Origin of the sequence: Collinsella aerofaciens (assembly GCF_018785245.1) — a bacterium.
GTDB classification, from domain to species: Bacteria; Actinomycetota; Coriobacteriia; order Coriobacteriales; family Coriobacteriaceae; genus Collinsella; species Collinsella aerofaciens_AD.
This window is the reverse complement of the sequence record NZ_WQPL01000019.1, coordinates 1-56,230: the sequence shown is the minus strand read 5'-3', so window position 1 is coordinate 56,230 and position 56,230 is coordinate 1. Positions and strand designations below refer to the sequence as shown.

At 60.2% G+C, this 56,230-nt stretch carries 53 protein-coding genes, 7 tRNA genes and 1 pseudogene; 20 read left to right on the top strand and 41 right to left on the bottom strand.

The genetic code is table 11. From position 1 onward, the window contains the following. Positions 1–61: 61 nt before the first annotated feature. Positions 62–1,978 (top strand): BMP family ABC transporter substrate-binding protein, encoded by a 1,917-nt coding sequence (locus GPK39_RS04310; protein ID WP_215674019.1) that lies wholly within the window; start codon positions 62–64, stop codon positions 1,976–1,978. Continuing rightward, on the top strand, positions 1,975–2,685 hold the full coding sequence (locus GPK39_RS04305; protein WP_117799696.1) for a metallophosphoesterase family protein: 711 nt from the start codon (positions 1,975–1,977) through the stop codon (positions 2,683–2,685). Before GPK39_RS04310 ends, GPK39_RS04305 begins: the two co-directional genes overlap by 4 nt. Before the next feature lie 125 nt (positions 2,686–2,810). Here the strand turns inward: GPK39_RS04305 and rplA are convergent, their stop codons facing one another. The 10 genes from rplA to GPK39_RS04255 all read right to left on the bottom strand — a co-directional run bounded on the left by rplA (position 2,811) and on the right by GPK39_RS04255 (position 7,192). Further along, on the bottom strand, positions 2,811–3,518 hold the full coding sequence (rplA, locus tag GPK39_RS04300; protein ID WP_022093892.1) for a 50S ribosomal protein L1: 708 nt from the start codon (positions 3,516–3,518) through the stop codon (positions 2,811–2,813). Between the two features lie 117 nt (positions 3,519–3,635). Continuing rightward, entirely contained in the window at positions 3,636–4,064 is a 429-nt protein-coding gene (gene rplK, locus GPK39_RS04295) for a 50S ribosomal protein L11 (RefSeq protein ID WP_022093893.1), read from the bottom strand. Between the two features lie 120 nt (positions 4,065–4,184). Continuing rightward, a complete protein-coding gene (gene nusG, locus GPK39_RS04290) occupies positions 4,185–4,721 on the bottom strand; it encodes a transcription termination/antitermination protein NusG (protein WP_099432095.1) in 537 nt (178 codons plus the stop codon). Positions 4,722–4,724: 3 nt separating this feature from the next. Beyond that, positions 4,725–5,063: a preprotein translocase subunit SecE gene (gene secE, locus GPK39_RS04285; RefSeq protein WP_006234983.1), complete on the bottom strand. Its 339-nt coding sequence runs from the start codon at positions 5,061–5,063 to the stop codon at positions 4,725–4,727. A 76-nt stretch (positions 5,064–5,139) separates the two neighbouring features. Further along, positions 5,140–5,215, bottom strand: a tRNA-Trp gene (locus GPK39_RS04280). Between the two features lie 13 nt (positions 5,216–5,228). Beyond that, on the bottom strand, positions 5,229–5,378 hold the full coding sequence (gene rpmG, locus GPK39_RS04275; protein WP_022093895.1) for a 50S ribosomal protein L33: 150 nt from the start codon (positions 5,376–5,378) through the stop codon (positions 5,229–5,231). Between the two features lie 279 nt (positions 5,379–5,657). Beyond that, positions 5,658–6,848 carry an elongation factor Tu gene (tuf, locus tag GPK39_RS04270; protein ID WP_035137538.1) on the bottom strand — a complete coding sequence of 397 codons (1,191 nt, stop codon included), beginning with the start codon at positions 6,846–6,848 and terminating at the stop codon, positions 5,658–5,660. Between the two features lie 96 nt (positions 6,849–6,944). Next, a tRNA-Met gene (locus GPK39_RS04265) sits at positions 6,945–7,021 on the bottom strand. Positions 7,022–7,024: 3 nt separating this feature from the next. Beyond that, positions 7,025–7,100: transfer RNA gene (locus tag GPK39_RS04260), tRNA-Thr, on the bottom strand. A 10-nt stretch (positions 7,101–7,110) separates the two neighbouring features. Then, positions 7,111–7,192 (bottom strand) — tRNA-Tyr (locus GPK39_RS04255). Between the two features lie 762 nt (positions 7,193–7,954). Between GPK39_RS04255 and GPK39_RS04250 the strand changes: the two genes are divergently transcribed. From GPK39_RS04250 to GPK39_RS04225, 6 genes are all read left to right on the top strand, one after another. Continuing rightward, positions 7,955–9,181 (top strand): tyrosine-type recombinase/integrase, encoded by a 1,227-nt coding sequence (locus tag GPK39_RS04250; RefSeq protein WP_215674017.1) that lies wholly within the window; start codon positions 7,955–7,957, stop codon positions 9,179–9,181. A gap of 174 nt (positions 9,182–9,355) precedes the next feature. Beyond that, complete coding sequence (locus GPK39_RS04245; protein ID WP_055250287.1) at positions 9,356–9,562, top strand: helix-turn-helix domain-containing protein; 207 nt, start codon at positions 9,356–9,358, stop codon at positions 9,560–9,562. A 43-nt stretch (positions 9,563–9,605) separates the two neighbouring features. Further along, on the top strand, positions 9,606–9,764 hold the full coding sequence (locus GPK39_RS04240; protein ID WP_156333775.1) for a hypothetical protein: 159 nt from the start codon (positions 9,606–9,608) through the stop codon (positions 9,762–9,764). 46 nt (positions 9,765–9,810) lie between these two features. Further along, positions 9,811–10,272, top strand: a complete 462-nt coding sequence (locus GPK39_RS04235) for a hypothetical protein (protein WP_215674015.1) — start codon at positions 9,811–9,813, stop codon at positions 10,270–10,272. Beyond that, positions 10,265–11,620: a relaxase MobL gene (gene mobL / locus GPK39_RS04230; RefSeq protein WP_215674013.1), complete on the top strand. Its 1,356-nt coding sequence runs from the start codon at positions 10,265–10,267 to the stop codon at positions 11,618–11,620. The genes GPK39_RS04235 and mobL overlap by 8 nt, the downstream gene beginning before the upstream one ends. After that, on the top strand, positions 11,617–13,575 hold the full coding sequence (locus GPK39_RS04225; RefSeq protein ID WP_215674011.1) for a type IV secretory system conjugative DNA transfer family protein: 1,959 nt from the start codon (positions 11,617–11,619) through the stop codon (positions 13,573–13,575). The genes mobL and GPK39_RS04225 overlap by 4 nt, the downstream gene beginning before the upstream one ends. Before the next feature lie 265 nt (positions 13,576–13,840). Here the strand turns inward: GPK39_RS04225 and GPK39_RS04220 are convergent, their stop codons facing one another. Together GPK39_RS04220 and GPK39_RS04215 are read right to left on the bottom strand one after the other, a co-directional pair. Further along, the gene (locus GPK39_RS04220) at positions 13,841–14,443 is read right to left on the bottom strand and encodes a hypothetical protein (protein ID WP_215674009.1); all 603 of its coding nucleotides are present in this window, start codon (positions 14,441–14,443) and stop codon (positions 13,841–13,843) included. A gap of 4 nt (positions 14,444–14,447) precedes the next feature. After that, entirely contained in the window at positions 14,448–14,747 is a 300-nt protein-coding gene (locus GPK39_RS04215) for a DUF2958 domain-containing protein (protein ID WP_215674006.1), read from the bottom strand. Positions 14,748–15,065: 318 nt separating this feature from the next. Between GPK39_RS04215 and GPK39_RS04210 the strand changes: the two genes are divergently transcribed. After that, a complete protein-coding gene (locus GPK39_RS04210; protein WP_156333776.1) occupies positions 15,066–15,215 on the top strand; it encodes a hypothetical protein in 150 nt (49 codons plus the stop codon). 62 nt (positions 15,216–15,277) lie between these two features. Here the strand turns inward: GPK39_RS04210 and GPK39_RS04205 are convergent, their stop codons facing one another. Next, complete coding sequence (locus GPK39_RS04205; protein ID WP_055250302.1) at positions 15,278–15,508, bottom strand: helix-turn-helix domain-containing protein; 231 nt, start codon at positions 15,506–15,508, stop codon at positions 15,278–15,280. Between the two features lie 283 nt (positions 15,509–15,791). Between GPK39_RS04205 and GPK39_RS04200 the strand changes: the two genes are divergently transcribed. From GPK39_RS04200 to GPK39_RS09485, 5 genes and pseudogenes are all read left to right on the top strand, one after another. Continuing rightward, complete coding sequence (locus tag GPK39_RS04200) at positions 15,792–16,238, top strand: hypothetical protein (RefSeq protein ID WP_055250304.1); 447 nt, start codon at positions 15,792–15,794, stop codon at positions 16,236–16,238. 36 nt (positions 16,239–16,274) lie between these two features. After that, complete coding sequence (locus tag GPK39_RS04195; RefSeq protein WP_215674004.1) at positions 16,275–17,471, top strand: hypothetical protein; 1,197 nt, start codon at positions 16,275–16,277, stop codon at positions 17,469–17,471. Between the two features lie 585 nt (positions 17,472–18,056). Continuing rightward, entirely contained in the window at positions 18,057–18,299 is a 243-nt protein-coding gene (locus tag GPK39_RS09500) for a hypothetical protein (RefSeq protein ID WP_252204663.1), read from the top strand. 276 nt (positions 18,300–18,575) lie between these two features. After that, a complete protein-coding gene (locus GPK39_RS09490; RefSeq protein WP_338404395.1) occupies positions 18,576–18,734 on the top strand; it encodes a tyrosine-type recombinase/integrase in 159 nt (52 codons plus the stop codon). A 104-nt stretch (positions 18,735–18,838) separates the two neighbouring features. Next, positions 18,839–18,913, top strand: a pseudogene (locus GPK39_RS09485) (hypothetical protein); the annotation flags it as partial. A 117-nt stretch (positions 18,914–19,030) separates the two neighbouring features. Here the strand turns inward: GPK39_RS09485 and GPK39_RS04185 are convergent. Beyond that, positions 19,031–19,297, bottom strand: a complete 267-nt coding sequence (locus tag GPK39_RS04185) for a hypothetical protein (RefSeq protein WP_215674002.1) — start codon at positions 19,295–19,297, stop codon at positions 19,031–19,033. Then, entirely contained in the window at positions 19,287–19,535 is a 249-nt protein-coding gene (locus tag GPK39_RS04180; protein WP_215674000.1) for a hypothetical protein, read from the bottom strand. The genes GPK39_RS04185 and GPK39_RS04180 overlap by 11 nt, the downstream gene beginning before the upstream one ends. A 118-nt stretch (positions 19,536–19,653) precedes the next feature. On the opposite strand from GPK39_RS04180, the gene GPK39_RS04175 reads away from it, so the two are divergent. Beyond that, complete coding sequence (locus GPK39_RS04175) at positions 19,654–20,844, top strand: hypothetical protein (protein WP_215673999.1); 1,191 nt, start codon at positions 19,654–19,656, stop codon at positions 20,842–20,844. Between the two features lie 148 nt (positions 20,845–20,992). Here the strand turns inward: GPK39_RS04175 and GPK39_RS04170 are convergent. Continuing rightward, a tRNA-Thr gene (locus tag GPK39_RS04170) sits at positions 20,993–21,067 on the bottom strand. A gap of 224 nt (positions 21,068–21,291) precedes the next feature. Here GPK39_RS04170 and GPK39_RS04165 point away from each other — a divergent pair. Beyond that, complete coding sequence (locus GPK39_RS04165; RefSeq protein ID WP_138113135.1) at positions 21,292–22,632, top strand: DNA-binding protein; 1,341 nt, start codon at positions 21,292–21,294, stop codon at positions 22,630–22,632. 27 nt (positions 22,633–22,659) lie between these two features. On the opposite strand, the gene GPK39_RS04160 is transcribed toward GPK39_RS04165, so the two are convergent. The 6 genes from GPK39_RS04160 to disA all read right to left on the bottom strand — a co-directional run bounded on the left by GPK39_RS04160 (position 22,660) and on the right by disA (position 28,164). After that, positions 22,660–23,337 carry an NYN domain-containing protein gene (locus tag GPK39_RS04160; RefSeq protein ID WP_006234978.1) on the bottom strand — a complete coding sequence of 226 codons (678 nt, stop codon included), beginning with the start codon at positions 23,335–23,337 and terminating at the stop codon, positions 22,660–22,662. Between the two features lie 3 nt (positions 23,338–23,340). Then, positions 23,341–24,255: a 23S rRNA (guanosine(2251)-2'-O)-methyltransferase RlmB gene (gene rlmB / locus GPK39_RS04155; protein WP_055250322.1), complete on the bottom strand. Its 915-nt coding sequence runs from the start codon at positions 24,253–24,255 to the stop codon at positions 23,341–23,343. Between the two features lie 186 nt (positions 24,256–24,441). Beyond that, complete coding sequence (gene cysS / locus GPK39_RS04150) at positions 24,442–25,908, bottom strand: cysteine--tRNA ligase (protein WP_215673996.1); 1,467 nt, start codon at positions 25,906–25,908, stop codon at positions 24,442–24,444. A 3-nt stretch (positions 25,909–25,911) separates the two neighbouring features. Continuing rightward, positions 25,912–26,406, bottom strand: a complete 495-nt coding sequence (gene ispF / locus GPK39_RS04145) for a 2-C-methyl-D-erythritol 2,4-cyclodiphosphate synthase (protein WP_006234975.1) — start codon at positions 26,404–26,406, stop codon at positions 25,912–25,914. Next, a complete protein-coding gene (gene ispD / locus GPK39_RS04140) occupies positions 26,396–27,124 on the bottom strand; it encodes a 2-C-methyl-D-erythritol 4-phosphate cytidylyltransferase (protein ID WP_138374748.1) in 729 nt (242 codons plus the stop codon). Before ispD ends, ispF begins: the two co-directional genes overlap by 11 nt. Continuing rightward, positions 27,124–28,164: a DNA integrity scanning diadenylate cyclase DisA gene (gene disA / locus GPK39_RS04135; protein WP_369796797.1), complete on the bottom strand. Its 1,041-nt coding sequence runs from the start codon at positions 28,162–28,164 to the stop codon at positions 27,124–27,126. The genes ispD and disA overlap by 1 nt, the downstream gene beginning before the upstream one ends. 373 nt (positions 28,165–28,537) lie before the next feature. Here disA and GPK39_RS04130 point away from each other — a divergent pair, with 373 nt between their 5' ends. The 3 genes from GPK39_RS04130 (at position 28,538) to GPK39_RS04120 (ending at position 31,012) form a co-directional block, all read left to right on the top strand. Beyond that, on the top strand, positions 28,538–29,116 hold the full coding sequence (locus GPK39_RS04130) for a manganese efflux pump MntP (protein WP_138113143.1): 579 nt from the start codon (positions 28,538–28,540) through the stop codon (positions 29,114–29,116). Positions 29,117–29,236: 120 nt separating this feature from the next. Continuing rightward, entirely contained in the window at positions 29,237–29,704 is a 468-nt protein-coding gene (locus tag GPK39_RS04125) for a helix-turn-helix domain-containing protein (RefSeq protein ID WP_215673995.1), read from the top strand. A gap of 39 nt (positions 29,705–29,743) precedes the next feature. Then, complete coding sequence (locus GPK39_RS04120; protein ID WP_338404391.1) at positions 29,744–31,012, top strand: type II toxin-antitoxin system HipA family toxin; 1,269 nt, start codon at positions 29,744–29,746, stop codon at positions 31,010–31,012. Between the two features lie 127 nt (positions 31,013–31,139). Here GPK39_RS04120 and GPK39_RS04115 read toward each other — a convergent pair whose 3' ends face one another. The 19 genes from GPK39_RS04115 to asnB form a co-directional block, all read right to left on the bottom strand. After that, entirely contained in the window at positions 31,140–32,597 is a 1,458-nt protein-coding gene (locus tag GPK39_RS04115) for an aminoacyl-histidine dipeptidase (protein ID WP_215673991.1), read from the bottom strand. Positions 32,598–32,811: 214 nt separating this feature from the next. After that, positions 32,812–35,454 carry an ATP-dependent Clp protease ATP-binding subunit gene (locus GPK39_RS04110; RefSeq protein ID WP_215673989.1) on the bottom strand — a complete coding sequence of 881 codons (2,643 nt, stop codon included), beginning with the start codon at positions 35,452–35,454 and terminating at the stop codon, positions 32,812–32,814. A 192-nt stretch (positions 35,455–35,646) separates the two neighbouring features. Further along, entirely contained in the window at positions 35,647–36,336 is a 690-nt protein-coding gene (locus tag GPK39_RS04105) for a TetR/AcrR family transcriptional regulator (protein ID WP_215673987.1), read from the bottom strand. Then, positions 36,320–40,759 carry an acyl-CoA dehydratase activase gene (locus GPK39_RS04100; protein ID WP_215673985.1) on the bottom strand — a complete coding sequence of 1,480 codons (4,440 nt, stop codon included), beginning with the start codon at positions 40,757–40,759 and terminating at the stop codon, positions 36,320–36,322. Before GPK39_RS04100 ends, GPK39_RS04105 begins: the two co-directional genes overlap by 17 nt. Before the next feature lie 281 nt (positions 40,760–41,040). Then, positions 41,041–41,589, bottom strand: a complete 549-nt coding sequence (locus GPK39_RS04095; protein WP_055285230.1) for a DUF2798 domain-containing protein — start codon at positions 41,587–41,589, stop codon at positions 41,041–41,043. 314 nt (positions 41,590–41,903) lie between these two features. Beyond that, positions 41,904–43,472: a threonine/serine exporter family protein gene (locus GPK39_RS04090; RefSeq protein ID WP_215673983.1), complete on the bottom strand. Its 1,569-nt coding sequence runs from the start codon at positions 43,470–43,472 to the stop codon at positions 41,904–41,906. Between the two features lie 340 nt (positions 43,473–43,812). Then, positions 43,813–45,777 carry a lysine--tRNA ligase gene (lysS, locus tag GPK39_RS04085; RefSeq protein WP_215673981.1) on the bottom strand — a complete coding sequence of 655 codons (1,965 nt, stop codon included), beginning with the start codon at positions 45,775–45,777 and terminating at the stop codon, positions 43,813–43,815. Between the two features lie 79 nt (positions 45,778–45,856). After that, the gene (gene greA, locus GPK39_RS04080) at positions 45,857–46,327 is read right to left on the bottom strand and encodes a transcription elongation factor GreA (RefSeq protein ID WP_006234960.1); all 471 of its coding nucleotides are present in this window, start codon (positions 46,325–46,327) and stop codon (positions 45,857–45,859) included. A gap of 106 nt (positions 46,328–46,433) precedes the next feature. After that, a complete protein-coding gene (gene tatA, locus GPK39_RS04075; protein ID WP_022094895.1) occupies positions 46,434–46,709 on the bottom strand; it encodes a twin-arginine translocase TatA/TatE family subunit in 276 nt (91 codons plus the stop codon). A gap of 112 nt (positions 46,710–46,821) precedes the next feature. Continuing rightward, a tRNA-Pro gene (locus GPK39_RS04070) sits at positions 46,822–46,898 on the bottom strand. A gap of 49 nt (positions 46,899–46,947) precedes the next feature. Continuing rightward, complete coding sequence (gene ispE, locus GPK39_RS04065; protein WP_338404390.1) at positions 46,948–47,844, bottom strand: 4-(cytidine 5'-diphospho)-2-C-methyl-D-erythritol kinase; 897 nt, start codon at positions 47,842–47,844, stop codon at positions 46,948–46,950. A 2-nt stretch (positions 47,845–47,846) separates the two neighbouring features. Further along, the gene (locus GPK39_RS04060) at positions 47,847–48,143 is read right to left on the bottom strand and encodes a Veg family protein (RefSeq protein ID WP_215673979.1); all 297 of its coding nucleotides are present in this window, start codon (positions 48,141–48,143) and stop codon (positions 47,847–47,849) included. Positions 48,144–48,326: 183 nt separating this feature from the next. After that, complete coding sequence (dtd, locus tag GPK39_RS04055; RefSeq protein ID WP_148331907.1) at positions 48,327–48,773, bottom strand: D-aminoacyl-tRNA deacylase; 447 nt, start codon at positions 48,771–48,773, stop codon at positions 48,327–48,329. Positions 48,774–48,776: 3 nt separating this feature from the next. Next, positions 48,777–49,418: an RdgB/HAM1 family non-canonical purine NTP pyrophosphatase gene (rdgB, locus tag GPK39_RS04050; protein ID WP_215673977.1), complete on the bottom strand. Its 642-nt coding sequence runs from the start codon at positions 49,416–49,418 to the stop codon at positions 48,777–48,779. A 141-nt stretch (positions 49,419–49,559) separates the two neighbouring features. After that, positions 49,560–50,285 carry a ribonuclease PH gene (rph, locus tag GPK39_RS04045; RefSeq protein ID WP_215673975.1) on the bottom strand — a complete coding sequence of 242 codons (726 nt, stop codon included), beginning with the start codon at positions 50,283–50,285 and terminating at the stop codon, positions 49,560–49,562. Positions 50,286–50,339: 54 nt separating this feature from the next. Beyond that, positions 50,340–51,224 carry a glutamate racemase gene (gene murI / locus GPK39_RS04040; RefSeq protein ID WP_035137557.1) on the bottom strand — a complete coding sequence of 295 codons (885 nt, stop codon included), beginning with the start codon at positions 51,222–51,224 and terminating at the stop codon, positions 50,340–50,342. Positions 51,225–51,275: 51 nt separating this feature from the next. Then, complete coding sequence (locus GPK39_RS04035) at positions 51,276–52,187, bottom strand: HAD family hydrolase (RefSeq protein WP_215673972.1); 912 nt, start codon at positions 52,185–52,187, stop codon at positions 51,276–51,278. 107 nt (positions 52,188–52,294) lie between these two features. Beyond that, on the bottom strand, positions 52,295–53,857 hold the full coding sequence (locus tag GPK39_RS04030) for a Mur ligase family protein (protein ID WP_215673970.1): 1,563 nt from the start codon (positions 53,855–53,857) through the stop codon (positions 52,295–52,297). Between the two features lie 112 nt (positions 53,858–53,969). Next, positions 53,970–55,850 (bottom strand): asparagine synthase (glutamine-hydrolyzing), encoded by a 1,881-nt coding sequence (asnB, locus tag GPK39_RS04025; protein WP_161115110.1) that lies wholly within the window; start codon positions 55,848–55,850, stop codon positions 53,970–53,972. A gap of 187 nt (positions 55,851–56,037) precedes the next feature. Between asnB and GPK39_RS04020 the strand changes: the two genes are divergently transcribed. Beyond that, positions 56,038–56,113 (top strand) — tRNA-Val (locus GPK39_RS04020). Positions 56,114–56,230: the final 117 nt, after the last annotated feature.

Genomic DNA, 56,230 nt, shown 5'->3' with positions numbered 1-56,230 from the left:
GGTTTTCATTCGTGGTACCATGGTTCATATCGTTGTTTAAACGACTAAGGGAGTAGACACCATGGAAGAGGCCTATCGTCAAGCACGCAAGCGCGGCGAGCAGGGACGCCGTCGCGCCATTAGCCAAAGCGAGCATCCATACCTTACGGACCTCGATAGCTTGGTTGCTCAGCTCCCCTTAGGTCAGCGAGTGAGCGTCGGCCTGCGGGATATTCCGCTCGAAATGGTCGTCGGCACGGTCACCAAGGGCCGTCAGCCCGCCTTTTCATGCAACTTTATGCCCCTGCTGCCGTTTAACACCGAGTTCGCCCGCAAGTGGTCCAACCTCTACGACATCCAGGTAACCGAGGGCTATCGCGACCCCATCATCGTCACCGAGTTCATGCATCGGTTCTATGTCCAGGAAGGCAACAAACGCGTCAGTGTCCTCAAATTCCTGGACGCTCCAACGGTTTCGGCCAGGGTCACCCGTCTCTACCCCGGCACATGGGATTCCGTCGAAAGCCGCCTGTACGGTGAATTCTGCGCGTTTTGGCGCGTCTGCCCCCTATACGAGATCGAGTTCTCGCGTGAGGGAAGCTACGAGACGCTCGCCAAGATGCTCGGTCAGAACCTTATCGAAAAATGGCCGCAGAAAAAGGTCGACTACCTACGCCACACCTTCCTGCTCTTTAAGCGCGCCTACCTTCGCGCAGGCGGCGACCACCTGGACATTACGCCTGCCGACGCCATGCTCGTCTACCTCAATGTGTACAACCAGGACCGCCTGCTGGATACGCCGACGGATATCGTCGTAAACCGCCTGTGCAAGATTTGGCGCGAGCTGGTCATTGCCGGCAAAAATGACGAGGACAAGGTCGATCTTGTCGAAGCGCCGAGCGTCGATGAGGAGGAGTCGCCCACCAAGTCCACCTCCGGCGTGCTCAACTTCTTTATGGGCAAGACTGTCTATTCGACGGCCAACCCCCTGTGTATCGCCTTTATCCATGAGTTCCCCTGTGCGGCGTCGAGCTGGGACAGTCTGCACGACCAAGGACGCCAGTATCTCGATGAGCACTTTGACGGTATCGTGCGCACCGAGGCGTTCGAGGACTGTCACGATCCGGACGTGTTCTACGCCGCCGTGGAAACGGCTGTCAAACATGGAGACAACGTCATCTTCTCGACCTCGCACCGCCTGATGGAATACACGCTCAGAGCTGCCGTTGAGTATCCCCAGGTTCGGTTCCTCAACTGCTCTATCGGCCTTCCCCACCAAAGCGTCCGTTCGTACTTTGGCAAGATGTACGAGGCCAAGTTCCTCCTGGGCGCCCTTGCCGCCAGCATGGCAGACAACCATCGCATCGGCTACCACGCGTCGGTCTTCGCATCCGGCGCGCTCAGCGAGATCAATGCCTTTGCCATCGGTGCCTCGCTGCTCGACCCCCGCGCGCAAATTATCCTCACCTGGGGCGATGTACCCGCCGGCGGTCTTGCCGAGGCCATGTGCCGCGAAGGCGTGAGCGTCATGACCGGCGCTGACATGTCAAAGTCGCTCGAAGACCCTACGGCCTACGGACTCCACCGCCTGGTCGATGGCAAGGTTTCCGGCATCGCCATGCCGGTATGGAACTGGGGCCGTTACTACGAGCTCATCGTTCGCAGCCTTCTGCACGGCACGTGGGACGAGACCAGCGATGACAACCAAGTGCGCGCCGTCAACTACTGGTACGGCATGAGCTCTGGCGTTATCGACATCCGTTACGCTCCGGGCCTACCCTACCAGACGCGCAAACTCGTGCAGTTGCTCCGTAACGGCATTGTTGAGGGATCCATCAACCCCTTTGGCGGCGAGCTCCACAGCCAGAACGGCGTGGTACAGATCGAAGGCTTCCCTCCGCTGCCGAGCACGCAGATTGTCGAGATGAATTGGCTGGCGGACAACGTGGTAGGCACCATTCCGCAGCTCGACGATGAGCCGGAAGTCCCTGCCCTATGAAAATCCTTGCCATAGCCGATACCGAAGAACGATGCCTTTGGGAGTGCTTTCGCAAGGAACGCTTTGAGGGAGTCGACCTGATTTTGTCCGCCGGCGATCTGGACCCGGACTATCTTGAGTTTTTGGTTACGGTCATCAACAAACCGCTCATCTACGTGCGCGGCAATCACGATGACCGCTACGCACGTCATGCACCGGGTGGATGTATCTGCGTAGAGGACAGCGTGTACACGTACCGAGGGATTCGCATTGCGGGCCTTGGCGGGTCCATGCGTTATCGCGACGGCGCCAACATGTACACCGAACGCGAGATGTCCAAGCGCATGCGTAAGCTGTCGCGTAAGGTTAGGATGGTCGGCGGGTGCGACATTCTGCTTACCCATGCACCCGCCGCCGGTATGGGTGATCTGGACGATCTGCCGCATCGAGGATTCGAGTGTTTTAACACAGCACTCGAATCCTGGAATCCCGACTACATGGTGCACGGGCATGTGCACCAAAGCTACGGTTGCGATTTTCAGCGCGAGCGTCAGCATGTGTGTGGAACGACGATCATCAACGCCTGCGGCTATACGCAGTTTGAGCTCGACCAGACGCACTACCCCATCCGCGGCTGGCAAGCAGCTTGGCTCAACTCACAAACCATGCGCCGCGAGCTCAAACGCCACGAAGCCATCGAGTCTTCAACAGCCAGAACACCCTGGTAACCACCATAAAGGGGACACTGTCCCCTTTATGGTGGTTTTGACGCGATAGCAAGAAACCCGGTCCTGCACAAGGCAGAACCGGGTTTCTTTAGCAATGCTTGCTGTACTCAGGCAGTAACTAGCAGTTACTCAGCCAGGAAGTCACGCTGGACAGCGGGATCGACCTTGACGCCAGGGCCCATGGTGGAAGACACGGAGATGGACTTGACGTACTTGCCCTTAGCAGAAGAGGGCTTGACGCGCAGAATCTCGGTGTACAGGGCAGCGTAGTTCTCGACGAGCTGCTGCTCAGAGAAGGACTTCTTGCCCAGGGGCACGTGGCAGATGCCGTAGCGGTCGGCGCGGTACTCAACGCGGCCAGCCTTGAGCTCGGAGACCATCTTGGCGACGTCCATGGTCACGGTGCCGAGCTTGGGGTTCGGCATGAGGCCACGGGGACCAAGGATCTTACCGATGCGGCCAACCTTGGCCATCATGTTCGGCGTAGCGATAGCGGCGTCGAAGTTGATCTCGCCCTTCTGAATCTGGGCGACGAGCTCGTCGGAACCGATGATGTCGGCGCCGGCAGCCTCAGCCTCACGGGCCTTCTCGCCCTCGGCGAAGACGGCAACACGAACGGTCTTGCCGGTGCCGTGGGGCAGGGAGATGGAACCACGGATGTTCTGGTCAGCCTTACGAGTATCGATGCCCAGACGGAAGTGAGCCTCGACGGTCTCGTCGAACTTGGCGGTGTCGAGCTCCTTGATGAGCTTGGCAGCCTGAAGGGGGGTGTAGAGCGTGGCGCGGTCGATCTTCTCGGCAGCGGCGTTATAGCTCTTACCATGCTTAGCCATGTGCATTACCTCCTGTGGTTAAACGGGCGTGAGCCCTCCCACATCGTATCGTGTGCCCTATTGCACACATTTAACGGGCGCCCCGGTCGGAGCACCCGCCGTTACCATAAGAAATCGCTACTCAGCGATGGTGACGCCCATGGAACGGGCGGTACCGGCGATGATCTTCTTGGCGGCGTCAATGTCGTTGGCATTGAGGTCCGGCATCTTGATCTCGGCGATCTTGGTGAGCTGCTCCTGGGAGAGCTGACCAACCTTGTCAGCCTGGGGCTTAGCGGAACCAGACTTGAGGTTCAGCTCCTTCTTGATAAGGTGAGCCGCCGGCGGGGTCTTGGTGATGAAGGAGAAGGACTTGTCCTCGTAGACAGAGATCTCAACGGGGATGATGTCACCCTTCTTGTCCTGCGTCTCGGCGTTAAAGGCCTGGCAGAACTGCATGATGTTCACGCCAGCAGCGCCCAGGGCGGGGCCGACGGGAGGAGCGGGGTTTGCTGCACCAGCAGGAATCTGGAGCTTAATGACGTTGGCAACCTTCTTCTCAGCCATGGTCATTCCTTTCGAATCACGAGTGTGAAGTACTTGCTATATCGTAAGCACGCACGTGTTAGAAGCACTCCTGAGATGAGCAGTCACAGAAGAAGCACGCTCGCGCGAACGGACGAAAACTTAAGCGATGACAGCGACCTGGTTAAAGTCGAGCTCGACCGGCGTCTCGCGGCCAAAGATCATCAGCGTGACCTTGAGCTTGCCAGCCTCGGTGTTAACCTCGGAGACCTTGCCATCAAAGTCGGTAAGCGGGCCATCGGTGACGCGGACGGACGTACCGACCTCAATATCAACCGAGGTGCGCTTGGGCGAATCGCCCTTACCGGGACGACGAGTCATCTTGTTGTACTCGTCACGGGAAAGCGGTGCGGGCTTGCCGTTGCCGCCTAGGAAACCGGTGACGCCAGGCGTGTTACGAACACACGTCCAAGCATCGTCATCCATCTCCATGCGGACCAGGACATAACCCGGGAAGATCTTGGAATCCTTGGTCTCACGCTTGCCACCCTCTTTAATCTCGGTGACGCGCTCCATAGGAATCTCGATATCAAAGATACGGTCCTGCATGCCCATAGTCTCGATGCGATGCTCGAGATCGGACTTAACGCGGTTCTCGTATCCAGAGTAAGTGTGAACGACGTACCAACGCTTAGACATGGTTTAGCCCCTCAATCCAGAGAACAGAGCAAGAGCCTCGCCAAAGCCAGCATCGAGCAGAGCGATGACGACGCCGACGACGATCAGAGAAGCGCAAACGACGACCGAGTAGTTCACGAGCTCCTTCTTATCGGGCCACGTGACACGCTTCATCTCGGACTTGACCGAAGCGAAATACTTCTTGGTGCGGGCGAAGAAACCAGGCTTCTCGTTCTTCTTGGACTTCGCAGCCTTCTCGTTCTTCTTGGCAACGGCCTTCTTGGCCTCAACCTTGGAGTTGGCGGCAGCGTTGTTGGCAGGCGCCTGCTGCTGAGCCTTCTTCTTGTTCTTCTTGTTGGCCATTTGGGTTACCTCCGCGCAATGCGCTTATACATGAGTAAACCGTAAGCCCCCAATTGGGAGCTTACGGAATAATGACTGGCACGCCAGGAAGGACTCGAACCCTCAACACTCGGTTTTGGAGACCGATGCTCTACCAATTGAACTACTGGCGTATGTGACTAGAGACTAGCGAGTCTCTTTGTGCAGCGTGTGGTGACGGCACCAGGGGCAATACTTCTTGATCTCCATACGATCAGGCATGGTCGACTTGTTCTTGGTGGTCGTATAGTTGCGGCGCTTGCACTCAGTGCACGCAAGAGTAACTAGAGTACGCATGTATCCTGAACCTTTCATTTCCGCCCCGTACGGGCACGAGTTGTTACTTTATCAGCTCCACGTAAGTGCTGTCAATGAAAACCTCGAGTCAATTGGTTCTCGGTGGATCCATTCATATTTGGAACACATCAATGAAGCCATCGAGATCTAATCGACGGTGCATCCAGGACCATTGTCGATCCTCTCGACACCAGCAACGGCTCAATATCCATTGCAGAAAAGAACCCGGCACCCATATAAGTGCCGGGTTCTCTAAGTCAGCTATATCAAAGAGCTAATTTACTCAATGATCGTGGAGACGATGCCCGAACCGACGGTGTGGCCACCCTCGCGGATAGCGAAGCGCAGGCCCTCCTCCATGGCGATCGGGTGGATGAGGTCGCCCTCGATGGTGATGTGGTCACCAGGCATAGCCATCTCGGTGCCCTCGGGGAGCTTGACCGTACCGGTAACGTCGGTGGTACGGAAGTAGAACTGAGGACGATAACCATCGAAGAACGGGGTGTGACGGCCGCCCTCCTCCTTGGTCAGAACGTAGATCTCACCGGTGAACTTGGTGTGCGGGGTAACCGAACCGGGCTTGCAGAGAACCTGGCCGCGCTCGATGTCCTCGCGCTTGATGCCGCGGAGCAGCAGACCGACGTTGTCGCCAGCCTCGCAGAAGTCCATGGACTTACGGAACATCTCGATACCGGTAACGACGGTGTTCTGGGTATCCTTGATGCCGACGATCTCGACGGGCTCGTTGAGCTTGAGCTCACCGCGCTCGACACGGCCGGTAGCAACGGTACCACGGCCGGAGATGGTCATAACGTCCTCAACGGCCATCAGGAAGGGGAGGTCGTTGTTACGAGCAGGCGTCGGGATGTACTCGTCGACGGCCTTCATGAGCTCGCGGATAGCGTCCATCCACTTGGCGTCGCCCTCGAGAGCGCCCAGAGCGGAACCACGGATGACGGGAATGTCGTCGCCGGGGAAATCGTACTCGGAGAGGAGCTCACGGGTCTCCATCTCGACGAGGTCGATGAGCTCGTCATCGTCGACCATGTCGCACTTGTTCAGGAAGACGACGATGTAGGGAACGCCGACCTGACGGGCGAGCAGGATGTGCTCGCGGGTCTGAGCCATGGGGCCGTCGGTAGCGGCGATGACCAGGATAGCGCCGTCCATCTGAGCAGCACCGGAGATCATGTTCTTGACGTAGTCAGCGTGGCCCGGGCAGTCAACGTGAGCGTAGTGACGGGCAGCAGTCTCGTACTCGACGTGGGAGACGGAGATCGTAATGCCGCGCTCGCGCTCCTCGGGAGCCTTGTCGATGTTCTCGAACGCAGTGAAGTCAGCCTTGCAGCCCTCGGTCTCGGAGAGAACCTTGGTGATGGCAGCGGTCAGCGTGGTCTTGCCGTGGTCGACGTGACCAATGGTGCCGATGTTAACATGCGGCTTAGTGCGCTCAAACTTCTCTTTGGCCATAAAGCCCTCCTCTAAACAGGTCGTCCCCGGACGGGACTTTGCCTTTATACCATAGTGGCCTCTCAACATACTATTGAGAAGCCACCGTGTTACCTATGGTAGCGGTGACTGGATTCGAACCAGTGACGCCACGGGTATGAACCGTGTGCTCTAACCAACTGAGCTACACCGCCGGATGGAGCCTGCAACCAGACTTGAACTGGTGACCTCTTCGTTACCAACGAAGTGCTCTACCGACTGAGCTATACAGGCACTTGACGGGTGGGAGCTATAGGATTCGAACCTATGTAGGCAGAGCCAACGGGTTTACAGCCCGTCCCCATTAACCACTCGGGCAAACTCCCAATCGTTCAAGTATCCGCAGGTCCTTTGGTCTTTTGGACCGCCGCCCCCGCGAACGAAAAAGATAATACGATGCAACCTTGGGGGCTGTCAACGAAAACCTCTAGATACACGGTGCCGGGCGTATCTATATAGCTGTGACCTGCGGTTTTGTTGAGTTTGGATATGAAGGACGGTGGATTTGGCTACGCTTGTGACATTTCACGAGGGAACACTTTGGTGTAGTAGAGTACACCTTCAGGATCGAGCTTCGATAACAGCCTATTTGCACCTATATATAGGTCGAGATCGGAGCTTCCCCGGTGCAATCAAGTAGACCAGGGGCCTCACCGTTTTCATCTCAATCTGTAACAGTAAGAGGGTCATTCCTCTCCTATCTGTTACAGATCGAGATACTACGCGGCGACCCCGGCTTACGTCTCACTCTGTAACAGCTAGAACGGTTTTCAGCCTCTTCGTGTTACAGATCGAGACAAACCTGAAGCTTGGTGGGAGTCAAACCCACTTACATGTCGACATAAATAGAAACGGGCCCTGTCCCACAAGGAACAGAGCCCGAAACTCTCATGGAGCCAGTGACAGGAATCGAACCTGCAACCCACTGATTACATCGGTTTCCTTATCGTTTATTAGCGTTCATCTGCGACTATGCCGACCGTGACCTCGCGTTTTTCTTTCATTTTCCGCCTATAGTCTCACTTGAGACGTCTCCGAAACAGTCAAATTGCACAGTCATTGCACACGTGATTGCACACGGAGGAACAATGGAAGAGAAATACGCTACCTCATCTATATATAAGTACATGAGCGACCGCTGGCGCGCGCAGTTCCCCTACTTCGAGGATGGAGCCTGGCGCAAGAAGACCCAACTTCTTGAGCATCGAGGCCGCGATAAAGGTCGAAGCCATAAACATCGTGATGCTGCAATGGTGGAAGCCGAGGCCATCCGCGCTCACCTGAATGCAGAAGCGGAAGCCGAGGCAATGAAACCAACGAGCTCGATTTCAGTCGCCGAACTAGTGTCTAGCTATATAACAATGGAGTGCGCCGACATCGCGCGTTCAACCGCAACCGGCTATTCAGGCATGCTCCGCCGAAACATCGAACCTTATATTGGCAGCATCCCCCTAGATGACCTGACTGAAGAAGACGTTCAGGAATGGGTCAGCGTAATGGCGAAGAAGCACGCGAGGTCAACTGCATGCAATTCCCTTAGGCTGTTGAGGGGCTCATTGAAATACGGGCTAAGGAAAAAGCTAGTTTCGGAAAATGTTGCCGCATGGGCCAAGGTTCCCAAGAACGAGGATGCCGACTACGGACGACCGAATTCACTTACCGGAAGGGAAAGGGTGCGCGTCATAAACACCCTCAACGCATCCATAGATGTCCCGGCAATTCTAGCCGCGAAAATCGCCCTGTATACAGGACTCCGCCGAGGTGAACTTTGCGCCCTGAAGTGGAAATGTGTCGACTTTTCCCATTCCTCGATTCGCGTGGAAGCCGCAATCGGGCACACCGACACCGAGTTCTACATCAAAGGCCCCAAAAGCGTCAGCAGTAGACGGACAATTCCGAATTGCCCGGAGGACCTCATGCACGATCTAGCCGCGCGCAAGCGAAACACGGAAGAAGAATGCACCAGGCTTGGGACTGAATTCAGCGGGGAGATGTTCGTGCTGGGCTTTCCCGACGGCTCGTTCCTCAAGCCGCCCAGGGTCAATGACGCCTGGCGTGCGCTCTCCAAGGCGCTAAACCTTCATGGAGTATTAAATAGAAACACGGTGACCTTCCATGACCTAAGACACAGCTTCGCAACATACGCTGTCGCCAACGGCGTAGACCCAAGAACGCTCGCAAGTCTGATGGGTCACTCCAAAGCCTCCATGACCCTAGATAGATACGCCAGCGCCGACCCGAAGGCAACTGCATCGGCAATGAACGCCCTAGGACGCCTTTATAAGAGCGCTTCATTGTATCCAAAAGCTGGATAGGACCTAATCGAAGGCCGCGATACTGCATCGCGGCCTTTCCTATACCTTCCCGTAGTAAGTCATTTCAGTCCATCGGGTCCGTATCGTCCGCCATGACCGCGTTTTTGAATCCGTCGCCCAAGACGCTCCAGACTAGATCTCAAGGAGACGGCAGCAGACAGAAAGGAGGTCGAAATGGAGGTTGAGAGCAAACGCATCACTCTTGATGCTTTTCGCACGATGCCAGACATCGTTGATCCGATGCCTGTCGCCCACCTGCTCGGCATCAGCGACCGCTCCGTCTACAGGCTCTGCCAGAACGGAACGTTCAAAGCCGTGAAGTGCGGGAAGCTGTGGCGCATCAATCGCGACAGCGTTCTTAGCTACATCGGCGTCAACTGAATGTAGCGAGCGCCGGCTAAGACCAACTGAGCTCGGAGCAAACATGGGCATTAACAAATCCAGCGCCGGACCCATTGAACTAATTGCAGAGTTGATTGATTTCGATGCCGTCCGAATGAAAAACGAGCTCATCGCATATACGCCCTTGCCGGCGGCTAAAGCGCCAAAAGGCTATCCGATTACACACACGGAAGACGAATAGACACCACAGGGGGCCAAACGGCCCCCTGTTTTTATGAGGAGACCCTATGGACGAAACCAAAACCATCAGCGTAAAAATCGACCACAAGCTCTACACCGCCCTCAAGACGCGGGCTGAGGTCGACAACTCCAACGTCAGCGACGAGATCCGCTCTCTCCTGCGCTCGGCGCTCGCCGCGGAGGGGCTCGACCTCTACGGCAACGAGGTCGCGGGCTTCATCCGCGGCGTCGTCGACGCGCGCATGGACGTCGCCGCACTCGACATCGAGCGCAAGCTCGACGCCACCGAGGACCGCATCGCCGCGGTCCTCTCGCGCCCCATGACCGCCGCCATCATGGCCGGCCTCATGTCGGCCGACGTCCTCAAGGCCTCCTACGCCTCGCTCGACGACGTCCCCGTCGCGGACATCTGGAAGAACTACCTCGCGCAAGCCGGCGAGCTCAGCCGCGCCGGCCTCGGCCGAATCGACGAGGTGAAGTTCCACGCGCGCGAGCGCGCCGATGGCTAGCCCGCCCGTCATCGTCAACCACTCCGTCGTCCGCGCGGGGGCGTCCGCGAGGGCGTCCGCCGCGGGACTGGCGGCATACGCCGGCACCCGCCGCGGCGTCATCATCGAGGTCAGCGAGGCCGACGGCAGGAGGCTCGGCGTCGACGGCCTGGCCGCCTACGCCGCGAACAGGACCGGCTCGACCGGCGGCCTCTGGGGCGCGGACGGCCCGGTCGCCGTCGCCGAGGCGAGGCGCGCCATCGCCCAAAACGGCGGCGCGGTGCTCACCACCGTCGTCACGGTCCCGAACGACATCGCCCCAGATGCCGGCCTCGACCGCCTGGACGCCTGGCAGGCGCTGGTGCGCTCCGAGTGGCCGAGGCTCTTCTCCGAGATGACCGGCGTGCCCGAGAGCCGCGTGGAGTTCTATGCGGCGATGCACATCAACGGCACGAGCCACCACGTCCACATCCTCACGGTCGACCGCTCGGGCGACTGGGACTCCCTGCTGCCAAAGGGGAAGATGGAGGCGGCCAGGCTCGAGATCTCCTCGAAGGCCATGGCACCGCTGCTGCGGGAAGCGTACATCGAGCGCGACCTCGCGAGGGAGGCGGCCCTGGAAGCAGTTGCACGAATCGACCGCGGAAAGCTCGACATCGGCCTGCCGCCGAACGGAAGGATCGAGGCCGCCCACCTCAGGCGTTTCCATCCGGAGGCCTCCGCCGCGTTGAGGGAGGCCCTCGACCGGGCGGCGTCCGACTCCCCCGAGCTCGCCGGCGCGCTGGAGCGCCACAAGAAGGCGGTCGAGAGGTGCGCCGACCTCAAGTGCCTGACCGGTGAGGCGCGGGATGTCTACGTCCGCAAAGCGGCCGCCGACCTCGGCCTCCGGTGCGAGAACGCGGCGCTGCGGGTCATAGTCCCGGACAGGACGCCGGCTCGCGAGGAGGTGCCGACACGACGCGCCGCGCCCCAAACCGGCCCCGCGACGGAGAGGCGGCGGGAAGCCGGACTCGCCACCGAGGCCCGCTCCTGCATCCCGAAGGCGCGCCTCGAAAGGATCACGCGAAAGGCCGCGCGCGGCCGGGCCCTCGAGCCGGCAGACCTCAGGGGGTGTCCCACGGCGGACCGGGCATTCAGGCGCGCCCCGTCGGCAGGCACCGCCCTAGGGCGCGCCGCCGCGATGGCGACCCTGGTCGCCAGGGAGACCACGCGGGACGCCAGAGGACGCGACATGGGAGACGAGGCCGGCGAGAGGGCGCTGAAACTCATCGCCGCGACCCTGAGGGTCCTCGCCTCCGGCGGCACCGGGCCGTCGAGCGTCCCCGCGCTGAAGATAGCAAACAGGATAGAGAGGACGATCACGAGATGAAACCGAAATCCTTCAACCGCGACATGAGAAGGGAGCTCGCCGGCACGCTCGCGGCCCACGGCGTCGCCGCCGGCATCGCCTGCGTCGCGAGCGCCAGCGCCTGGGACTACGCCAGATGGTGGACCGCATCCCTCATCTCGGGCCTCTCCGTCCTGCTGCGACTGCCCACGGCCGACCCGGGCCCCGAGCCCGCCTACGTCTTCCGCGGCCCCCTCGAGGCGGCCGCCGACGCGGCGGCGTCGGGCAAGGCAGGCGAGCTGCTCGCAGCACTCGCGCTCGTCGCGGCCTCCATCCTCGTTCTCGGCCTCATTTCGTGGGGCCGTTCATGGGCGAGACTCCACGACGGGACGTTCGCCGGCGACCGCGCGCCCACGCGCACGCACGGGGACGCCTGGCTCGAATCGAGGCCCTCCAGGGTCGCGAGGAGGTGCCCCGTATGGGACGGCCGCGAGGCCGCAAAGGGAGTGATCGTGGCGGGCTCCGTCGGTGACGGCCTGGCGACGGTCCCCGCCGTCCACAGCCTGATACGTGCGGGCAGCAACGCCGGCAAGACCAGGCGCGCTCTGGCACCATCGATAGCCGCGGCGATCGACCGCAACGCCCACGGGATCCCGACATCCGTCATCGTCCACGACCCGAAGTCCGAGATCCGCGCATGGACCGAGCCACTCGCCAGGAGGGCCGGGATGGAGGTCGTCGCCATCCGGCTCGACGAGCCCGTCAAGTCGGCGAGGTTCAACCCTCTCGACCGCGCCATCGCGGCACTCGGGACCGAGGGCGTCGCAGGCGCTGTGGCCGAGCTCCGCGAGCTGTCTTCCGCTATCGTGCCCGACGCCTTCTCCTCGGGCCAGAGGTTCTTCACGGACGCCAGCCGCAACCTGCTGACCGGCCTCTGCCTGCTCGCGATAACGGACGGGCGGATCCCCGACGACGCGCGGAACCTATCGACCGTGCTCGCGCTCCTGGAGCCCCGCGACGGGAAGAGTGCGGTAAAGTCGCTGGAGGAGCTCGCCGCGGACCTGCCGGCGGGAAACCCGGCGCGCCAGTTCCTCCTCGTCGCCTCGTCGAACGGCGGCGGGGGCGAGGCGCTCGTCTCCACCGCACGCAACTACCTCATGGCCTTCTGCGACGACGACGTCAGCCGCATGCTCTGGGACGGCGAGGTCGACCTCGCATCGGTCGGGCGCAGGCCCACCATCCTCTACATCGCCAGCGCGACGGACCGCGGCGACCGCGGCTCGCTCGTCTCGTGCATCTTCTCGCAGGCGCTGTCGGCGCTGCGCGAGACCGCGCGCCTGTCCGGCGGCAGGCTGCCGGCGGAGACCCTGCTCGCCATCGATGAGGGATCCGGGATCCCCAAGATCCCCAGGCTCCTCGGCGACCTCGCGGAGGTCCGCAGCATCGGGCTGCACGTCGTCTTCGTGCTCCAGAACACCCATCTGCTCGAGGCGCGGTGCGGCTACTCGAGGGCCGAGTCGGACGCGCTGCTGGCGCTGCTCGGCACCCAGGTCGTCTTCTCGGTAGAGTCCGTCGGCGAGGCGGAGGAGATCAGCAAGCGCCTCGGCGACTACAGCGTCAAGACGACCGGGCAGAGCTCCACCAAGGGGACGCAGAGCTCCTCGTCCGGAAAGTCGTTCTCCGTGGCGCGGCGGCCGCTGATCACCCCGTCGGAGCTCATGGCCTGGAGCGCGCGCGAGAACGGCGCGCTCGTGATCGACGCTGAGGGCCCGATGGCGCTCGCCAGCCGCGACATCACCGAGACGTTCCTGGGGCCGCTGCTCGGCATGACGTCACCGGAGGCCGAGGGCGCGCTGCTCGCGCGGGCGCTCGAGGGGGAGGCTCGCAACGCCGCCCTGGCACCGGTATGGCGCATCCCGGAGAAGCCGAAAAAGCCCAAGGGGTCTCCATCCAGCAGCAGGAAGCGCAAGGTGTCCGCCGCGCCCGACGGGTTCTGATGCGTCATACGGCCCTGTCTGCGAAAACGGCCCGCCGTCCTACGCCACGCGAGGCGCGTATGACGGCGGGCCGCGGCGGTCTTTCGTTTTATCTGCCCACGCTGCCAGCGGAAACGAACTCGGCACGCCGAGTTGCGCCGCAAAATCCCGGGCGCCCGTAGTGTGCCCTTATCCTGCTCCCACCGTCCAAGGCACTTGGACGGTGGGAGTTCCGTATTCTCTGCAACGAAAAGCGCGGCCCATCTGGACCGCGCTCCCGCTCCTCTCAATTTCGCTCTGCGACGTAGACCGTCCGGCCCGTCTCGCAGTCGATGGTCTCGGCGTCCCCGAAACCGACCCGGACGGCGGCCCATCCGCCGGCGAGCGCCAGCGCGTCGGCCTCGGACCTCGCGGCGGCGATGAGGCGCTCGAGCGCGGCCGAGCCCGCCGGCGCGGTCCCCACCTCGAACGCGCCGGCGTCTCCGCCCGCCTCGTACTCGACGACGACCGTCGATCCGAGTGCCTCCTTGAGGGCCTCGAGCTGCCCGCCCATCTTGTCGAGGGCGCACCCGTCGACCGTGGCGAGCGGGTAGCGGGCCATCCCGGACGCCGCCGAGCGGCCGGCCATGCGGAGCAAGCCGGCGGCCTCGAGCGCCTCGAGGAACGCCGCGGGCACGTCGGCGTCGATGGCGACGTTGCCGCGCCCGCGGCACCGCTCGGCCGCCGACGGCACGTCCGCCGTGAGCACGCCCCACCCGGCCATGTAGCCCTCGGAACGCGGGTCCGTGGCGTCGAGGAGGAGGACGGCCAGGCCGCCGCCCGCGTACTCCCCGGCCACGAGGGCGAGGCGGACCGCCTCGCCCATGGAGTCGAACTCGACCGTGACCATGGAGCTACCTCCTCCTGACGGCGCTGAGCGGCCTCGGGGAGAAGTGCTCGTCGCGCTCGACGGCGGCGAACCCCATCTGGCGGTTCAGCTCGGCCATCTCCTTGATGCTGAAGTAGCCGAGCTCGTCTTCGTAGCCCTCGACGAGGCCGAACGCCTCGTCCGTTCCGTCGAACTCGAGCAGCCACCAGTCCCATCCGTTCACGCACGAGAAGTAGTGGGCGTAGACCGTGGGGTCCTCCGCCCCGTCCTGCCCATAGAGCCTCGGCACCGTCCTGGCGATTTCCTCGGTCATCAGCTGCTGCATGTCTTCCTCCGTTCCGGGCACGTGGCCCTCAACATCTCGCCCCTGCGGGCAAAGCCGAATGGCGACGCCGCGCGTCGTCGTCGGCTTTGCTCCCTGCAAAGCCATGCCGGAGCGAAGGCCTGTCAAGGTCCTCCATGACGGCCTCCACCAACCGGAGCGGAGCGGAGGTTTGTGCGGGGCCTCATGGAGCGGCCTTTACAGGGCGCAGCGGAGGCATCACCCGGCCACGGAGCCGAGGCCGATTCGCGGCGGACGCCGGCAGCCCACGTCCAGCATCGGAACCATTAGAGACGCTATTCACTTTTCGATAGGAGCCATATGGAACTCGAGGATATCGTTTACGAGCTCGCCTGCCTTCATGAGTCGATGCTCTTTTGCTGCATGGCGCTGAGAAGGATTATCAGGGACCTCGAAGAGGCCGAACAGCGCATCCGCGCTGAAGCGGCCGCCGCCGAATCCCCTCTTTAGAAAAGTACCCCGGCGATTACCACCGGGGCACTTTTAAATGACGTCAGAAGCCGGCAGCCGAACTAACCATCGAACAGATCTGAATCGAAAAACCCTCTCAGAGAGACGCCAAGCCCGCCTGCGATGCGCTCGATATTCTCGATAGACACGTTTCGCTTGCCTGTCTCGACTTCGGCGAAATAGGTGCGAGACATCTCGATGGAGTATGCGAAGGCCTCTTGGCTCATGCCGAGCTCGCCCCTCAGCTCCTTAATGCGAAGCCCCACGCGCATCTTGGGGTCAAGCTCAGTCATCGGCACCTCCTATCCACCGGTGTCAATGATTCAGGCCAACCCTATATAAGTCACACCTATATAAGTGACAATTTGAAATACAATGCAAATATTGGGGCATTGCAACCAGAAAGGAACCATGGTGGATACGGAGATTCCGAAAGTGACGGACGATATGCTCTCATTGGACTTCCCCAGCGACTATGCATATATCGCAAAACCCTTTGGTCGAGGACTCCGCCCGGACAGGCAACTGCAACTTCTAAAGAACTTGCATACAGAACATTAGAAAGAAGGTCATACCATGCGAACCTATCAACACCCGATATACCAAGACAACGCTATGGCGATTCGCGCCGAATATGATGAGGAAAAACGAGTCTTCGATTTGATGAAGAAGTTCCTCTATATCGTCGGGGCGATAACGGCGGTAGTTGTTTTCCTTTTGCTTCTCGTTAATTCCCCTGCCCTGATAACTCAGACGGGTGCAATTGGAATCGTTGCACTCGTTCCCGTCCTGCTGGCTGCAACAGCCTTTACCGGGTTCTATGTCGGCACGGTACCTGCTGGCTACATTGCCGCATGGCGTGCAATCAAGCGCTCAAGGCTGTTCGTTTGGGGCAACGCTCTCGGACTGCTCCTCATAGCGACGCTTTTTCTTTCCATCCCGGCTGCATTTGCGCCCTTTGCCTTCCTTCTCCAGTGGTTGAAGGTATCGAATCTCAAGCGTCAGCTTGACGCGAACGCATAGCGGGGGTGCAGAGGAAAAGAAGAAAGGAAACCGCTTATGCTCTTCGGAGGCGAGTTCTCCCGTAAGCAGGTCTGCGTGGCTGGTGCGGGAATCCTCTGTGCGGCGCTTCTCATCGGCGGCGGGGCTTACGCCATCTCACATGCCAGCTGGACGGGAGATTCCAATGCCCCTGCGGTGTCCCAGTCAAAGGACGATGAGAAACAGGACATGGTACTTACCCTTGAGGTAAAGGCTGACGGCTGGGATGCGGACACTTCCACGCCCATTATCGCCCATATAGAGGATGCGGACGGGGAAGTAGACTTCTACACCGCCATCGCCGCGAACAAGCAGGTGACCGTAGAGATCGGCGAGTCCGGTACCTACAATGTCTCGCTCATCCCGCCGGTGAACGCGGACGGCTCTACCTATAAGGCCGCGTCCAGTAAGGTCAAGGCCGGGAAAGATGACAAGAAAACGAACGGTACCGTCATCACGCACGAAAAGGTGGATGCGGGCAAGGTGACGAAGGATGACCTGACCGCCATCGCCAAGGACGTTGCAGCAGCCGTGAAGAAGGGCGATTCCACCCTGACCGGAGACAGGGGCGCGGCGCTCGCGAAGAAGTTCGAGGACAACATCAAGAAGAACCCGAACGCCGACGCGGATGCCGTCGAGAAGGAGAGCGAAAAGGCGCAGGAGACCGCCAAGGAGGACAAGTCCGATGCGAAGACACCGGAGACCTCCGACAACAAGAAGAACGATTCCGGTTCCAAGAACGATAGCGGAAACAACGGCTCTGGAAATAAGTCGGACAGCAAGCCGAGCGAAGGTAGCGGAAACTCCGGCTCCGGTTCCATCTCGGGCGGCTCATCAAAGAAGGATGACGCCACGGCGCACCAGCACAAGTGGGTTGCCCAGACCAAGACCGTCCATCACGACGCGCAGTATAAGACTGTCCATCACGATGCGCAGTACAAGACCGTTCACCACGATGCGGTGACCAAGACTGTTAATATTTGCAATCAATGCGGACAGGACATTACCGGTAACGAAGCGGCTCATTTTAAGGCAGCAGCTTTGAGTGGCGGTAATTGTCAAAGCTGTCATTCAGAAACTCGTACTGTGCAGGCTGCTTACGACGAGCAGGTAAAGGTGTCCGATGCATATGATGAACAAGTGCAGGTGAGTGCAGCATGGGAGGAGACCGTGACCACCGGGTACAAGTGCTCTTCCTGCGGTGCCACGAAGTAGCGTCCGCCACCGAATTCCGAGTCAGAGCGCTTATATGCCAGACTGAAATCCGGCGGCGGCAAGCGCATAAATCTCAAAACCCGTCGCCCCCGAGCCGTCTCAGGCAAGGTTCCAAGGGGCAGCAGCCCCTTGGAACGCAAGGGTGCGAGGATGATGCGAGGCGTCCCAAAAAACCGGTGTGTACGTGCCATTGATACGCCCACACTCTTTTGGTGAAGCCCACTCCCCTCCGGTGATATACACGACCCGGCCGCCCTCGCAGTCGATGCTCTCCACGTCGCCGAACCCTATGCGGACGGCAGCCCCTCCGCAATCTCCCTCATCATCTGTTCTCACATGTCTTCCTCCGTTCCGGGCACATGGCCCTTAGTATCTCGCCCCTGCGGACAAAGCCGCACCGGAGCGAAGGCGGGTCAAGGGAGGTCCATGACGACCTCCACCAACCGGAGCGGAGCGGAGGTTTGTGCGGGGTCTCATGGGCCCCCTTGACGCGGCGTAGCGGAGGTGCCGCCCGGCATTCCCTCCGTAACGCACGAGTGAACAAAGGAAAATAGCATCACACACCGTGCGAGGGAGGACCTCTCTATGGATCTCGCGAAAACAGCCAGAGAAATTACCCGCTTCATGCTCCCCTACCTGACCACACGGCAGAGCCGCCAACTCAAAAAAGTTATATCGCACTGCCCTTTCGATGAAAGCCAGCTAGCTGAAGACGGCTGCGAGTTTGAAAGCGAATCATTCCTAGATCTATTTATGTCTGCAAAACGCCTCGAAGGCTGCTCGGATAGAACCATCTGCTACTACGAAGCCACCATCAAAAAAGCTTGAATCTTTCGATGCGCCAGTTTGCGACTTGGAAAGCGAAGAAATTAGGTCCTATCTTTCCAACTATCAGCAAAAAGCCGGCGTCACTCACGTCACCGTTGATAACGTCCGAAGAATCATCTCAAGCTTCTACTCATGGCTCGAAGACGAAGACCATATCATCAAAAGCCCGGTCAAACGCATTAAAAGAGTCAAGGCTCCGCAACTCATAAGGGAAACGTATGGCGACAAAGTCGCGAGATTCTTTGCGATAACTGCGGGTTGCCCTGAAACCTTGCCCTGATCGACCTGTTGCGCTCTACCGGCATGCGCGTAGGCGAACTCGTCTCGTTGGACAGGAACTCCATCGACACCATCAATCGGGAGTGCATCATACACGGAAAGGGCAATAAGAACCGCATCGTCTATTTTGATGCAAAGACTAAAGTCCATATTTAGAATTACCTGTCTACCCGAATGGGCAGCCCGGAAGCCCTCTTCGTGTCGAGCAAGGAGCCGCACGAGAGACTGTAAATTGGCGGCGTCGAGGCGTTGCTTAGAAACTGGAGCGCGAGCTTGATTTAGGAAGGGTCCACTCTCATAAGTTCAGAAGAACGCTTGCCACAAAGGCAATCGACAAAGGCATGCCCATCGAACAAGTCCAGGTGCTCCTTGGCCATAAAAATAGATACCACATTAAGGTATGCAATGGTCGACCAGCGCAACGTCAAAGCATCCCACCTCAGATATCTAACTTAGATGTCGTGTTTTCCCGCCAGTCGCTTGTACTCCCCAGTACTAATGACCGTCTTGATATCGAGGATGGGAGCGGAGGATGGATCAACATCCATAATGTTCGTCACGTCCATCCGGTCCTCCTCGCTTGAAGTTGTTGCAGTGTTGCCACGGTCGACGGTACGCTCGGTTGCACGGCACACGCCGACGGCGTGCGCAGCGCAACCGCGCGTACCGTCGACGGGCAACGCATCTGCCAAGGCCTCGGCGATTGTCTTAGAACACATCGTTGCCTTCTTCCATAGAGGCCAGGTATAAGATCAGATCGGCCTTGTCCACGCGCCAGACGCCGGCAATCTTCACGCCGCCGGCCGCCTTAAGAATCTGTATAGATTTGGTCTTACAGACATTCAGCAACTTGGCGATATCTCGCGAGGTGACGTATGCGGATGGCAGCTTGACGATTGCCTGGCACCACGCTTTACGCGCGATCGCGTCTCGTTTCTGCGAATCCATACCGTTCATTTAGACTCCTTTCGTTTAGTTCGAATGCAATTCACACACTATGCTTTACAACGGATGATGTCGTATATACGATACGAATGGAACGTGAAATTCGGTTGACAGCGCTAAGGAGAGAGCTATGAGTCACCCCGCAATCGAAGTACCGGCACCTATAGCAGCCGAAATCAAACCGTGGATGTTGCCCTCATGTCGAGAGAAAAATTTAGATATTTTTGGAATGGAACGCCCCGCGCTTATCTGTAAACCCCATTCGACGGCCTACGGCATCCCCTCGGGCTTCTCCACCGGGACCCTTTTAGACGTAGATCTGACAGATCCAAAGAAAATCATTCAATTTGTCGAGCGGTATGGACTTCCCGTCACCCCATACGCGGGGCAATCAGAGCGTGTTGAAAAGCGTTTTACTTCAAATGACGTCTTCTCCGATAAACCGGAGCAAGATGGTCTAGATATTTGGTACGACGCATTGAATGCATCAGAAAGGTGTTCTGAAATCAGCCTAAACCCCGAGTGCGCCTTGTTTAATAACTTCAAAGATAAGGGGCGCTCTCAGGGAACAGAAGTCGCAAACTTAATCGAAAATATTAGATACAAGAAGGAACAGGTCATACTGTTGGACGATCTCGTTACAACGATGGCATTCATGCAATTAGCTACGCTTCTATTCACAGGCAAAGCAGCTTACGGTGACCGTGCATACGACTATGTTCTGCATCAAGTATGCATCTCCCAAAACAAGGAGATTATTGAAAACAGATTTTCGCAGCTACGTATGGCGCTCCAGATGTTCGACGCGTCTAAGTCCCAGTTAGCAGTAGCCAAACCCGGAACATTTGAAATGGACGAAGGAACCAAGATATGGGTGAGCAATCAATTCAAGACAATAGAAGTTGCCCTGGCAACATTCATCGACCTCGCTATTAACCCTCAGCCAGAACCCCATACCTTCATTCAAGAGCAAACTTTACGTCGAATGGTCAACCGGAATTTAAACGGCCAAAACCCGATTTACGGAAGCCTAACAAGAGCTTGGGCGATACAACTACTAGAAACCCTTGAAAGCCATTTCTCCTGGAACACTTGCCGAGAATGCGGGCGACCGTACAAAATCCGCCAGCAGAAAATGAGGGCCTACGTCAAGCAAGAAGACGCGAACGAAGACCGGTTCAAAGAGCGAAACAACGCTCGTGACAAAAATGGCTATTGCTGCAAAGCGCACGAACAGCGTATTCGACGCAAAAATGATAAAAAGATCAGCAACGATCAGATGGATAAAGTCGCCCGGAAAATGGACGGGCTCGACCAATAATAATGGTGAAACTATGAATTTTAATAATTCGACATAGGATCCAAAACCCGTTTTATTGCACACATCGTTGCACAGCCCATTGCACACGGCGGCGATATAAAAGAAAGCAGGCCAGAGGAAAATACCCTCTGACCTGCTTTTTCTTTCATGGAGCCAGTGACAGGAATCGAACCTGCAACCCACTGATTACAAATCAGTTGCGCTACCGTTGCGCCACACTGGCACACTTGGCGCTTTCACGCGAAGCCAGTTAAGAATAAAGGAATTGCGGACGGGGCGCAACAGGCCGCACGGCGTTATACAAATATGCAAAATCCAGCAACAACGCGTACCAGGCCCGTTCATTTCTGTCAGTGCGCCCTCAATCTTAAAACCATTCGCCAGAACGAATAGTTTTAATTACAATTGCTATATATAAAACTATTCGTTCTGGCGAAGGGTTTCGCGATGCTTACTACCAAAGAAGCCGCCGAGCTGCTCGGCATCACTCCGCGCAGGGTGCAGGAGCTCATAAAAAACGGAGCACTTGAGGCCCGCAAGGCTTCTGGTGTATGGCTCATCGACAAAGACAGCGTCGACACGCGACTCCGCTCTGTGACCAAAACGGGGGGACGTCCCCGCCGCGGCCACGGTAAGAGCGAGATCGCGTTCACCCTCATGAACCGCACGTACGAAGTCGCTCAGCTGGTCTACAGCACATCGCGAAAAGACTTTACCCACATCGGTGCCGACATCGATTACGCCCACGCCCCTATTGGAGTATTTGGCCCTAATAGCCCCATATCGCTAGACTCCTTCCGCATCTGGTGGCGCGGCCGCGGTATCCCGCTCGCACGCATTGGGCTAGCCTCCCTGCTTGCAGAAGCCGCAGTCGATGTTCCCGATGAACTCGTCCAGCGAAATCTCGGCCTCTCCTTATCCGACCAGTATTGGATTAGGCCCCAAGGTTCCGGTCTCACCTGGGAGGATATCAATTTCTTCAATAACGCCTTTGATGACGTCTCTCTCAGCATCGCACCCTTCGCCCCAGAGGGAAAAGCGGCTGCCGCAAAGCCCGATAACACCTCGGACGGCAATCTTCAAAAGTACTGGACGTGCGAGGGCGAACGTCGAATTCTGCATAAGGCAGGAGCGCACCTGGACCAGGAACCTTATAACGAGCTGGTGGCGACCGCGCTCCACCGTCGCATCCTAAACGCCTGCGATTATGTGCCTTACTCGCTCGAGGGCACGGGCACTTCCGCCCTGAGCACATGCGATGTCTTCTTAACTGATGAAGAAGAGTATGTCCCTGCGTTCTATGTAAACCAGCACGCAAACGCAGATGAACGGCTAACCGACTACGAGCGATATGTAGCAAACTGCGAGGAGCTCGGGGTGACAGGCGTCAAGGATGCCCTTGACCGCATGATCGTATGTGACGACATCATTGCCAACTACGATCGTCATTGGCGCAACTTCGGCCTCGTGCGAAACGTAAACACGCAAGCTTGCAGACCTGCCCCCATCTTCGATTCGGGCTCATCGCTCTGGTGCAACATATCACTAGAGGAGCTTAGGGCGGGAGAGCACAGTTTTACCAGCGCACAATTTCATTCAAGCCCCGCCAAACAAATGTTGCTCGTCGAGGACATGGGCTGGTTTGACGGCGACAAACTCGAAGGCTTCGTTGACGAGGCAATCGAGATTCTTTCCAGAAACGACGCGCTCACGGCAAGGCTGCCATATCTAAAAGAGGCGCTAACGTGGCGCCTCGAAAGAATGATCGACATCGCTGAATGGAGTTAGCGAGGCAGCATTGCCCCGCCAACTTCCCTACCTCCCGCGCAGGGCCTTGAGCTTGGCCAGGGCATCGGGGCTCAGGCGACTGCCCAGAGTCATCTTGATTTGTGGAGCTTCCTCGGCCTCGTGCACGTCGTTGTCGATCTGTTTGATCTCGTCCACCAGCATACGGCTCGAGATGCGCGTAACGCCCTTGCCCATGACGACGGCCTGGATCGTGCCGTCGCTCGACACTACAGAACACGCGCGGCCTTCCTCGCGCGCCTCGATGCAGAGCTTCTGCACCACGGTATCGGCCGAAACACCCGTCGGCGAAAACTCAATGCGCACACCGCGGGCCGGTAGGTTGGGGCGCTCGCTGGAGATATTGCCCGCGCCGTCAAATACGATCACGGCCTCGTAGCGGCCCTGGGCAAACGCAGCTACGTCATTAATGAGCGCCGTGCGCGCCATATCGTGAACGTCGCTGGAATACGGATCGTCGGAATGGTCGTACACGAGCTTTTCGTAGCGCGGCGTGCAGTGGATCACGTTGTAACCGTCGACCACCAGCAGCTCGGGCTTGTTGGAGTGCACCGTCGAGACTGGGTCGGCGATAGCCTGCGCAAACGCATTGCCGCCCACGCCATAGGTCGCGGCCGAAACAATCGGCTTGGCCGAGCCCTCGCCAAAGCGCTTGGCCTTGGACTTGGCACGGTTCTTTTTGGACATGCGCTACTCCTCCCCCATCAGCTCGCCGGCGTTGCGGCGCAGCCACTCAAAGCACAGCGCCGTGGTCGCCTGGGCAACATTGAGGCTCTCGGTCATACCGCGCTGGGGAAGCTTGGTCAAAAAGTCGCATTTCTCGAGCACCAGACGCGAGATGCCGTCGCCCTCGGAGCCCATGACGAGCGCCACGCGGCCCTCGAAAGGAGCATCCCAGCAACTGCCTTCGGCGTGCTCGGAAGCACCGCCCACCCAAAAACCAGCGGCCTTAAAATCGTCGAGCGCACGGGCGATATTGGGAACCTGCGCGATAGGCAGATGCATGACGGCACCGGCTGAGGTCTTATAGCTGCCCACGGTCACGCCGGCGGCACGCTTATTGGCAATGACGACGCCCGCCGCGCCCACAACCTCGGCGGAGCGCACGATGGCGCCAAAGTTGCCGTCGTCAGTCACGTGGTCGAGCACCACGACAAGTGCCGGGCCCTCGCCTGCGCGGTCGAGAATATCGGCGACATCGGCATAGGGGAAGTTGCCAACCTCGAGCGCGATGCCCTGGTGAGCGCCGTGGCTCGACAGTGCGTCGAGCTGCGCGCGCGGCACATACTTAATGCGGACACCCACGGCGTTGAGGTCGTCGACCAGGCGCGACAAGGCGGCATCGCGCTCCCCGCCCTCGGCAATGAGCGCGCACTTGATGGGAAAACCAGTGCGCAGCGCCTCGGCGGCTGCACGACGACCTTCGATAAACTCGCCCTTGGGAGCCTGGACAGCGTCGCGGTTGCGATCGCGCTGCGGACGTGCGGCCTGGGTGCGATCGCGCTGGCCCTTGGGAGCGGCAGCGCGGTCATTGCGGCGAATCGGACGCGAGCCAGAAGCAGCCTGCTTGCCGCCACGAGGCGCACGCTTGCGATTGTCGGCCATAAAGTGACCTCCTAAATACAACTATCAAACGAAACAAAATAAACGACCGCCCATGAATATTAATTCGGGCGGTCGGTACGGGTTTTCCAAGTGCCCGAGATTGCCGTGAAAGAGGAGCGACGCGTACTTGAGTACGCGAGCGACGGTTTGAACGGCAAGGTCGGGTGCTTGGGAAACCCGCGGGGATTAGAGAGATTTGATACGAGTGCCGGCGGCGGTATCTTCAATCGTCAGGCCCAGGTCCTTGAGCTGATCACGGATGGCATCTGCCAGATCCCAGTTCTTGGCGGCACGAGCCTCGGCACGAGCCTCGAGAATCTTGGCAGCGGCCTCGTCCACGTCGTCGCCCGTGTAGGCAACCAAACCGGCGGCAACGCCCAGCAGGCCCAGCGGCAACTCGACCTTGGGCTCGGGAAGCTCAACGCCAAACGTATCGAGCAGCTCGGCCAGCGTATCGGCGGCAGCCAGGACTGCGGCCTTGTCGGCAGCATCGCCCGCCTGCTCCAGGTACTGGTTGCACTCGGTCACAAAGCCAAAGACAGCACCCATGGCACCGGCGGTGTTAAAGTCGTCGTCCATGCACTCCTTAAAGGTGGCACGGGTCTCGGCGGCCTTGGCGGCAAACGCCTCGGATGCTGCCTCATCGGCATCGGCCGTCGCATGGTTCGCGGCCCAGCGCAGGTTCTCGACCGTACCGGCGATACGCGTGAGCGAGTTCTCGGCACCCTCCAGGCGCTCCCAAGAAAAGTCGAGCGGCGAGCGATAGCTCGTCTGCAGCATCAGCAGGCGCAGGGCGGCGGCGGAGTGCTGCTCGAGGACCTCGGCCAGCGTAAAGAAGTTGCCGAGCGACTTGGACATTTTCTCGCCGTCTACCAGCAGCATGCCCGTGTGCATCCAGGTGTTGGAGAAGCCCTGGTGCCAGGCGCAGGTGGCCTGAGCGCACTCGTTCTCGTGATGCGGGAAGGCAAGGTCGGAGCCGCCGCCGTGGATGTCGATCGGAGTGCCCAGGTAGCGATGCACCATGGCGGCGCACTCGGTGTGCCAACCGGGACGGCCCTCGCCCCAGGGGCTCGGCCAGCTGGGCTCGCCGGGCTTGGCGGCCTTCCACAGGGCAAAGTCGAGCGGGTCGTTCTTGTCCTCGTTCTCCTCGATGCGTGCGCCAACCATAAGGTCGTCGATGTTGCGGCCCGAGACCTGACCATAGCTGGGATCGCTGCGCACGGCAAAGTACACATCGCCGTTATCGGCTGCGTAAGCGTGGCCCTGCTCGATAAGCGTCTTGATCATGGCGATCATGGGGCCGATCTCCTTGGTGGCGCGGGGGCGCACATCGGGATCGAGCACGTTGGCGGCGCGCATGACGCCGATGAACTTGTCGGAGAACTCCGTCGCGACCTCGGCGGCCGTACGGCCCTGCTCGTTGGCGCGCTTGATGATCTTGTCGTCGACATCGGTGAGGTTCTGGGCGAACGTGACCTCGTAACCGCTCGCGATGAGCCAGCGGCGAATCACGTCAAAGCTGATGAACGTACGGGCGTTGCCGATGTGGATGTTGTCGTAGACCGTGGGGCCGCACACGTACATGCGGACCTTGCCGGACTCGATGGGCTGGAACTCTTCCTTTTTATGGGTAGCGCTGTTGTAGATACGCATTCGTTACTCCTTAACGGTTTTCTGTAGCAGGCAGACGGCCCAGGCGCCGATTCCCTCGCCCTGGCCTTCCCAACCGAGCTTTTCGGTCGTAGTGGCGGCGACGCCCACGTTTTCGACGTCAACGCCCAAGGCATGGGCAAGGTTGGCACGCATGGCATCGCGGTGTGGGGTGATCTTAGGCTGCTGGCAGGCAATGGTGCAATCGGCATCGACAAACTCAAAGCCCAGCTCGCGCGCATAGTCCATCACGCGAGCGAGCAGCACCATCGAATCGGCACCCTCATAGGCGGGGTCGGTATCGGGGAATAGCTTGCCAATGTCTCCCCCGCGGCAGGCGCCCAGAATGGCGTCGGCCAAGGCGTGCGCGAGCACATCGGCATCCGAGTGGCCCAGCAGGCCGCGCTCGTAGGGAATGTCGACACCGCCGATGATACATCGACGCCCCTCCACCAGACGGTGGACGTCGTAGCCATGGCCAATGCGCAGGTTACTGAACATGGGGAAGGTCCTCTCCCTCGGCCATGCGGCCAAGCAGAATCGCGGTTACGGGACGCAAGTCCTCGGGCACCGTCACCTTAAGGTTATCGCGCGGGCTCTGGACGCAGCGGACGCGCCCACCCATGCGCTCGACCAGCGACGAATCATCGGTGCCGATAAAGCCCTCGGCAATGGCTGCAGCGTGGGCGCGCTTCATAGCATCGACGCTAAAGATCTGCGGCGTCTGCGCGGCCCAATAGAGCTCACGCGGCGGCGTCTCGACGATATTATCGCCGTCGACGATCTTGAGCGTGTCGATCGCGGGCTGACCGCACACGACACCGTCGAGCGAGCGGTCACCCATGAGCACGTCGATAGCGTGGTCGATGGCCTCGGTCGTAATGAGCGGACGAGCGCCATCGTGGATGGCGACATATTCGAAACCCGCCGGAACCGCATGCACGCCGGCACGAGTGGAATCCTGACGGGTATCGCCGGCATCGGCAAAGCTGATGGGCGTGTCATAGTCAAACGGGTCGATGGCCAGGCGGCGCATCTCGGCACGGCGCTCGGCAGGACACACCACCACGATGTGGCCGACCTTGTCGCTACGATCGAACGCGCGGATGGACCAGCTCATGAGCGGACGGCCCGCCACGTTAACGAGCTGCTTGCCGCCGGGATTTCCAAAGCGCTGGCCGCTGCCGCCGGCAACGACCACAGCGCATACGGGCGCCATTATGCGTTCCCCTGTTTGGTGCCCTTCATGCGGTACAGCGAGTCCGCAAGAATGGCAGGGTTGTTGACGCCAAAGTCGCCCAAGCGCTCCGGATCCTCGCTGATGTCGTCCATGAGCTCCTGCAGCGAGCCATACTCGTCGACGATCTTCTCGGCCACGCCGTCGCGCACGACGGACACGCGCGAAAGCGTGCGCAGGCCCAGCGGCGTCATGACGGAGTCCTCGTCCAGGTCGTCATAGCCCAGAACTGCCGCCACGTGCTGCGGGTCAGACAGGTCCTTAGGCGTCATGCGACTCAGCTCGGCGCGAATCTTCTCGGCGTTGGCCTCAGAGGAATCGCTTGCGTAGTCGCGGATCATCAAGTCGTATTCGGTATCCATGCTGGAGCCCGCGAGCTGCTCAAGCTGCATCTGCACGAGCTTGCCCTGGTTACCCAGCTTGACGATGCAATCCTTAAGCTCGGTCTTTGCCTGTTGCATGATCTCGAAACTCGAGAAAATGCCGGTGATGTCGGCGAGCGTGACGTAGTCGTCGAGCTCGAGGGCCGTCAGGCGCAGCAGGGAGCGATCGAGCGACTGACGGGTAGTCTGGAGCGTGGCGACGAGCTGGTTGACCGAGCTCATGATGGTGGTGACGGGCTGGATCTCGTAGCTCTTGCCGTGGACGTACACGTTGACGACGGCGCGACGAGCCGAAACCGAGATCACGATGGCATCGGTGAGCACCGACATGCGAGCGGCAGTACGGTGACGCATGCCCGTCTCACTCGTGGCGAGCGAGGGATCGGGATTGAGGTGGAAGTTGGCGCGCAGGATCTGGGTGAGGTCGCCATCGATAACGATGGCGCCGTCCATCTTGGAAAGCTCGAACAGGCGGTTCGAGGTAAACGAAATGTTGAGCGGGAAGCCGTCGTTACCGGCAGCGAGCACGTTTTCGGTGTCGCCGACGCAGATAAGGGCGCCCAGGTGACCGGCGATGATCATGTCGAGGGCGGTGCGGATCGGCTGACCAGGTGCCGTCAGGCGGATGGCCTGTTCCATACGCTTTTGCAGCTCGTTCTTATCCAAGGCATCGCTCCCATCGTATACGCTCCATAAACGCTAAATAGTTTCTCACGGTTTGTCCCTGCGGCGCTTGCGAAATCCGATGCTTACAGAATGAGCGAACACAGCTGAGAGCCCAACCCAAATCAGCTGTTCATGTGGTAGCATCGGGATTCGCATAAATGAGGGAGTAGTCGCGTGATCGGGTTCGCCTCCGGTGGCGCGGCAAGTCAACACACTGGCCGATGCGGCCTGGCTTGCCTTAATGAACGAGACTCGTGGCTGTGCGCGCAACGCGTACGCCACGGGTCTTTTTTGTTACTCCCCCAAGAGGTACACGCGGGCCCGCCCGCAGAGAGGGAGCCAGACTATGGGACTCGCAGAGCTTGTGTTGCTCGCTATCGGCCTTTCTATGGACGCTTTTGCCGTATCCATCTGCAAGGGCCTTGGCATGAAAAGGATCAACCTTAAGGTCGCCGTGATACTCGGCCTGTTCTTTGGCGGTTTCCAGGCCGGCATGCCCGTAATTGGGTGGGCCCTTGGTAGCCAGTTCATGGGCATCATCAGCCCCATCGACCACTGGATCGCCTTTATCCTGCTCGCCTTTATCGGCGGCAAGATGCTGTGGGAAGCCTTTACTGAGGACGAGAACGAAGGCGACGGCAAGGATGCCGAAAAGATCGACCTGGGCGAATATCTAATCCTTGCCATCGCCACCTCGATTGACGCGCTTGCCGTGGGTATCTCGTTTGCCGTGCTCTCGGTCGATATCGTTCCCGCCGTGTCGCTCATTGGCATCACGACCTTTGTCTTCTCCGTTGCCGGCGTAGCGATCGGCCACACCTTTGGCGCGCGCTACGAAAAGCCCGCCACCATCGTGGGTGGCGTCGTGCTCGTCCTCATCGGCCTCAAGATTTTGCTGGAGCATCTGGGGATTTTGGCGCTGTAAAACACCCTTCAAAACTAAACGTCCGGATGAGGCCTCATGCAGAGTTTTGCATGAGGCCTTTTCATGCAGACTTTTGCATGTCATACTATGATGCAAAAGTCTGCACGTTAGGAGATCGCCGTGGATACCCTTCCCATCACCACACCGCGCCAAGCTGGCATCTACGTGCGCCAGGCACGCGAGGCTCAGGGTCTCACCCGTGCCGCCCTCGCTAATAAGGCCGGTGTTTCGGAGCGCCTGCTCGCATCGCTCGAGCTAGGAGACGCCACCGGCATTCGACTCGACAAGCTGCTGGCGATTTTCGACGCTCTTGAACTGGCGCTCGCAGCACAAGGGGATATAAGCGAAACGAAAAATGAGCACCCAGTCGACGCCCCGCATGCTGATCAACCTTGCAGCACCTCCAGACGCCATCACGCTCAACGTCTTCATCATCGCAACCGTCGCAGCACAACCATTCCGGCTCTTGCAGATACCCCCCTTACGTCCGAGCTCTACGACAGGGCCTTCGCCGATTTCGCCATGTCCAATCTCGGAGTCTCGATTGCCGCAAACGCATCTAGCCAAACCATGCCCGAAGGGAAATAGCCAATGGCCAGAACATCACTTCGGACCATTATTTGCGGCGTGCCTGCTGGAACGCTCGCGCAAGATGAGAACGGTCTTATCAGCTTTACCTACGATCATGACTATGACGGGCCAGCCCTATCGACCAACATACCCGTATCGAATCGCACATACGGACAACAGGTCATGAATCCGTACCTGTTTGGCCTTCTACCCGACAGCGAGGACCAACGAAAAGCGATTGCCGCCGAATTCGACGTTAGGCCCAACAATCCCGTTGCGTTGCTCAGCCATATCGGACTCGACTGTCCGGGCGGAGTGCAGTTTTGTGCCGAAGAAGATGCCGACGCCGTCCTGCATCGCGCTGGCGAATACCGCCCTATAGACGACCACGAAATTGCTCTTCGTCTCAAGTCGATCAGAGATGACCGCGATGCATCGTGGATGGGTCTAGATGAAAGTTGGTCACTTGGAGGCAACCAGGGCAAGTTCGCGCTCGCGTTCATAAACGACCGCTGGTGCGAATGCATGGGCTCCTCGCCCACGACGCATATTTTCAAAAATGGCGTTATCGGATTTAAACTCGAGGCTCTCAATGAGTTTGTCTGCATGAAAAGCGCCCAGCGCGCCGGCATCGCAACGGCAAACGTCGAATATCGTATGTTTGAGGACGAACCTGCCCTCATTGTTGAGCGCTATGACCGCGTGAAAGTCAAAGACGGAACGATCAGGCGCCTACATCAAGAAGACCTCTGTCAGGCACTTGGGGTGATGCCCGCCCAAAAGTACACGGCAGACGGCGGCCCGACCACACGCGACATTCAAGAGCTCCTCGTAAATACGAGCCACCATCAACTTAACCTGTATCTGTTTACGCAGATACTTTTCTTTAACGCCATCATCGGCGCACCGGATGCGCACGCGAAAAACTATTCCCTGCTCCTTGGAAACGACGGCGCAGCCATGATGGCTCGAATGTACGATGTCGCGTCGGGTTTGGCGTATGAGCGCATGCGCCGCCGGGCGCGCCTTGCCATGAGCGTTGGCGGCGAAAATCGTGTGGGGTGCATCGGTCCAGGCGCTATCCGCCGATACCACGGTATGGGCGACCCCACGCTGGAGGCGACGCTCACCGATGCCGGGCTATCCGAGAAGTTTTGCTTTGCGACCATGATGGACCTCGCCTACGAGGTACCCATTTGCATGGAAGAGGTCATGGACGAATACGCCGACCTGCCCGGCATGGCGGACCTGCGCGAGCATATGCTCGGCCCCGTCCGCGAAAACTGCCAGCGCGCCCTCGACCTCATCAGGGCAGAAATGGACTAGGTGGCCGTAATTTCGCAATTATCAAACAAAAGAGAGGGGGCACCCGTCGCAACAGACCGGGTGCCCCCTCTCATAATGTCATTTGCAATCCGCTAGCACGTGACTCGGACTGCTGCTAGCGCAACCTTTACGCAGCGAGGCGCTTGAGGACGTCGATGAGCAGCTCGTAGAAGCGCTCGGCAGAAGCGAGCTCCATGCTCTCGTCCGGGGTATGGACATCGGAGAGCGTCGGGCCCACGGCGATGGCGTCCAGGCCGTGCAGAGCCTCGGCAAACAGGCCGCACTCAAGGCCGGCGTGAATGGACTCGATGCGCAGCTCGGAGCCAAAGAGCTCTCGATAGCTCTCGACAAAGACGTCGCGGACCGGCGAATGCTCGGCATAGCTCCAGCCGGGATACTCAAACTCAAACTTGGCGTCGAAGCCCAGGACATCGGCCAGCGTCTGCAGACGGTCCTTGAACTCGTTCTGCAGCGAGGTGATCGAAGAGCGCGGGGACAGCATAATCTTGACCTCGTCATCGGAGGTGGCGACCACGCCGATGTTGGAGGAAACCTCGACGGAGCCGTCGGTGGCGACGTTGCGGCGAATCACGCCGTTAGGGGCAAGGCGCAGGGCGCGGATGAGGGCAAGCGCGGACTTCTGGTCCATGGCCTCAACCTCGGCGTCGTCGGCAATCTCGACGGTGCAAGTAAAGCCGGGGTCGAAGACCTCGAGCTCAGCAGTGACGTCGGCGATGATGCCCTTTGCAATCTGGGCCGCGGCCTCGGCGGCAGCGTGGTCGGCGTAGACCAGAACAGCCTTGCACTCACGGTTGATGGCGTTGTCCTTGGTGCCGCCGTTAAAGCTAACGATGGCGGGCTCGCCGGCAACCATCAGGCGGTCGATGATGCGGGCCATGATGAGGTTGCCGTTGCCGCGCTCCAGGTTGATATCGCTGCCGGAGTGGCCGCCCAGCAGGCCGGAGATGTCGAGCGTGAGGGTGCTACCGGTCTTGTGCTCGCGCGCGATCGGGCAGGTGTAGGTAACGACGACGCCGCCGGCACAGCTGACGGTGGCAACGCCCTCTTCCTCGGAGTCAAGGTTGATCATGGTGCGGGCGCTAATCTGGGACTTGTCGAGCGTCTCGGCGCCGACCAGGCCAGTCTCCTCGTCGGTGGTGAACACGCACTCGAGGGCCGGATGGGTAATCGAATCGTCGTTGAGCACGGTAAGCATAAGCGCGACGGCGATACCATTGTCGGCGCCCAGAGTGGTGCCGTTAGCGGTGAGGACACCGTCCTTGACGACCAAGTCGATACCGTCGGTCGTAAAGTCGTGCTCGACGGAACCCAGCTTGTCACACACCATGTCGATGTGACCCTGCAGCATTACGGTCGGGGCATTCTCGGCGCCGGCAGATGCGGGCTTGCGAATGATGACGTTGTAGACCTCGTCCTGATACACATCGAGACCGCGCTCCTTGGCAAACGCAACCAGGAAATCGCTGATGCCCTTCTCGTTGCCAGACCCACGGGGGATCGCGCTGACCTCCTCAAAGAAATGGAACAGCTGGGCGGGCTCGTAGCCGGTAATCTTGTAGTCCATGGTGCCTCCTTGGCGCAACTGGTTAGACAGTAAGACATGCGCCTTGTATATTCCCAGACTTCGTTTGCATAAACCAGTCGAAAACGCCGAGCGCTCTCGCATCATCGGCTAACGGTGGACCGCATAGCGTAACGGTCACAGTTACCGCAGCTCTACAAATTGAGGCGCCCTTGCCGGAACGCCTCGATTGCACAGATCAAATTGTCGCCACGCCCTACAGCGCGCCGGAACCGGCTTGCATCATGCCGCCGGGGCCCGAGGTCACGCCGCCGCTCACGGGCGCGGCGTTGCCGGTGTGCGGTGCCGCCGGGGCGGTATCGCCACCGAGCGTGCCCGCCGGACGCGGTGCCGGGATCTCGCCCGTGCCGTGGCTAAAGACAAACTTGCCATCGGCCACGTCGCACAGGACGGTATCGCCCTCGCCCCACTCGCCGGCCAGAAGCTCCTCGGACAGCGGGTCCTCGATGAGCTTTTGAATAGCACGGCGCAGCGGACGCGCACCGTTGGTGAGGTCGGTGCCCTCGGCCACGATCTTGTCATAGGCCGCATCGGTGAGCTTGATGTTCATGCAGTTGGCAATCAAACGCTGACGCAGGTCGTCCACCAGCAGGTGCGCGATCTTGGTGAGATTCTCACCCGAGAGCTTCTGGAACACCACAATGTCGTCGATACGGTTGAGCAGCTCGGGGCGGAACAGGCGCTTGAGCTCGCCCATCGCGCGGCCGCGGATCTCACTCGACGTGAGGCCCTGCTCGCCGGTGGTGCCAAAGCCCACGCTCGCATCCTGCGCAATCTCGCGGGCGCCCACGTTGGACGTCATGATGATCACGGTGTTGCGGAAGTCGACCGTCTTGCCCTGGCTATCGGTCAGGCGGCCCTCCTCCAGCACCTGCAGCAAGATGTTGAAGATATCGGGGTGCGCCTTCTCGATCTCGTCGAACAGCACGACCGAGTACGGGTGGCGACGAACGGCCTTGGTGAGCTGGCCGCCCTCGTCGTGACCGACGTAGCCCGGAGGGCTACCGATGAGCTTGGAGACCTCGAACTCGCTACCGAACTCGGACATGTCGAAGCTGATGAGCGCGTCCTTGCTGCCAAAGAGGTACTCGGCGAGCGTCTTGGCGAGCTCAGTCTTGCCCGTGCCGGTGGGGCCCAGGAAGATAAAGCTACCGCCGGGGCGACGCGGGTCCTTGAGCGGCGAACGGCTGCGGCGCACGGCCTTGGCCACGGCCTCGACAGCCTCGTCCTGGCCGATAATGCGGGTCTTGAGCACGCTTTCGGTCTGCAGCAGGCGACGGCTCTCGCTCTCGGTGAGCGAGGAAACCGGCACGCCAGAGGTCACGGACACGATGTCGGCAATCTGACTCACGTCGATGGTGAGCGGGCTGGCGTCGAGCTCGGCGGTCCAGGCGGCCTTGGCTTCGGCGAGCTCAATCTCGGCGGCCTTCTGCTGCTCGGTGATCTCGGCGGCCTTGTTCATGTCATCGCTCTCGGTGGCCTCCTGCGCGGCGGCCTTGAGCTCCTCTATACGATGCTCGGCCTCGCGCACCGGCTCGGGCGCGCGATTCGCGGCGATGCGAGCGCGGGCACCGGCCTCGTCGATGAGGTCGATGGCCTTATCGGGCAGGAAGCGATCCTGGATGTAGCGGTTGGAAAGGTTCGCGGCGGCCTCGATAGCACCCTGCGTATAGCGCACATGGTGGTGCTCCTCGTAGCGCGGCTTGAGCGCGGTCAGGATCTTGACCGTGTCCTCGACGCTCGGCTCCGCGACATCAATGGTCTGGAAGCGACGCTCGAAGGCCGGGTCCTTGGTGAGGTACTTGCGGAATTCCTCGGCCGTGGTGGCACCGATGATCTGGAAAGCACCGCGCGCGAGCACGGGCTTGAGCATAGAGCTCGCATCGATAGAACCCTCGGCAGAACCGGCACCGATGATGGTGTGCATCTCGTCGATAAACAGGATGACGTCGTCGGCTTCGGTCGCCTCCTGGATCACGTTCTTGAGGCGCTCCTCAAACTCACCGCGATACTTGGCGCCCGCAACGAGGCCCGGCAGGTCGAGCGTCCAGATATTCTGGCTCATAAGGTTCTCGGGCACGTTGCCGGCAGCGATCTGCTGTGCCAGGCCCTCGACGATGGCCGTCTTGCCCACGCCGGGGTCACCCAAGATAAGCGGGTTGTTCTTGGTGCGGCGCGAAAGGATCTCCATCATGCGCTGGACTTCCTTTTCGCGACCAATTACAGGGTCGAGCTCGCCGTCGCGCGCCTTCTGCGTGAGGTTAGTCGCAAACTGCTTGAGCGTGTCGGTGCCGCTCCCCTTTTGCTGAGAGCCATCCGAGCCGCTAAAGAACGGCAGACCCGCACCGGGACGGCCGGCGCCGGCACCGGCGAGCGGACGCTTCTTGTCCTGGTCCTTGGCGGTAAGCTTTTCGATGGCCTTTTTAATGGAAGCGGACGACACACCCAGGCGCATGAGAATGTCCATGGCCATGCCGTTGCCCTCTTCGACGATGCCGATCAGCAAGTGCTCGGTCGACACGTAGGTCTGGTTGTTCTCACGCGCCACGCGGAAGGAGCGCTCCATCACGCTAATGACGAGCGGCGTAAAGGCGAGCTTGGCGGCCTCGGTCTCCTCGCTGGGCTCGGGAACGGTGGTCTGGACCTCCTTGAGGGTGTCCATGATGTCGTCGTAGGAGATATCAAGCGAGCGCAGCGCCTCGGCAGCGATGCCCTCGTCCTCCTTGGCGAGTGCGAGCAGCAGGTGCTCGGTGCCCACCTTATTTGAGTGCAGATCGAGCGCCTCCTGTTTGGCCATCGACATGACCTTGCGCGCTCGATCGGTAAATCTATCTAACATGTTCGTTTCCTTACATGAGTTCATCGAAATCAAAACGCCCGCCCGTCGGCGGCGCTTTTGTCTCTTTACCCACAGGTTGTCTATGTTAACAGCTGGAGGAATATCTATAAACCCGGCTCACATGAATGCAGGTTATGACCGCATCGCGGGACTCACCGCGCGATGCGCGACAGGCGCCCCGCAAGAGAAACCCTAGGCGTCTTTCACCACGTCGGGACTCGTCGCACGCGATGCGCGATAGGCATCGGCCTCCTTGGAGACGCGTTCGAGCAGCTCGGATGTATCGACGCCCTCGACTTGCGCGACCGTTTCCACCGTCTGCATGGCGACCGCCCTCAGGTACGCGCACGCGCTGTCCCCCAGCTGCTCGAGGTCTATCTCCTCGCCGCCCTCCCGGGCAAAGCCGACCGCCATCACAAAGCCCATGATGCCCGAGACCAGAAAGCCCACCGCAAAGCTCGAATCTGCCTCGAGCTCTTCTCCGTCGGGGTGGACGATCTCTCTCACGCGGTCGATGATGATCGTATGGATGCCCTGCACGACCTGCTCGGCGGCACCCGCCCTCATGGTGATGACGATGCGCCGCAGCAGGCAGCGGACGTCGCGCCGGTCGAACGCCGAAAGGTCGCCCTCGCTCGAAAAATGCCAGAGGGCATCGGTGATAAGCTCGTTATCCTGCAGCAGCTGGGTCATGGCGATGGCGACGAGTTCATCGAAATCGTGAAAATAGTAGTAAAACGTTCCGCGATTGCACTGGGCGGCGCGGGTCACCTCGCCAACCGACAGCTCGAAGATGCTGTTGTTCTCGATGAGCTCCCAAAACGCCTCGATGATACGGGTGCGTGCATCGGGCGCATCGGCGTCCTTACGCGGTCTCGCCATGCGCCTCACCGCACCCCTGCGCCTTGGCGTTCATGATGAGCATCTGAAGACGGTTCTCCACGTTGGCGAAGCTCACGTCGGGATCGTAGTCGAGCGGCAGGAACTGCGCCGTGGGATACTGCTCCTTGAGCGCATGGATGAGCCCGCGCCCCACGACATGGTTGGGCAGACACCCGAACGGCTGCAGGATCACGAAGTTGCGGCAGCCGCGCTTGGCGTGCTCGAGAATCTCCGCCGGAATCAGCACGCCCTCGCCCGCATCGAACGTATGGTGCAGGATCTTATCGCTCGCGCGCACGAGCTCGGGCATGCGCGTCGGCGGCTCGTAGAGCGGGCTCGCCGCGCCCAGGCGGTCGCAACGGTCGTGCGCGAGCTCGAACAGGTTGTCCGCCGTGGCGTACCAGGCCTTTTCGGGCAGCGACAGGTCGACGTGGAACTCGCGCGACTGCGCATGCTTGTAGAAATAGGTCTTGCGGATCACGTCGGTCATGCGCGCCTCGATGACCTCGAGCCCGTTGTCCTCGAGGTAGCGCTCGATCTCGTGGTTGGCGCCGAGATGGAAATTGAGCAGGTACTCGCCCACGATGAGAACGGTCGGATGCGGGTTCGAGCGGTCGTACGGAACGGCGTCCATGATCGCAAGCGCGCGTTTGAAGCCCGTCGCCTGGCCTCTCAGCCCGGAGCGCTCCATGCCCTCGATAACCTCATCGAGCGCGCGGTCGAACGCAGCGTCCGCCGCGCCCTTCTCGAGCTCGTAGGGACGGATGCGCCTAAGCATGGCCTCGAGGGCATCGATCATGGGAAGACCGTAGGCGATCTGGATGCTCGGGCCAAGGCCGAGCTTGAAGCCCGGATGCGCATTGTGGGCATCGACGTCGTCGTTGGTGAGCACCGGGACATAGTCGTATCCCGCGTCGTCGAGCGCGCGGCGCAGCAGGGGCATGTAGTGCGTCAGGCGGCAGTCGCCGATATACTTGCCAGTCACCACGGCGACGTCGTGCGGGTCGTACTTACCGCTCTCGAGTGCCGCGAGCGCCTCGCCGATCACGATTTGCGCGGGGAAGCAGATGTCGTTGTGCACATAGCGTTTGCCCAGGCGGATGGCATCCTCGCGCCCGATATCAAGGGCCTCGGCGCGCACGCCCTGATTGCGCATCGCCGCGGTCATGAGCCTGCAGAACGCATGGGAGGTGTTGGGGACCAGCGCGATCTTGTCGTGCCGGTCGCGCTTGGTGTACTTGACCTTATACGGGTCGTCGAGCGGATGGACCGCGTGCACCCGGGCGCCCTCGGCACGCTCCTCCGCGCGACGACGGTTGACCGACTCGATAAACGAACGCACGCGAATGCCCATGGGACCGGCGACGTCGCTCTCATCGAGCTTGATCATCATCGGAACCTTGGAGCCCATCTCGCCCATCATGCGCGCGATCTCGTCGGTGAGATACGCATCGTGGCCGCAGCCGAAGCTGCCCATCTGCACGAGCTCGAGCTCGGGCGTCGATGCGACGATGACCGCGCACGACAGCATGCGCGCATGGTAGTTGTTCACGATGTCGATGCGGCTGTTGGAAAGATCGACGTTGCAGACCCCCGGCACCGCATCGGGCGTCAGCACGGGGATGCCGCGCTCAGAGAAGAGCTTGGGCAGCCCGTGGTTGACCAGCGGGTCGTTGTGGTACGGGCGCGAAGCGATCACCACCGCGTAGCCGCCGTCCTCGCGCACGTTCTCGAGCACCTGCCTGCCGCGCAGCTGCAGCTGGTTCTCAAACGTCTCCTGCGCGCGGTCCGCCTGCTCGGTCGCCTTGGCAACCAGGTCGGCATCGATATCGAAGGTCTCCTTGCACCACGCCTTGAGCTGGCGGTTTCGGTCGCCCTCGTCGTACCAGTGGAACAGCGGCGTATCGAACGGAACGCCGAAACGCTCCTCCGGGTTATCGGAATTGCGCATCACGTAGGGGTATCCCTTTACGACGGCGCACATCCACTCGCTGGTAGAGGCGGTGTTTTCGGTGGGCACCGTCGTGATGATGGGCATGAAGATGCGGTCGACGCCGGCGTCGACGAGATTGCGGATGTGCCCGTGGACGAGCTTGGCCGGGAAGCACACGGTGTCGGATGTGACGTGCGCCAGACCGCGCTCGTACATCGCCTTGGTGCTGCGTCCCGAGACGCGCACCTTAAAGCCGAGCGTGCTGAAGAACGTCGACCAGAACGGCATGGTGTCCCAGAACTCGAGCACACGGGGAATGCCGATCGTGACATCGCGCCCCCCGCAGACGGGAACCGTGGGGTACGACTCGAACAGCAGCTTCTCGCGGTCGACAAAGAGATTGGGGGCAGCCGCGGTCCGGTCGCGCCCCGTGCCGGGTGCCTGTGCCTCGCAAGCACCCTGCGGACGCAGCTCCTCCGCCGCGGGAACCTCGCGCACGAGCTCATCCCATGAGATGGCGCCGCCGCGCGGGCAGCGATTGCCCGTGACGTAAAGCGAGCCGTCGCCAAATGCCACGACCGCGCGCTGGCAGCGGTTGTTGCACCGACGGCAGGTAACGCCGCCGAACTCGCGATGCTCGAAGCGCTCCACGGCATCGAGCCCGATAAACGACGTGCCGGCGTCGCCCTTGCGGCATTTCTCGCGCGCGAGCAGGGCGATACCGATAGCGCCCATCAGCCCCGGGTGGGGCGCACGCGTGACGGGTTTGCCCAGATACTGCTCGAATGCGCGCAGCACCGCGTCGTTTCGGAACGTGCCGCCCTGGACGACGACTTTGTCGCCCAGACGGTTGAGATTTGAAACGCGAATGACCTTGGTGAACACGTTCTCGATAATCGAACGGCAGAGACCGGCCATGATGTCGCCCGGACCCTTACCGCGCCGCTGCTCGGAAACGACGCTGCTGTTCATGAACACCGTGCAGCGGCTGCCGAGAACGGCGGGGGCTTTGGACGAAAATGCCTCGGTCGCGATATCCTCAACGGCTATTCCGAGGTTTTTGGCAAAACCCTCGAGGAACGAGCCGCAGCCCGCAGAGCACGCCTCGTTGACGACGATATCGGTCAGCACGCCGTGGTTGAGCCAGATGGCCTTCATATCCTGTCCGCCGATGTCGAGCACGAAGGTCGCATCGGGAACGCATGCGCACGCGGCGCGGGCGTGCGCGACCGTCTCGACCGTATGGTAGTCGGCGTGGAACGCGCGCGCGAAAAGCTCCTCGCCGTATCCCGTGGTGCCCACGGCATCGATCGCAAGCGTGACTCCCGCTGTCTCCCAGCGGTTCTTCAAGCTGACAAGACCCTGTTGAGCGACGTCGAGCGGTCTGCCGTTATTAGACGCGTAGAACGAATCGACAAGCTCACCCACCTCATCGACCAGGGCGAACTTGGTCGTCGTGCTCCCCGAATCGATACCGAGCGCCACACGCACCGTCTCTCCGGGCGCATACGCATCCGGACCCTTTGCCGGCGTCTCTTTGCCATGGCGTGCCGTAAAATCCGCCTGCTCGGCAGGTGTGGCAAAAAAGGGCTGGGCAAGACGTCCCTCCCCGCTTGCGGGCGCGACCGTCTCGAGCTTATCCAGCCGGACAAAAGCGTCGGGAAGGTCGATCGGTTGGGACGATGCGAACATGTCGGTCAGCGACAGGGCGGCACCGCGCGCGACCATGATCTGCGGATCGCGCGGGACGATAACCTGATCGTCCGATAGATTCAGTTGCTCCCGGAACACGCGGACCAGCGTGGGGTTGTAGGCGAGCGTACCGCCCTCGAAGATTACCGGCGGCTCGATGTCGATACCCTGGGCCAGACCGCCGATCGTTTGGCGGGCGACCGCGTGAAGCGCCGAAAGCGCCAGGTCGGTGGTAGGAATGCCCTCGTTGAGCAGCGGCTGGATATCGGTCTTTGCGTACACGCCGCAGCGGCCCGAGACCTCGTGGACGGTCGTTCCCCGGCTTGCGAGCTGCTCGAACTCGCCCGATTCGGTGCCGACCCCCATGAGCTTTGCCATCTCGTCGATAAATGCACCGGTACCGCCTGCGCACGAGCCGTTCATGCGCATGTCGGCAACCTCGATGTCTCCCTTATCGTTGGTGCGGAAGAAGATCATCTTGGCGTCTTGGCCGCCCAGCTCGATGGCGCAGCGCGTCTGCGGATAGAACCTGCTGATCGCGAGCGCGTTGGCGACCACCTCCTGAACGTACGAGGCGCCCAGCGCGGTCGCGATATCGCGCGCACCCGAGCCGGTCACCGCAACGCGCAGCGACTCATGGGGAAAGCGCTCGGCGAGCTCGCCGAGCATGGCGCGCACGCTCGCTGTCTGACACGCCCCGTGGCGGCGATATCCCCACCACGCCTCGGTCATATCCTCGTGCATCGCGTAAACTTTGGTCGTCGTCGACCCTACGTCCAGTCCTACTAGCAACGCCATAATGCTCCGTCTCTCGCATTTTTCCTGCTAGAGATATACCACTCTACGTAATACAACAGACTGTTGTATTTAAACTCCGTATAAAAAGCGGCTGCCGAAACGCTTCAGCAGCCGCCGAATGCACCAACAGATTGTTCTGCGCGCTAGCACGTCGGGCAACGGAGCAGCACGGGCCCTCCGGTCACGCGCACCGCTCACGCCCGCGATGTCGCCGAGAGAGCTATCCACGCTTAGGGCTCCAACCAAGCAAGTCGCCCGCGCTCAGCAGATCCCTAAGCGAGTTACTCGCACTCAGGAGCCATAGCCTGCTCCAAGAGCTCGGCATGCTCCTCCTCGAAAACCGTCCCCACAGGGAAGGCGCGACGGAAGACGAAGTGGGAAATCGGACCGGCTACCAAAAGGTTCCACGGCAGCGCCATCACAAAATTATGCGGGATGTTGATCATCCAGATCGCAGGCACGGAATACAGGTTCGCAAGGATGCCGCCGGGCATGTGCGTCAGACCCTCGCAGGCACCGTACAGCGACATGATGATGACCATGGGAACGACCATGCAGGAGCTGACGGCGAGCGTCATGGCAAGTGGCGAGCTCTTGCCCGGCGTGACCAAGTACTTAAAGGCGAAACCCTTGGCGAGCGGGCTGGCGACGAACCAGTCGCAGCACATGGCAAAAATGTAGGCAACGGGGAAGCCGAGCCACGCAGCGGCAACGACCTCGCCGTTGATGGCCCCGTGCTGCAGGGCAACGTTGTAGATGCTCATCCAGAGCACCATGCAAAAGCACATGATAAAGGTGAACAGCAGGCTCTCTCGTTTGTTGATAGGCATAAAGGGCAGATTCCTCTCTGTGTTGTACCGCGGCGCCACGCAACAAAAACGGGCGGGCAAGATGGAGCTGTTGGAACTTCATCTCGCCCGCCCGTGGTACGTGCGTCTGCGACTACTTATGTGGTGGAACTACCCTAACACGAACGGCACGCGCTTCGTAAGCGTTGAGTTTATGGAGATGCAGGGCACCAATAATCCCCCCGACCCCATAAGTTGCGGTGGAATACGGACTGTTTTGACCCTTTAAGCAGCAATTCAGTCCCTATTTCACCGCAACTCATTTGGTACAAAGTGACCTGTCCCCCTTGCACCAATTAGCTGGTGTGGCGCCAGCGGGGGTCGGTGAGGGTTCTCGCCACGCCCAAGCCAACGGGCAGAAACGCCACGATGAGCACTGCACGCACAAACCAGCCGAGCATATTGACCGTGTCGAAGGTGCACATGTAATACATAGAGCGATAGAGATACAAGCCCGGCACCATAATGACAATCGAAGGCACCGTGAGGGCGATGCGCGGGTAGGTGAGCTTGACTTCAGCCAAGCTTGCGAGCAGCCCCGATACCAGCGCGCCGATAAACGCTGCTGCCTCGGGAGGCATTCCCGTGCTGAGGCCCAGGAAGGGAATCATCGTCGGCGCATCGACAAGGGTCAGACGCAGGGTATTGGACACGGCGCCGATCAACCCAGCTGCCGCGGCCATCTTTACCGGGCTGTTGAACATCACCGAGAAGCCGAATACGCCAACGAAGCTCATCACCACGCGCAGGAGCGTAAGGGCAAGCGGCGAAAGGCCCAGTGGGGCAAAGTCGTCCGGCGCCAGGCCAACACACTCGGCAACCATCCAGCCTACGAGCGTCGCCATTACAATAATCGATACGGCATATGAAAGGCGCTCGATACCGCTTCGCATGTCGAGCTTAGCAATGTCGAGGCCTGCCGTAATGAGTGGAAAGCCGGGAATCACAAAGAGCATGGCGCCGATATAGCCTTCTTGGTGCGACATTGCCCCCGGTATGACCTGGCCAAGGCCGAGCAATGCCAGCAGATACGAAACACAAGCGAGCGCAACGCCGGTCGTCAGCGCGCTAAACTGACCAAGGCCTTGCTTGAGAATATGAGAGCGGGCAAAGTTGCCGACACCCGCGCCCACGAACGCGCATGCCATCTCAATGGGACCGCCACCAAGTAAAAAGACAAAGGCGCCACAGGCGCAGGCCGCCGCAAGGCCCTGTTGCCAAGGCGCGTAATCAGGTTTTGAACTCTCGACGGTCTTGAGCATCTCGTGATACTCGTGCACCGTGAAGCGACGACCATAGGTCTCGATTTCCTTGAGGAAACTCTCCATCATCCAAATGCGATGGGTATTGACGCCCGTTGTGGGCAAGCTGACGACCTCGTTAAAGCAGTGACCATCTTCGATGCAGGTACACTCAAACGACAGGAGACTTAAGTCAACGTGGATGGTCACACCGAGTACGGCGGCGACTCGATTCATGGTATCGCGTACACGCCAGGCACCCGTTCCGCTCGCGAGCATAAGCATACCGGTGCGGCAGATGATGGATGATTTATCGGTGAGCGGCGCATCGACGGCAAGTTCATCGCCTGCCGTCACAATCTGGTGCCAGTCAGTTTTCATATGGAGCGCGCCGGCACGGACACCGTGGTGCATGGGGGCTCTCGAAAGCAGCGAGTTAAGGCGCGAAGACTGTGGGGGCTCCGTTGATTCGTCCTCAACCTCATCAGCCTCTTCATCGACCAGATCAAAGGAATCAAGCGGCGCTGGCTCGCGACGGTCGATCAGCTCCTCGTCCTCATCATCAAAGTAATTGAACTGATCGAGCATGTCCTCTTCGATTGCGCGCTCGCTCGCATCGTCCATCCCGGTGCTCCCTTCCTATCGACTAACCCCCATCCTAGACAGCGACAGCTAAAGGAAACATAAAAGAGACGGCTGTCATGCGAGCCATGCGCGCAATAGCCATTGGGTAGCCATTGGGGACGTTCTTGAATGACTAGTCGTTTAAGAACGTCCCCAATGACTACTCCGACAACGTCGATGTATTGGCAACGCAAGCGAGCGGGTCGCATTTGAGACAAGGTGACGTGAAACGAAAGGGCGCTGACCTTCTGGTCGCGCCCTTGAAGTTGAACGTCAGATTGTCCAAATGCGGCCCGCGCAGCGTCGAGCCGTTACGCGGTTCGTAGAACCGCGTAACAAGTTAGTACATCTTTGCGCCGGCAGGGATGGAAGCGTCGAGCTGGATCAGGTTGAGGCGCTCCTCGCCCTCCTCCTCGTGGATGGCGCTGATGAGCATGCCGCAGCTGGGGATACCCATCATCTTGCGCGGAGGCAGGTTGGTGATGGCGAGCAGGGTCTTGCCGACCAGGTCCTCGGGCTCATAGTATTCATGGATGCCGGAGAGAATGGTACGGTCAGTGCCGGTACCGTCATCGAGCGTAAAGTTCAGCAGCTTCTTGGACTTCTTGACGGCCTCGCATGCCTTGACCTTCACGGCGCGGAAGTCGCTCTTAGAGAAGGTATCGAAGTCGACGAACTCCTCAAACAGCGGCTCGACGGCAATCTTGGAATAATCGACCGTGGGCTTGAGGGGCTTGACGAAGGGGCTCGCGGTGTTGCCGGCCTCGGCAGCCTTGGCAGCAGCGGCACCGGACTGGAAACCCTTCTCGGGCTTCATGTGCGGGAACAGCAGCACGTCGCGGATGGAAGCCTGGTTGGTGAGCAGCATGACCACGCGGTCGATACCGATGCCAATGCCGCCCGCGGGAGGCATACCGTACTCGAGGGCGCGCACGTAATCCTCGTCGTACTCCATGGCCTCGTCGTCGCCGCCGGCCTTCTCGGCCATCTGGGCAGCGAAGCGCTCGGCCTGGTCGACCGGGTCGTTGAGCTCGGAGAACGCGTTCGCGTACTCGTGGCCGGCGATGACCAGCTCAAAGCGATGGGTCAGGCGCGGGTCGTCCTCAAAGCGCTTGGCAAGCGGGCTGACCTCGATGGGGTAATCGCACACGAACGTGGGGTTGACGATGGTGTCCTCGCCCAGCTCATCGTAGATCTCGGCGATAATCTTGCCGGCGGTCCACTCGGGCTTAATCTCCAGGCCCTTCTCGCGCGCGGCGGCAGCAAGCTCCTCGACCGGCGTGTCGATGGTGACCTGCTTGCCGAGCACGTCGGAGACGATGTCGGTCATGGGACGGCTGGCCCACTCACCAGAAAGGTCGATGGTCTGGCCCTGGTACTCGATGACCTCGGGGTTGCCGATGGCCTTGTTAGCCGCCTTAATGACACCCTGGGCGAGCGCCTTCATGCCCTCGAGGTCGGAGAAGGCACGGTAGGCCTCCATCGTGGTGAACTCGGGGTTGTGGGTAAGGTCCATGCCCTCGTTACGGAAGATGCGGCCGATCTCGAACACGCGCTCAAAACCACCGACGATGCAGCGCTTGAGGTGCAGCTCGGTGGCAATACGCAGGTAGCACTCCTGATCGAGCGCGTTGAAGTGGGTAATGAACGGCTTGGCCGTGGCACCACCCTGGATGGTCTGCAGGATGGGGGTCTCGACCTCCATGTAGCCGTCGGACTCCATAAAGCGACGGAAGGTGGAGAGAATCTGCGAACGCTTACGGAAGGTCTCACGAACGTCGTCGTTGGCGATCAGGTCGACATAGCGCTGGCGATAGCGGGTCTCCTTGTCGGAAAGACCGTGGAACTTCTCGGGCAGCGGACGAACGGCCTTGGAAAGCAGGGTCGCGCTCTCAGGGGCAACGGAAAGCTGGCCGCGCTTGGTGCGCACGACCACGCCGGTCACGCCCAGGATGTCGCCCAGGTCGAGGGCCTTGAGCGTATTCCAGGCAGCCTCGTCCATGTCGTTGATGCGGCAGAACAGTTGAATCTCGGCAGTCGCATCGCGCACGACGATGAACATGATCTTGCCCTGACCGCGCTTGGCGACCACACGGCCGGCAATCTTCACGACATCCTCGGTGTCCTCACCATCGGCAAGATCGGCGTACTTAGCCTCGATATCGGCGACGTAGTCCTCAAGCTCAGAGTGCTCAGGATAGGGGTTCTGGCCCGCCTCGAACAGGGCGGCGCGCTTGACCAGGCGGGTGGCGCGCTCGTCGTTGAGCGTCGATGCCTGATCGGCGGCGTTCTGGTTCTCTGCCATAAGTTAGCTCCTCAAACTAAAACGCTCCCCAGGATTCGGTCCCAGGGAGCGAAAACATACCTTTACGCGGGACCGTGGTCTAGCGTGCGATCTTGGCGATGGTGTAGACGCGAGTCTTGCCGGAAGGCGTAACGACCTCGACGGAATCGCCCTCGCCGTGACCAATGATGGCGTGACCGACCGGAGACTCGTTGGAAATCTTGTGCTCGAGCGAGTTGGTCTCGGTGGTACCGACGAGCGTGACTTCCATGACCTCGCCGTTGGGATCAATCAGCGAAACGGTGGAACCGATGGAGACGGTCAGGTCGCCCGTGGTGGCAGCAACCTGAGCGTTGGCAAGAATGGCCTGGATCTCGGCGATACGAGCAGCATTCTGGGCCTGCTTGTCCTTGGCGGCATCGTACTCGGAGTTCTCCGAAAGGTCGCCAAACGCGCGGGCTTCCTTGATGTCCTCGACGATCTCCTTGGCGTAATCGCCCTCACGCCAGGCGAGCTCCTCGACGAGCTTCTGGCGGCCCTCAGCGGTCAGTACGATCTGGCTTGCGTCCATACGGATATCTCCCCAACTCTGATCAAACAATCAACTGTCAACAAAACGAAAAAGACCGGCTAGCCTGCGGGCAAGCCGGTCAGGTGCTCACCCCAAAGGGATGGGACTACTCTGCGTCCGCGTCGCTGTCCTCTGCCTGCTTCTTCTTGGCAGCAGCGAGCTTGGCCTCGAGCTCAGCGATCTCCTTGTCCTCCTCGGACTGCTCGACCACGACCTCCTCGGCCTGCTTGGTCTCGGCCTTATCGTCGCCCTCCATACCCTCACGGATATTCTTGACGGTAGAGCCGAGGGACTTGCCGAGCTTCGGCAGGTTCTTGGGCCCGAAGATAATCAGGACAACGACGAGAATAATGATGAGCTCAGGAGCCCTCAGTCCAAACATGTAGACCTCCACAATACAGCGAGACAAGCTCGAATGAGTATACCGCGGGTATCGCGGTATCACAACACTAGCTAAAAAAAGGGACCGCAAGAAGCGGTCCCTCCTCATGCTCTGGTCGGGTTGACTGGATTTGAACCAGCGACCCCTGCGTCCCGAACGCAGTGCTCTACCAAACTGAGCCACAACCCGTTAGCTCGACTATAGTAACAAAGATTTTCGCCGCGTGCTAGAGAAATTTTTATTTCTTTGAAGCGTCGATTTGAACCGTGTTGGGAATAAGCTCAGTCGCGCAGGCCCACCAGCCATTTTGCTGGGCAGCATCGGCAAGCCTTTCGGCCGTGGCAGCGGTGTCGCAAATGGCAAACGAGCAGGCACCCGATCCGCACACATCTACAGCAACGGTTCCGTCCTGTTTACGCAGCCAGTCGAGGACCGTTTGAATCTGCGACTCCATCTGTGCGGAAATGACACCAAGGTTGTTATGGATGAGTGCATATGCCGTCTCGGCATCACCAGCACGCAAGGCAGAAGCTATCGCGCCGGGCTTGTCCGCAGGCACCGGGGCCTCGTCAAAACGTCGATAGGCTTCAATTGTCGAAACGCTTGCCTCGCGCGGCTTGACCAGCACGACGGGCGTCGCAGGCAGCGCGGGGTACTCAGTTGCCAGCACGTCTCCCCCACCTACGTAGAACGCAGGACTCGCGTGCAAAAAGAACGGGACGTCAGCACCAATGCCCCGCGCAATATCGTCGAGCGCTGGGTCGGTGCGATCAATGCCCCAGAGCTCTGCCAAGGCGACAATGACCGCGGCCGCATCCGTCGAGGGGCCGCCCAAGCCGGCGCACAATGGAATGCGCTTCTCAATCGTCACGCAGACGTTTGCCTCGCGACCATAATGCTCGGCCATAGCAACCGCAGCCCGATACGCCGTATTCTTTTGCATGGGAAAATCTGATGCCGGAACCGTCTGGACGGTCAGCGCCTGCGACGGCGCGACCGTCACGGTATCGGAAAGACCGACGGCCGCCATCAGGGAATCGACCCTGTGGTAGCCGCGGTCATCGCGCTCGGTATGAACCCCCAGGTAGAGGTTAATCTTTGCCGGCGCGGAAAGAGTCAGGGACCGATCGGTCACCGTTAATGCTCCTCGAGCTGATTGCCGAGCGGGGTAAAGATATGCTCGCCGCTCTCGGGGTCGAACAGCTCGACCTGGCCGGTGAGGACATCGATGTACTGGTAGGACTGACGCGACTTGCGGCCGCGACGCTCGTCAACCTCGACAATGAAGACGGCCGGGTGGACGCTCTTGATGGTGCCCATGCGCTCGACGACGCGGGTACGGCCCATGTTGGCCTTCACCTTGACGCGATCGCCCACCATATCGGTCAGCTTCTCGCGGATGTCGTCGACGTGATTGACTTCCATCTCTTCCATGAACAGGGCCTCCAGAAGGTGCAATTCAAAAAGGGGATAATACCCCTAAGATAGACAAAACTCTAATACTATAGCACCCTGTTGTGGCCATACGCAAGTAGCTAAAAAAGCCCGGTCTCGAATACGTACCAGACGACAACCTCGCATGACCAGTTGTTACGCGGTTTGGTAAAACCGCGTAACCTAAAGGTTGTCGGTGTCCAAGACGATGGTGAATGGGCCGTCGTTGACCAGGTCGACCTTCATGTCGGCGCCAAAGATACCGTGCGCCACATGCTCAACGTCCTCGTGCACAAGCGTCAGGAAGTACTCGTAGAGCTCGTTGGCGACATCGGGGGCGCCGGCATCCGTAAACGATGGGCGGCGACCGTGGCGGCAATCGGCGAACAGCGTGAACTGCGACACCACGAGCACCTCGCCGTCGACATCGGCGAGCGCCAAGTTGGTCTTGCCGTTCTCGTCCTCGTTGATACGCAGCCCGCGGAGCTTGCCCCACAGCTTGTCGGCCTCGGCACGTGTGTCGCCGTGACCCACGCCCAGCAGCACCAGGTAGCCGCGCCCAATGCGACCCACGCATTCGCCGTCGACCGTCACGCCGGCGTTGAGCACGCGCTGCACCACCGCACGCATGGCCTACTCCTCGCCCGTCAGCTTGGCGGACAGATGCTCGAGCGCGTGGAAACGGTGGCTGATGGCGTTCTTCTCGTCAGCCGTCAGCTCGGCCATGGTCTTGCCCGGCGTGTCGACCGGCAGGAACAGCGGGTCGTAGCCAAAGCCGTGATCGCCGCGGCCCTCGTGTGCGATAACGCCCTCGCAGGTGCCCTCACCATAGGTGACCAAACCGTCCGTGTCGATGAGCGCGACGACGCTCATAAAGCGCGCAGTGCGGTCCTCGTCGGCCACGCCCTCCAGGTTAACGAGGAGTTTGGCGTTGTTGGCGGCATCGTCGCCGTGCACGCCCGCATAGCGCGCGCTATACACGCCAGGCTCGCCGTCCAGGGCATCAACGACCAAGCCCGAATCGTCGGCAATGGCCATAAGGCCCGTCTCCTCAACCGCGGCTTGGGCCTTGATGATGGCGTTCTCCAAAAACGTCGTGCCGTTTTCCTCGGGATCCTCAAAATCACCCAGCTGGCCGAGCGCCACAAAGCGCACCTCGGGCATGACCTTGCCCAAAATGGCCTCGATCTCGGTGAGCTTATGGGCGTTGCCCGTTGCCACGACGATGGTCGCCGCCGGGTCGAGGGTGTCGATGTCAATCTTCTCAAGTGCCATGACTGGCCTCCTTGTCTCTATAGCAAGCCGCGTGAGGGGCGTTTGGGCACTTGACCCCTCCCCTCTCAGGCGATCGGACCTTTCAACGCAGCATTTCAGCAGATAAAACCTACCAAAATAAACCTGTCCCTTTTTGGCAGGTTAGGCGATGGCTTGGCGCTGAAGCTCGATGAGCTCGGCGATACCCTTGTCGCCCAGGTCGAGCAGGGCGTTGAGGCGCTTGCGGTCAAAGGGCGCCTGCTCGCCGGTGCCCTGGAGCTCGATCATCTCGCCGGTGTCGGTGGCGACGAGGTTCATGTCGACCTCGGCGTGACTGTCCTCGGAATAATCGAGGTCAAGCAGCGTATTGCCGTCGACAACGCCCATGGAGATGGCAGCCACCTGGCCGATAAGCGGGATGCGCTCGATCTTGCCCGCCTCGACCCACATGGCGAGGGCGTCGTGCAGCGCCACCCAGGCGCCGGTGATGCTCGCTGTACGCGTGCCGCCATCGGCCTGAATCACATCGCAGTCGACGGTGACGGTGTACTCGCCGAGCGCCTTCATGTTGACGACGGTACGCAGGCTGCGGCCAATGAGGCGCTCGATCTCCATGGAGCGACCCTTGCGGTTGGCGTGCTCGCGCTTGCAGCGCTTGCCGGTCGACGCCGGCAGCATGGCGTATTCCGCGGTCACCCAGCCGGCCTTAGCTCCCTTTCGCCAGCCCGGCACGCCCTCCTCGATAGTGGCGGCGCACAGCACGCGCGTGTCACCGAACTCGGCCAAACACGAGCCGTGGGCGTGCTTCATGACGCCACGGGTGAGCTTAACGGGGCGCAACTCGTTGGCGGCGCGATCGTTGGCGCGGTTGACCTGCATGTACTCCATAGAAATTTCCTTTCGGCAAAAGATGTGGCGAAGGCTTTGGCGGCTGCCTTACATCTATTTCAGCTCATCGATATCGATATGTTCGATGCTCTTGAGCGGCTGACCAAAGATAAAGCTGCCCGCCACCGCAAACTCGGCAATGTTATCGGCCGTCGTGGCAAAACGATGCTGCGGCTCGGCGGCGTCGCCCGCCAGCTGCTCGCGGCGCGTGAGGATATCGGTCAGCTCGCGCGTGGTTTCCTCGGCGGAACTCACGACGCGCACCCCAGGCCCCAGCGCATGCCGGATAGGCCCCACGAGCAGCGGAAAATGCGTACAGCCGAGCACCACGGTATCGATACCGTGGTCGCGCAGCGGCTCAACCGTGGCACCCACCAGCGCACGCACGGCAGGCGTATCAAAGATGTCCTCGTTCTCGAGCCACTGCTCTTGCAGATGCGCACCCGAGGCGAGCTCGTGCTCAACGACCTCGACAAAACTCGAGGCAGGGCAGCCGTATACGTCGACGCCGGCATCCAGGTCCTGAATGGCACGCGTGTAAGCGCCCGAGCGAATGGTGAGGTTGGTGGCGAGCACGCCCACCCGGCGCGTGCGGGTGCTGTTGATTGCCGCGCGTGCGCCCGGCGCGATCACACCGATCACGGGAACGTCGAGCACCTGCTGGGCCAGACGCAAGGCCGCAGCGGTCGCCGTGTTGCAGGCGATGACCATAATCTTGACGTCGTGCTTCGAAAGCCAACGACCCGCCTGCAACGCAAACGAGCGCACTTCATCCTCGGTGCGGGTGCCGTAGGGGCAGCGCTTGGTGTCGCCAAAGTAGTAGACGGACTCGTGCGGCAGCGCCGTCGCGATGGCGCGCGCAACCGTCAGACCGCCCAAACCAGAATCGAACACGCCAATCGGGCGCGTGTCGCCTGCCGGATTCTCGATATCGGACATTACCTCACCAGTCTCTCTCGAAAAGACATGTCCAAGTGCGGCGGCGGCGCGCTACGAACGCGCCGCGACCAGCAGCTCTGCCGTCGCCGCCCAACCGTCGACAATTTTGCCGCGCGTAACGAAAGCGTTCTCGCAAGCAGCCAGGAACTCGGACGCGCCGGCGCTCGTCAGGCCATTCTCGACCAGGCAGAACGTGCCCACGTGATCGGCCATGTAGAAGTCGGACTCGGAATCGCCGAGCGCGAGCGTCTCCTCGCGCTCGATCCCTAGGTGCTCGCAGAAGCGCGCAATGGCGACGCCTTTGTTGAGGCCCACGGGGTTGATGTTGAATGCGCGACCGTCCTCGACGCGATCGAGCTCGAGCGTCGTCGGCTTGGACAGGTGAGTCAGATGGCCGTTGCAAGCCCAGATCAGACCGCAGCCGGCCTCGTCCAGGATGGCCTGGGCCTCATCGTCGGGCACATCGCCGCGCATGCCGACGGTGACCTCACGGTATTTGTAGCCGGTCGACATGTCGTTGTGATACTCGATCTTGTGCGGCCAGCGGGCAAGGATCTTCTCGCACACGCCGGTCTGCTCGATCACCTGGTGCGGCGTGAGGCCGCAAGAGGAGTCGTAGGGCATGTCGCCGGTCAGATACTCCCAATCGTTGGCTTTGAGGTCGTACATGACCAGGCCGCCCATCTCGCCGATGTAGGAGTTGAGACCGAGCACGCGCGCGTCCTCGTGGATCATGGTACGGTTGCGGCCCGAGGTGGGAACCACCTGAATACCAGCGCGAGCGAGCGCCACGACAGCCTCGACGAGTTTGGTCGAGGGGTTGCCGTCGTTGTCGCGCAGCACGCACGAGCCGGGCGCGAGCATCGTGGCATCCAGGTCGGTAAAGACGTACTTGACCTTGGCCAAGCGCTCGCGCATCTCGCCCGAAAGCTCGGCAACGGTCGGCAGGGTGTTGTGGGACATGGTTACTCCGTTTACGTAGAAGGGTTTGGACTTGGACGGCATGTTTTGATTGAGGGAACACGCTTATGGCGACAGCGTACTCAGGGCGCCGCCGCCATCATGGTTCATTAGTCAAACTGGGTAACATCGATCAGGCGATTGGCCAGCGAAAGGTCGCTCTTGATGGGCACGAATTCGTCGCCCACGTGCATGAGCTCCTCGTCACCCTTTGCCAGCAGCAAGACAATGGTGGGAGCATCGGGGTTGACGTACTCCTCGCGCGCCGCCTTGAACGCCGCATGCACAGCGGCTTCGCGATCGAGGATGATCTTGTTCGGCGTATCGTCGGGAACATGTTCGGCAAGCTCGCGACAGACCTTCATCGGGTCCTCGTGAGCTGGATCCTCGTTCGTAAAGATCATCAGGTCGGAATATGGTGCGGCCTCGCGTGGCAATTGCTCGCGGCGCTCCTGAGCCTTGCCGCCGGCGGCGCCAAACAGCGCAATGACGGGGCTGGCGGGAAACGCGCGCTTGACCGACGAGAAAAGCGAACGGAACGAAAGCTGGTTGTGCGCATAGTCAACGACGCAGATCACGCGGCCGTCCTTCGACTCCACGACCTCCATACGGCCCGGCACACGCAGTTTGGAGAGGCCCTTCTTGATGGCATCGATACCGATGCCGATCTCGCGCGCAGCGGCGATAGCGACCAGCGCGTTCTCCACGTTAAAGTCTCCCGCGATACCCAGCAGGACCTTCTCCCCCGCCTCGGACTCGTCGGCACACAGGCCATGCAAGTTGAACTCGATGCTAAAGCCGACCATGCGTACGTCGCTCGCCCACAGGCTTGCCTCGGGATGCTCGACGCCAACGGTCACCAAGCGCTCGGCCGTCGACGCTGCCTCCAGCACACGGTCGACCTCTTCGGTGCCCAGATTCACCACGGCGGTCTTTGCCTGGTCAAAGATCCTGAGTTTGCTCTCAAAATAATCCTCGAAGGTCGGGTGCTCGATCGGCGAGATGTGGTCGCGGCCGATGTTGAGGAAGCACGCCACGTCAAACGGCAGATTCTCGACGCGTTGGTACTTGAGCGCCTGGCTCGAGACCTCCATGACCATGGACTGGCGACCGGACTCACGGCAGTTGGCGATATGGCGCCAGACCTCGGGGGCCTCGGGCGTGGTGTTGGTGCTCTCGTAGCACTCGATACCATCGTCGGTATTCACCGAGCCGATCATGCCGCAGGACTCGCCCGCCGCTTTGATAATCGACTGAAGCATAAAAGCGGCCGTGGTCTTTCCCTTGGTGCCGGTGATGCCCACGATCTTGACGTCGTGGTCGGGACGGTCGTAGACCTCCGGCGGCAACAGGGCCATGGCCGTGCGAACACTATCAACAACCAGCATCGCAGCACCGCTCTCCTTCGCCAGCGGCTCCAGAGACTCGACCAGCGACTCCTCGCACACAAATGCGACGGCGCCCGCATCGAGCGCCATGCTCAAAAACGCGGGCTTAAAGGCAGCACCTTTGCAAAAGAATACGTCACCTGCCGAGACCGCGCGCGAATCAAACGAGCAGCCGGTCACGGCACGCTCGTCAACCTGCTCTGATGCGCGCAGCTCGCCGCACACATCGAGAAGCTTGGCAAGCGTATCGACCGTGGTCACGGTCGCGGAATCCGAATGGTGCATCTTTCACCTTTCTCAGCCATTTGGCAGGGACGGTTTTCATAGTAACTGAAACGTGCTCGCGCAAAAACGGCTCCCGGAGGAGCCGTTACGCGCAGGCATTCGTAGGCCGAGACTAGGCAGCCTGAACAGAAGGCTGGCCCTCGTCGATAAAGAAGCGCTTGTACCACACTAGGAACACGAGCGGCGTATAGATCTTGCGCTGGAAATCGCCCTTGCCCGCAAAGTGCAGATCGAGCAGGTGCATGAGCTCGTCGGTATTGAAGAACTCACTTGCCCACGGCGCGGTGAAGTACTCCTTGACATAGTCGTACCACTTTTGCTCGCGCAGCCAGTAGACAATCGGCACCGGGAAGCCCACCTTGGGACGGGTGGCCCACTCATCGGGCAGCGACTTGTTGGCAGCGTGGCGGAGTACCTGTTTGTTGCCGTTCTCGTTGATGCGGTAGCGGTCGGGAATGTGCTCGGCGAACTCCATGACTTTGCGGTCCAGGAAGGGCACGCGCAGCTCCAGCGAGTGCGCCATGCACATCTTGTCGGCCTTGAGCAGAATGTCGCCCGGGAGCCACATGTTCATGTCCAGGTACTGCTTCTTGACCAGTTCGGGCTGACCCTTCACGCGTGCGTAGATGGGTGCAGCGAGCTCGAAGGCGCCGTCGCCGGTGTTGTACTCGGGCTTGAGCACGCCGTCGACCTCGCGCTCCGGCCATACCAAAGCCTGTCCCAGGAACGACTTCTCGGGAATCTCGGCACCCTTGACCAGGAAGTTATGTCCCTTGAAGTACGGCATATGCAGCGCCAGGTTACCGAGCGCGCGACGGATGGGCAGCGGCACCATCTTTTTGTACTTGCGCACCGGGACCGTATCCTCGTAGTAGGCGTAGCCGCCAAAGAGTTCGTCGGCGCCTTCGCCCGAAAGCACCACGGTGACGTCCTTGCGGGCCATCTCGGCCAAGAACCACAGCGGCACGGAAGACAGGTTGGACTGCGGCTCGTCCATGTGATACTGGATATCCTCAAGCGCACCGAAGAACTCGTCGGCGGTAATCATCTTGCGAACGTTCTCGACGCCGAGCTTATCGGAAAGCTCCTTGGCGTAGTTGGTCTCGTTGAAGTTCTTGTAGTCAAAGCCCACCGAGAAGGTCTTGTCGGGCATGAGGCAAGCGGCAATGTAGCTGGAGTCGACGCCACCGGAGAGGAACGACGCGACCTTGACGTCGGCGATGCGATGGGCCTCGACGCTCTCGTGCACGACCTCGTCCAGCTCGTCGACGTACTCTTCGAACGGCTTCTCGACGGCAGAGTAATCGCAATCCCAGTAACGCTCGATGTTCATCTTGCCGGTCGGGATATCGACGGTAAAGTAGTGCGCCGGCGGCAGCTTGTAGACACCCTCGAAGAAGGTCTCCTCGGTTGCCGAATACTGCAGCGTCATGTACGGACGCAGGGCCTTTTTGTTGACCGCCTTGTGGAAGTGCGGGTAGTCCAGGAAGCTCTTGATCTCGGAGCCAAAGAGCACGCCCGGAGCGCCGTCGCCCGCATCGGCCATGGGATAGTAGTAAAGCGGCTTGATGCCAAAGATGTCACGGGCGCCAAAAAGCTTGTTCTTCTTTTTGTCCCAGATGACGAAGGCGTACATACCGCGCAGGCGATCGAGGACGGCCTCGCCCCACTCCTCGTAGCCGTGCAGGAGGCTCTCGGTGTCGGCGCCGCAGTGGAACTTGTAGCCCTTGGCCTCGAGCTCGGAACGGAGTTCTTGGAAGTTGTAGATCTCGCCGTTGAAGACAATGACGACGCTACCGTCCTCGTTGGCCATGGGTTGGGCGCCAGCCTCGGTCAGGTCGAGGATCGACAGGCGGCGGAAGCCGAGGGCAACGCGGCCGTCGATAAACTGACCGCCCATGTCGGGACCGCGATGGACGATGCGGTCCATCATCTTGGTGAGCACCTCGGATTGGTTATCCGTCCCACCGACAAAACCGACAAAACCGCACATATACTATCCCCTCTGCTGTTGCTGGGCATCAAATCGAATCAGTAGCTTTTGAGTATACCCGAGGGCGTAAAGAGGGGCGGAATGTTCAGGCAATCTCAACTGAATCAGCTCCGCTGCGACACGTGCCAGTTACCTTTAATGGATATGAGGTGAATGAGGCGATTGTTTTGCTATACTCTCTCCGCACGGGCGATTGGCGCAACGGTTAGCGCAGGTGCTTTACACGCACAAGGCTGGGGGTTCGAATCCCTCATCGCCCACCACCGAATTGTTAGGCCTCCAGCGATGGAGGCCTTTCTTTAATATGAGAAAGCCATTGTCAATAGGCATGTTCGTTCGAGCCCGGTTTGAAACCGGGCTTTTTCGTTTCCCGTCGGGAG

Excerpts from the sequence above, each read along its gene's own strand:
- GPK39_RS04105 (WP_215673987.1), bottom strand. The coding sequence starts at position 36,336 with ATGGCGAGACCGCGTAAGGACGCCGATGCGCCCGATGCACGCACCCGT.
- GPK39_RS09500 (WP_252204663.1), top strand. The coding sequence starts at position 18,057 with ATGGATCTCGCGAAAACAGCCAGAGAAATTACCCGCTTCATGCTCCCC.
- GPK39_RS04030 (WP_215673970.1), bottom strand. The coding sequence starts at position 53,857 with ATGCACCATTCGGATTCCGCGACCGTGACCACGGTCGATACGCTTGCC.
- tuf (WP_035137538.1), bottom strand. The coding sequence starts at position 6,848 with ATGGCCAAAGAGAAGTTTGAGCGCACTAAGCCGCATGTTAACATCGGC.
- GPK39_RS04160 (WP_006234978.1), bottom strand. The coding sequence starts at position 23,337 with ATGTCCAAAAAGAACCGTGCCAAGTCCAAGGCCAAGCGCTTTGGCGAG.
- dtd (WP_148331907.1), bottom strand. The coding sequence starts at position 48,773 with ATGCGTGCGGTGGTGCAGCGCGTGCTCAACGCCGGCGTGACGGTCGAC.
- nusG (WP_099432095.1), bottom strand. The coding sequence starts at position 4,721 with ATGTCTAAGCGTTGGTACGTCGTTCACACTTACTCTGGATACGAGAAC.
- rdgB (WP_215673977.1), bottom strand. The coding sequence starts at position 49,418 with ATGGCACTTGAGAAGATTGACATCGACACCCTCGACCCGGCGGCGACC.
- GPK39_RS04095 (WP_055285230.1), bottom strand. The coding sequence starts at position 41,589 with ATGCCTATCAACAAACGAGAGAGCCTGCTGTTCACCTTTATCATGTGC.
- GPK39_RS04110 (WP_215673989.1), bottom strand. The coding sequence starts at position 35,454 with ATGTTAGATAGATTTACCGATCGAGCGCGCAAGGTCATGTCGATGGCC.
- secE (WP_006234983.1), bottom strand. The coding sequence starts at position 5,063 with ATGGCCAACAAGAAGAACAAGAAGAAGGCTCAGCAGCAGGCGCCTGCC.
- GPK39_RS04220 (WP_215674009.1), bottom strand. The coding sequence starts at position 14,443 with ATGGTCACGGTCGAGTTCGACTCCATGGGCGAGGCGGTCCGCCTCGCC.
- ispF (WP_006234975.1), bottom strand. The coding sequence starts at position 26,406 with ATGTTCAGTAACCTGCGCATTGGCCATGGCTACGACGTCCACCGTCTG.
- GPK39_RS04240 (WP_156333775.1), top strand. The coding sequence starts at position 9,606 with ATGGGCATTAACAAATCCAGCGCCGGACCCATTGAACTAATTGCAGAG.
- GPK39_RS04130 (WP_138113143.1), top strand. The coding sequence starts at position 28,538 with ATGGGACTCGCAGAGCTTGTGTTGCTCGCTATCGGCCTTTCTATGGAC.
- GPK39_RS04090 (WP_215673983.1), bottom strand. The coding sequence starts at position 43,472 with ATGGACGATGCGAGCGAGCGCGCAATCGAAGAGGACATGCTCGATCAG.
- GPK39_RS04310 (WP_215674019.1), top strand. The coding sequence starts at position 62 with ATGGAAGAGGCCTATCGTCAAGCACGCAAGCGCGGCGAGCAGGGACGC.
- GPK39_RS04185 (WP_215674002.1), bottom strand. The coding sequence starts at position 19,297 with ATGTGTTCTAAGACAATCGCCGAGGCCTTGGCAGATGCGTTGCCCGTC.
- GPK39_RS04250 (WP_215674017.1), top strand. The coding sequence starts at position 7,955 with ATGGAAGAGAAATACGCTACCTCATCTATATATAAGTACATGAGCGAC.
- cysS (WP_215673996.1), bottom strand. The coding sequence starts at position 25,908 with ATGCGTATCTACAACAGCGCTACCCATAAAAAGGAAGAGTTCCAGCCC.
- GPK39_RS04115 (WP_215673991.1), bottom strand. The coding sequence starts at position 32,597 with ATGGACTACAAGATTACCGGCTACGAGCCCGCCCAGCTGTTCCATTTC.
- GPK39_RS04180 (WP_215674000.1), bottom strand. The coding sequence starts at position 19,535 with ATGAACGGTATGGATTCGCAGAAACGAGACGCGATCGCGCGTAAAGCG.
- GPK39_RS04210 (WP_156333776.1), top strand. The coding sequence starts at position 15,066 with ATGGAACTCGAGGATATCGTTTACGAGCTCGCCTGCCTTCATGAGTCG.
- tatA (WP_022094895.1), bottom strand. The coding sequence starts at position 46,709 with ATGTTTGGACTGAGGGCTCCTGAGCTCATCATTATTCTCGTCGTTGTC.
- GPK39_RS04215 (WP_215674006.1), bottom strand. The coding sequence starts at position 14,747 with ATGCAGCAGCTGATGACCGAGGAAATCGCCAGGACGGTGCCGAGGCTC.
- GPK39_RS04060 (WP_215673979.1), bottom strand. The coding sequence starts at position 48,143 with ATGGAAGAGATGGAAGTCAATCACGTCGACGACATCCGCGAGAAGCTG.
- greA (WP_006234960.1), bottom strand. The coding sequence starts at position 46,327 with ATGGACGCAAGCCAGATCGTACTGACCGCTGAGGGCCGCCAGAAGCTC.
- GPK39_RS04165 (WP_138113135.1), top strand. The coding sequence starts at position 21,292 with ATGCTTACTACCAAAGAAGCCGCCGAGCTGCTCGGCATCACTCCGCGC.
- GPK39_RS04195 (WP_215674004.1), top strand. The coding sequence starts at position 16,275 with ATGCTCTTCGGAGGCGAGTTCTCCCGTAAGCAGGTCTGCGTGGCTGGT.
- GPK39_RS04305 (WP_117799696.1), top strand. The coding sequence starts at position 1,975 with ATGAAAATCCTTGCCATAGCCGATACCGAAGAACGATGCCTTTGGGAG.
- GPK39_RS04235 (WP_215674015.1), top strand. The coding sequence starts at position 9,811 with ATGGACGAAACCAAAACCATCAGCGTAAAAATCGACCACAAGCTCTAC.
- rpmG (WP_022093895.1), bottom strand. The coding sequence starts at position 5,378 with ATGCGTACTCTAGTTACTCTTGCGTGCACTGAGTGCAAGCGCCGCAAC.
- rlmB (WP_055250322.1), bottom strand. The coding sequence starts at position 24,255 with ATGGCCGACAATCGCAAGCGTGCGCCTCGTGGCGGCAAGCAGGCTGCT.
- lysS (WP_215673981.1), bottom strand. The coding sequence starts at position 45,777 with ATGGCAGAGAACCAGAACGCCGCCGATCAGGCATCGACGCTCAACGAC.
- GPK39_RS04245 (WP_055250287.1), top strand. The coding sequence starts at position 9,356 with ATGGAGGTTGAGAGCAAACGCATCACTCTTGATGCTTTTCGCACGATG.
- rplA (WP_022093892.1), bottom strand. The coding sequence starts at position 3,518 with ATGGCTAAGCATGGTAAGAGCTATAACGCCGCTGCCGAGAAGATCGAC.
- GPK39_RS04035 (WP_215673972.1), bottom strand. The coding sequence starts at position 52,187 with ATGTCCCACAACACCCTGCCGACCGTTGCCGAGCTTTCGGGCGAGATG.
- disA (WP_369796797.1), bottom strand. The coding sequence starts at position 28,164 with ATGGAACAGGCCATCCGCCTGACGGCACCTGGTCAGCCGATCCGCACC.
- rph (WP_215673975.1), bottom strand. The coding sequence starts at position 50,285 with ATGGAGTACATGCAGGTCAACCGCGCCAACGATCGCGCCGCCAACGAG.
- GPK39_RS04175 (WP_215673999.1), top strand. The coding sequence starts at position 19,654 with ATGAGTCACCCCGCAATCGAAGTACCGGCACCTATAGCAGCCGAAATC.
- GPK39_RS04225 (WP_215674011.1), top strand. The coding sequence starts at position 11,617 with ATGAAACCGAAATCCTTCAACCGCGACATGAGAAGGGAGCTCGCCGGC.
- mobL (WP_215674013.1), top strand. The coding sequence starts at position 10,265 with ATGGCTAGCCCGCCCGTCATCGTCAACCACTCCGTCGTCCGCGCGGGG.
- GPK39_RS04205 (WP_055250302.1), bottom strand. The coding sequence starts at position 15,508 with ATGACTGAGCTTGACCCCAAGATGCGCGTGGGGCTTCGCATTAAGGAG.
- ispD (WP_138374748.1), bottom strand. The coding sequence starts at position 27,124 with ATGGCGCCCGTATGCGCTGTGGTCGTTGCCGGCGGCAGCGGCCAGCGC.
- murI (WP_035137557.1), bottom strand. The coding sequence starts at position 51,224 with ATGTCCGATATCGAGAATCCGGCAGGCGACACGCGCCCGATTGGCGTG.
- GPK39_RS04100 (WP_215673985.1), bottom strand. The coding sequence starts at position 40,759 with ATGGCGTTGCTAGTAGGACTGGACGTAGGGTCGACGACGACCAAAGTT.
- rplK (WP_022093893.1), bottom strand. The coding sequence starts at position 4,064 with ATGGCTGAGAAGAAGGTTGCCAACGTCATTAAGCTCCAGATTCCTGCT.
- asnB (WP_161115110.1), bottom strand. The coding sequence starts at position 55,850 with ATGTGCGGTTTTGTCGGTTTTGTCGGTGGGACGGATAACCAATCCGAG.
- GPK39_RS04200 (WP_055250304.1), top strand. The coding sequence starts at position 15,792 with ATGCGAACCTATCAACACCCGATATACCAAGACAACGCTATGGCGATT.